Source organism: Streptomyces gamaensis, assembly GCF_042656465.1.
Lineage (GTDB): Bacteria > Actinomycetota > Actinomycetes > Streptomycetales > Streptomycetaceae > Streptomyces > Streptomyces gamaensis.
Map to the genome: position 1 here is coordinate 284,300 of NZ_JBHSPB010000005.1, position 57,671 is coordinate 341,970.

36 protein-coding genes (2 of these 36 running past the window's edge) are annotated in these 57,671 nt (G+C 72.6%); 16 read left to right on the forward strand and 20 right to left on the reverse strand.

All coding sequences use genetic code 11. The features are described 5' to 3' along the window. The 3 genes in view from ACFP1Z_RS10765 to ACFP1Z_RS10775 are tightly spaced (at most 48 nt apart) and all read left to right on the forward strand, a layout consistent with a single transcriptional unit that may run on beyond the window. Positions 1-5,191: the 3' portion of an amino acid adenylation domain-containing protein gene (locus tag ACFP1Z_RS10765; RefSeq protein ID WP_390315798.1), read on the forward strand. It extends 4,379 nt beyond the left edge of the window; the window shows 5,191 of its 9,570 coding nt (coding positions 4,380-9,570); its start codon lies beyond the left edge, outside the window; its stop codon occupies positions 5,189-5,191. Between the two features lie 48 nt (positions 5,192-5,239). Then, entirely contained in the window at positions 5,240-17,698 is a 12,459-nt protein-coding gene (locus ACFP1Z_RS10770) for an amino acid adenylation domain-containing protein (protein ID WP_390315799.1), read from the forward strand. 1 nt (position 17,699) lies between these two features. Next, positions 17,700-18,962, forward strand: a complete 1,263-nt coding sequence (locus tag ACFP1Z_RS10775) for an MFS transporter (RefSeq protein ID WP_390315800.1) — start codon at positions 17,700-17,702, stop codon at positions 18,960-18,962. 164 nt (positions 18,963-19,126) lie between these two features. Here the strand turns inward: ACFP1Z_RS10775 and ACFP1Z_RS10780 are convergent, their stop codons facing one another. Together ACFP1Z_RS10780 and ACFP1Z_RS10785 are read right to left on the reverse strand one after the other, a co-directional pair. Then, positions 19,127-20,653: an MFS transporter gene (locus ACFP1Z_RS10780; protein ID WP_390315802.1), complete on the reverse strand. Its 1,527-nt coding sequence runs from the start codon at positions 20,651-20,653 to the stop codon at positions 19,127-19,129. Between the two features lie 67 nt (positions 20,654-20,720). Next, on the reverse strand, positions 20,721-21,326 hold the full coding sequence (locus ACFP1Z_RS10785; RefSeq protein WP_390315803.1) for a TetR/AcrR family transcriptional regulator: 606 nt from the start codon (positions 21,324-21,326) through the stop codon (positions 20,721-20,723). A gap of 150 nt (positions 21,327-21,476) precedes the next feature. Between ACFP1Z_RS10785 and ACFP1Z_RS10790 the strand changes: the two genes are divergently transcribed. Continuing rightward, entirely contained in the window at positions 21,477-22,238 is a 762-nt protein-coding gene (locus tag ACFP1Z_RS10790) for a DUF4097 family beta strand repeat-containing protein (protein ID WP_390315804.1), read from the forward strand. An 88-nt stretch (positions 22,239-22,326) separates the two neighbouring features. Here ACFP1Z_RS10790 and ACFP1Z_RS10795 read toward each other — a convergent pair whose 3' ends face one another. From ACFP1Z_RS10795 to ACFP1Z_RS10815, 5 genes are all read right to left on the reverse strand, one after another. Next, complete coding sequence (locus ACFP1Z_RS10795; protein ID WP_390315805.1) at positions 22,327-23,439, reverse strand: zinc-binding dehydrogenase; 1,113 nt, start codon at positions 23,437-23,439, stop codon at positions 22,327-22,329. Beyond that, positions 23,436-24,266 carry a phytanoyl-CoA dioxygenase family protein gene (locus tag ACFP1Z_RS10800; protein WP_390315806.1) on the reverse strand — a complete coding sequence of 277 codons (831 nt, stop codon included), beginning with the start codon at positions 24,264-24,266 and terminating at the stop codon, positions 23,436-23,438. The genes ACFP1Z_RS10795 and ACFP1Z_RS10800 overlap by 4 nt, the downstream gene beginning before the upstream one ends. 91 nt (positions 24,267-24,357) lie before the next feature. After that, positions 24,358-25,104 carry an SDR family NAD(P)-dependent oxidoreductase gene (locus tag ACFP1Z_RS10805; protein ID WP_390315808.1) on the reverse strand — a complete coding sequence of 249 codons (747 nt, stop codon included), beginning with the start codon at positions 25,102-25,104 and terminating at the stop codon, positions 24,358-24,360. A 59-nt stretch (positions 25,105-25,163) separates the two neighbouring features. Beyond that, on the reverse strand, positions 25,164-26,141 hold the full coding sequence (locus tag ACFP1Z_RS10810; protein WP_390315809.1) for a TauD/TfdA dioxygenase family protein: 978 nt from the start codon (positions 26,139-26,141) through the stop codon (positions 25,164-25,166). A 21-nt stretch (positions 26,142-26,162) separates the two neighbouring features. After that, the gene (locus ACFP1Z_RS10815; RefSeq protein WP_390315810.1) at positions 26,163-30,182 is read right to left on the reverse strand and encodes an amino acid adenylation domain-containing protein; all 4,020 of its coding nucleotides are present in this window, start codon (positions 30,180-30,182) and stop codon (positions 26,163-26,165) included. A 516-nt stretch (positions 30,183-30,698) separates the two neighbouring features. Here ACFP1Z_RS10815 and ACFP1Z_RS10820 point away from each other — a divergent pair. The 4 genes from ACFP1Z_RS10820 to ACFP1Z_RS10835 all read left to right on the forward strand — a co-directional run bounded on the left by ACFP1Z_RS10820 (position 30,699) and on the right by ACFP1Z_RS10835 (position 34,323). Next, positions 30,699-31,118 (forward strand): helix-turn-helix transcriptional regulator, encoded by a 420-nt coding sequence (locus ACFP1Z_RS10820; RefSeq protein ID WP_390315811.1) that lies wholly within the window; start codon positions 30,699-30,701, stop codon positions 31,116-31,118. Between the two features lie 596 nt (positions 31,119-31,714). Further along, positions 31,715-32,242, forward strand: a complete 528-nt coding sequence (locus ACFP1Z_RS10825; protein WP_390315812.1) for a hypothetical protein — start codon at positions 31,715-31,717, stop codon at positions 32,240-32,242. Beyond that, the gene (locus tag ACFP1Z_RS10830; RefSeq protein ID WP_390315813.1) at positions 32,235-33,569 is read left to right on the forward strand and encodes a DUF6545 domain-containing protein; all 1,335 of its coding nucleotides are present in this window, start codon (positions 32,235-32,237) and stop codon (positions 33,567-33,569) included. The genes ACFP1Z_RS10825 and ACFP1Z_RS10830 overlap by 8 nt, the downstream gene beginning before the upstream one ends. Then, the gene (locus ACFP1Z_RS10835) at positions 33,559-34,323 is read left to right on the forward strand and encodes an oxygenase MpaB family protein (RefSeq protein WP_390315814.1); all 765 of its coding nucleotides are present in this window, start codon (positions 33,559-33,561) and stop codon (positions 34,321-34,323) included. Before ACFP1Z_RS10830 ends, ACFP1Z_RS10835 begins: the two co-directional genes overlap by 11 nt. Here the strand turns inward: ACFP1Z_RS10835 and ACFP1Z_RS10840 are convergent. The 5 genes from ACFP1Z_RS10840 to ACFP1Z_RS10860 all read right to left on the reverse strand — a co-directional run bounded on the left by ACFP1Z_RS10840 (position 34,305) and on the right by ACFP1Z_RS10860 (position 42,267). Continuing rightward, a complete protein-coding gene (locus ACFP1Z_RS10840; RefSeq protein WP_390315815.1) occupies positions 34,305-35,420 on the reverse strand; it encodes a cell wall protein in 1,116 nt (371 codons plus the stop codon). The genes ACFP1Z_RS10835 and ACFP1Z_RS10840 overlap by 19 nt on opposite strands. Positions 35,421-35,977: 557 nt before the next feature. Beyond that, complete coding sequence (locus ACFP1Z_RS10845; RefSeq protein ID WP_390315816.1) at positions 35,978-36,463, reverse strand: hypothetical protein; 486 nt, start codon at positions 36,461-36,463, stop codon at positions 35,978-35,980. 804 nt (positions 36,464-37,267) lie between these two features. Beyond that, positions 37,268-38,470 (reverse strand): hypothetical protein, encoded by a 1,203-nt coding sequence (locus ACFP1Z_RS10850; RefSeq protein WP_390315817.1) that lies wholly within the window; start codon positions 38,468-38,470, stop codon positions 37,268-37,270. Beyond that, a complete protein-coding gene (locus ACFP1Z_RS10855) occupies positions 38,470-39,300 on the reverse strand; it encodes a ParA family protein (protein WP_390315819.1) in 831 nt (276 codons plus the stop codon). The genes ACFP1Z_RS10850 and ACFP1Z_RS10855 overlap by 1 nt, the downstream gene beginning before the upstream one ends. Positions 39,301-40,995: 1,695 nt before the next feature. Further along, positions 40,996-42,267 carry an MFS transporter gene (locus tag ACFP1Z_RS10860; RefSeq protein WP_390315820.1) on the reverse strand — a complete coding sequence of 424 codons (1,272 nt, stop codon included), beginning with the start codon at positions 42,265-42,267 and terminating at the stop codon, positions 40,996-40,998. A 286-nt stretch (positions 42,268-42,553) separates the two neighbouring features. Between ACFP1Z_RS10860 and ACFP1Z_RS10865 the strand changes: the two genes are divergently transcribed. Further along, positions 42,554-43,138 (forward strand): methyltransferase family protein, encoded by a 585-nt coding sequence (locus ACFP1Z_RS10865; RefSeq protein WP_390315821.1) that lies wholly within the window; start codon positions 42,554-42,556, stop codon positions 43,136-43,138. Between the two features lie 6 nt (positions 43,139-43,144). Here ACFP1Z_RS10865 and ACFP1Z_RS10870 read toward each other — a convergent pair whose 3' ends face one another. The 6 genes from ACFP1Z_RS10870 to ACFP1Z_RS10895 all read right to left on the reverse strand — a co-directional run bounded on the left by ACFP1Z_RS10870 (position 43,145) and on the right by ACFP1Z_RS10895 (position 48,544). Next, the gene (locus tag ACFP1Z_RS10870; protein WP_390315822.1) at positions 43,145-45,016 is read right to left on the reverse strand and encodes a glycoside hydrolase family 15 protein; all 1,872 of its coding nucleotides are present in this window, start codon (positions 45,014-45,016) and stop codon (positions 43,145-43,147) included. Positions 45,017-45,092: 76 nt separating this feature from the next. Continuing rightward, positions 45,093-45,647 (reverse strand): DoxX family protein, encoded by a 555-nt coding sequence (locus ACFP1Z_RS10875; RefSeq protein WP_390315823.1) that lies wholly within the window; start codon positions 45,645-45,647, stop codon positions 45,093-45,095. A gap of 127 nt (positions 45,648-45,774) precedes the next feature. Next, positions 45,775-46,374, reverse strand: a complete 600-nt coding sequence (mtnB, locus tag ACFP1Z_RS10880; RefSeq protein ID WP_390315915.1) for a methylthioribulose 1-phosphate dehydratase — start codon at positions 46,372-46,374, stop codon at positions 45,775-45,777. Beyond that, complete coding sequence (gene mtnC / locus ACFP1Z_RS10885) at positions 46,371-47,141, reverse strand: acireductone synthase (protein ID WP_390315824.1); 771 nt, start codon at positions 47,139-47,141, stop codon at positions 46,371-46,373. The genes mtnB and mtnC overlap by 4 nt, the downstream gene beginning before the upstream one ends. Further along, positions 47,138-47,716: a 1,2-dihydroxy-3-keto-5-methylthiopentene dioxygenase gene (locus ACFP1Z_RS10890; protein WP_390315825.1), complete on the reverse strand. Its 579-nt coding sequence runs from the start codon at positions 47,714-47,716 to the stop codon at positions 47,138-47,140. Before ACFP1Z_RS10890 ends, mtnC begins: the two co-directional genes overlap by 4 nt. A gap of 171 nt (positions 47,717-47,887) precedes the next feature. After that, on the reverse strand, positions 47,888-48,544 hold the full coding sequence (locus ACFP1Z_RS10895; protein ID WP_390315826.1) for a TetR/AcrR family transcriptional regulator: 657 nt from the start codon (positions 48,542-48,544) through the stop codon (positions 47,888-47,890). A 109-nt stretch (positions 48,545-48,653) separates the two neighbouring features. On the opposite strand from ACFP1Z_RS10895, the gene ACFP1Z_RS10900 reads away from it, so the two are divergent. After that, positions 48,654-49,343 carry a lysophospholipid acyltransferase family protein gene (locus ACFP1Z_RS10900; RefSeq protein ID WP_390315827.1) on the forward strand — a complete coding sequence of 230 codons (690 nt, stop codon included), beginning with the start codon at positions 48,654-48,656 and terminating at the stop codon, positions 49,341-49,343. Positions 49,344-49,462: 119 nt separating this feature from the next. Further along, positions 49,463-50,020: a DM13 domain-containing protein gene (locus tag ACFP1Z_RS10905; RefSeq protein ID WP_390315829.1), complete on the forward strand. Its 558-nt coding sequence runs from the start codon at positions 49,463-49,465 to the stop codon at positions 50,018-50,020. Here the strand turns inward: ACFP1Z_RS10905 and ACFP1Z_RS10910 are convergent. Further along, positions 50,007-50,525 carry a hypothetical protein gene (locus tag ACFP1Z_RS10910; protein WP_390315830.1) on the reverse strand — a complete coding sequence of 173 codons (519 nt, stop codon included), beginning with the start codon at positions 50,523-50,525 and terminating at the stop codon, positions 50,007-50,009. The genes ACFP1Z_RS10905 and ACFP1Z_RS10910 overlap by 14 nt on opposite strands. A 124-nt stretch (positions 50,526-50,649) precedes the next feature. Continuing rightward, complete coding sequence (locus ACFP1Z_RS10915; protein WP_390315831.1) at positions 50,650-51,519, reverse strand: SGNH/GDSL hydrolase family protein; 870 nt, start codon at positions 51,517-51,519, stop codon at positions 50,650-50,652. Between the two features lie 136 nt (positions 51,520-51,655). Between ACFP1Z_RS10915 and ACFP1Z_RS10920 the strand changes: the two genes are divergently transcribed. The 5 genes from ACFP1Z_RS10920 to ACFP1Z_RS10940 all read left to right on the forward strand — a co-directional run. Continuing rightward, positions 51,656-52,168 carry a MarR family winged helix-turn-helix transcriptional regulator gene (locus ACFP1Z_RS10920; protein ID WP_390315832.1) on the forward strand — a complete coding sequence of 171 codons (513 nt, stop codon included), beginning with the start codon at positions 51,656-51,658 and terminating at the stop codon, positions 52,166-52,168. Beyond that, positions 52,137-53,042 carry an ABC transporter ATP-binding protein gene (locus ACFP1Z_RS10925; RefSeq protein ID WP_390315833.1) on the forward strand — a complete coding sequence of 302 codons (906 nt, stop codon included), beginning with the start codon at positions 52,137-52,139 and terminating at the stop codon, positions 53,040-53,042. The genes ACFP1Z_RS10920 and ACFP1Z_RS10925 overlap by 32 nt, the downstream gene beginning before the upstream one ends. After that, the gene (locus ACFP1Z_RS10930) at positions 53,002-53,856 is read left to right on the forward strand and encodes an ABC transporter permease (protein WP_390315834.1); all 855 of its coding nucleotides are present in this window, start codon (positions 53,002-53,004) and stop codon (positions 53,854-53,856) included. The genes ACFP1Z_RS10925 and ACFP1Z_RS10930 overlap by 41 nt, the downstream gene beginning before the upstream one ends. Before the next feature lie 39 nt (positions 53,857-53,895). Then, entirely contained in the window at positions 53,896-55,074 is a 1,179-nt protein-coding gene (locus ACFP1Z_RS10935; RefSeq protein ID WP_390315835.1) for a M1 family metallopeptidase, read from the forward strand. A 412-nt stretch (positions 55,075-55,486) separates the two neighbouring features. Further along, a protein-coding gene (locus ACFP1Z_RS10940; RefSeq protein WP_390315836.1) for a Pls/PosA family non-ribosomal peptide synthetase crosses the window boundary here: on the forward strand, positions 55,487-57,671 show its 5' portion. The gene runs 1,892 nt beyond the window's last position; 2,185 of the gene's 4,077 nt are visible here — the first part of the coding sequence; its start codon is at positions 55,487-55,489; its stop codon lies beyond the right edge, outside the window.

A 57,671-nucleotide genomic window follows, 5' to 3' on the forward strand; every position in this document is an offset into this window, starting at 1 on the left:
GGGCGAGCTGGAGTTCCTGGGCCGTATCGACGACCAGGTCAAGATCCGGGGGTTCCGTATCGAGCCGGGCGAGGTACGGGCCGCGCTGCTCGCGCACCCCGCGCTCGCGGCCGCCGCCGTGGTGGCCCTGCGCCGCGAGAACGGGCCCAAGCAGCTCGTCGCCTACGTCGTCGCCAAGGCCGGCCACGAGGCGCCGCAGTCCGCCGGACTGCGGGCGTTCCTCGGGGAGTCGCTGCCCGAGCACATGGTGCCCGGCGCGTTCGTCGCCCTGGAGCGGCTGCCGCTGACGATCGCCGGGAAGCTCGACCACCGGGCGCTGCCCGCGCCCTCGGACCTGCCGCGGCCCGGCGGGCAGTACGTGGCGCCGCGTACCGCCGCCGAGGAGACCCTGGCCGCGGTCTGGTCCGAGGTGCTGGGCGTCGCGAAGGTCGGCGTGGAGGACAACTTCTTCGACCTGGGCGGCGATTCGATCCTGAGCATGCAGGTCGTCTCGCGGGCGCGCGCGGCGGGGCTGCGGGTGCACTCCAAGGACGTGTTCCTGCGGCAGACCGTGGCCGAGCTCGCGGCGGCCGCCGAGGACGCCGGCACCACCGGCACGGAGCAGGCGCTCGCCGCCACGGGCGAGGTCCCGCTCACCCCGATCCAGCGCTGGTTCTTCGCCACGCGCCCCGAACACCCTGAGCACTTCGACCAGTTCCTGGTCCTGGAGCTGGACCCGGCCGTGGACCGGGCGGCGCTCGCCGCCGCCGTCGCCGCGCTGCCCCGGCAGCACGACGCCCTGCGCAGCGCCTACACCCGGGACAGTGAAGGCCTGTGGACGCAGCGCACCGTGCCGGCCGGCGACGGGAACGAGGTGCTGCGCACCATCGACCTGTCCGCGCTGCCGCCGACCGAGCAGGAGGGCGCGGTCCGCGCGTGGACCGGGCGGCCTGCGGCCCGTTTCTCCCTGGAAGGGGAGCGCAAGTTCGCGGCCGTGCTCTTCGAGCTCGGTGCCGGCCGGGCCCCGCGACTGCTGCTGAGCGCGCACCACCTGACCGTGGACGGCGTGTCCTGGCGCATTCTCACCGAGGACCTCGACACCGGGTACCGGCAGGCCGTGAGTGGCGGGCCGGTCGATCTGGGGCCGCGCACCACGTCCTTCCGCGAGTGGGCGCTGCGTCTCGAACAGCACACCGCCGACGGTGGCTTCGACGCCGAGGCCGGCTCCTGGCGGGCGGTCGCCGACCCCGCGGCCGCTCCGCTGCCGGTGGACGCGGACGGGCCGAACACGGTCGACTCGACGCGCACCGTCGAGGTGCGGCTGACCGAGGAGGAGACGCGGGCGCTGTTGCAGCAGGTCCCGCCGGTCTACCGCACGCGCGTCGACGACGTCCTCCTCAGCGCCTACGGGCGGGTGCTGGCCCGCTGGACGGGCCGGCCGCGCACGCTGGTCGACCTGGAGGGCCACGGCCGCGAGGAGATCTTCGACGGCGTGGACCTGACCCGCACCGTGGGCTGGTTCACCAGCCTCTACCCGGTGGCGCTGGCCGTCGACCCGGCGGCCGGCTGGGGCGAGACCGTCAAGTCCGTCAAGGAGCAGCTGCGTTCGGTGCCGGGCAGGGGGCTGGGCCACGGGGCGCTGCGCTGGTTCGGCGGCCGGGACCTGGGGGCGGGCGAGGCGCAGATCAGCTTCAACTACCTGGGCCGGTTCGACACCGACACGGACACGGGCGGGCTGTTCCGGCCGGGCGGCGAGGGCGTGCAGCTGACCGAGAGCGGCAGCGGGCCGCGCGCCCATCTGCTGGACGCGGTCAGCCGCGTCGAGGGCGGCCGGCTGGGCATGACCTGGTACTACTCGGCGAACGTGCACCGTGAGGAGACGGTGCGGCGGCTCGCGGAGGACACCGCGCGGGAGCTGCGCGCGCTGATCGCGCACTGCGCGGACCCGGCGGCGGGCGGCGTGACGCCCTCGGACTTCCCGCTGGCCCGTCTCGACCAGGCGGCGCTGGACGCCCTGGTGGGGGACGGCCGGGGGGTGGAGGACCTCTACCCGCTGACGCCGATGCAGAGCGGCATGCTCTTCCACAGCATGGCCGAGCCGGACGAGGAGCTGTACCTGGAGCAGATCGCGTTCGTGCTGGAGGGGGTCGGCGATCCGCGGCTGCTGGGCCGGGCCTGGCAGCAGGTCGTGGACCGCACGCCGGTGCTGCGCACGTCGGTGGCCAGTGCCGGGCTCGCCGAGCCGCTCCAGGTGGTGCACCGTGAGGTGACGCTGCCGGTCGACTGCCCGGACTGGCGCGGTCTTTCGCGGGAGGAACGCGGCGCGGCGCTGGAGAAGCTGTTCGCCGAGGACCGGGCGGCGGGGCTCGACGTGGGCAAGGCGCCGCTGCTGCGCCTGGTGCTCGCGGCGCTGCCGGACGGCGCGGTGCAGGTGGTGTGGACCTTCCACCATCTGTTGCTGGACGGCTGGAGCGTCTTCCAGGTGCTCTCGGACGTCTTCGCCTGCTACGGGGCGCTGGCCGCCGGTGACGGCACGGCCGCGCGGCTGCCGGTGCGGCCGCCGTTCCGTGAGCATGTGCGCTGGCTGTCGGGCCAGGACGCGCGGGCGGCGGAGCGGTACTGGCAGGAGGCGCTGGCCGGGTTCGCCACGCCGACGCCGCTGCCGTTCGACCGGCAGGTCGCCGGCCGGCACCGCACGCGCAGCTCCGCCCGGCTGGGTCTGGAGCTGGACGAGCGGGTCTCGGCGGGGCTGAACGCGCTGGCGCGCGAGCAGCGGCTGACGGTCAACTCCGTGGTGCAGGGCGCCTGGGCGCTGCTGCTCGCCCGGCACAGCGGGGAGCGCGACGTGTGCTTCGGCGCGACGGTCTCGGGCCGTCCGGCGGATCTGCCGGGGGCCGAGTCGGTGCACGGCATCTTCATCAACACGCTGCCGGTGCGGGTGCGGGTCGACGAGGGCGCCGAGGTGCTGCCGTGGCTGCGCGCGTCGCAGGCGCGGCAGGCCCAGGCCCGCCAGTACGAGTACCTGCCGCTGTCGCGGATCCAGGCCCGCAGCGAACTCGCCAAAGGCAGCGCGCTGTTCGACAGTGTCCTGGTCTTCGAGAACTATCCGATCGACGAGCGGGCGGGCGCGGAGCACGGGCTGCGGCTGCGGGAGCTGTACGCGGACACCGAGACCACGAACTATCCGCTGGCCGTGACCGTCTACCCGGGCGAGCGGCTGGCGTTCAGCTTCGCCTACGACCCGGCGGCCTTCGACCGGGAGACGATCGCGACGCTCGGCGCGCGGCTGCGGGAGCTGCTGGCGTCGCTGGCCTCCGCCGGGGAGGGGAGCACGCTGCGGGAGCTGGCGTGGCTGACGCGCCAGGAGCAGCACGCACTGCTGGCGCTGGGCACGGGCGCGTCCTTCGCCCCGGGTGCGGCGACGATGGTGGAGATGCTGGACGCGCAGGCGGCCCGTACCCCGACGGAGACCGCTGTGGTCTTCGGGGAACAGCGGCTGTCCTACGCGGAGTTGGCGGCCCGTTCCCAGCGGCTGGCGCGGGAGCTGATCGGACGCGGTGTCGGTCCGGAGGACCTGGTGGCGGTGGCCGCGTACCCGTCGGCGGACCTGGTGGTCGCGCTGCTGGGTGTGCTGCGGGCGGGCGCGGCGTACGTGCCGGTGGATCCGGCGCATCCGGCCGAGCGGATCGCCTATGTCCTTCAGGACGCGGCGCCGCGTCTGGTGCTGGCGGACGCGGCGGCGGCCGGGGTGCTGCCGCAGGGGTGCGCCTGCCTGCTCATCGACGGTGCGGGGACGGGCACGGACCTGTCCCCGGCCCCGGTCACGGACGGGGAGCGCACGGCGCCGCTGCGGCCCGAGCACCCGGCGTACGTCATCTACACCTCCGGTTCCACGGGCCGCCCCAAGGGCGTGGTCGTCGAGCACCGTTCGTTCGTGGACTACGTCGCGTGGGCGAAGGAGGCCTACCCGGGCGGGGCGGGGGCTGCGGTGCTGCACTCGCCGGTGACCTTCGACCTGACCGTCACCGCCCTGTACACGCCGCTGGTCTCCGGCGGGCAGGTGCTCGTCGCCGGGCTGCAGGACGGGCTCGCCGCGCCGGTGGAGCAGTGCACGCTGCTGAAGGTGACGCCCTCGCACCTGGCGCTGCTGGAGACGGTCGCGCCGGAGCTGCTGCCGACGGGTCAACTGGTGGTCGGTGGTGAGCAGTTGCTGGGCGAGGTGTTGCAGCAGTGGCGGCTGCGCCACCCGCACACCACGGTGATCAACGAGTACGGGCCGACCGAGGCGACCGTGGGCTGCATGGAGTTCCGCGTGGAGCCGGGGGACCCCGACGGGGTGGGCCCGGTGCCGATCGGCCGGGCGCGCGCCAACACCCGGATCATGGTGCTGGACGCCGAACTGCGGCCGGTGCCCCAGGGCGTGGCGGGCGAGCTGTACATCGCCGGCGACGGTCTCGCGCGCGGCTACGTGGGCCGTCCCGGCCTGACGGCCGAGCGGTTCGTCGCCGACCCGTACGGACCGGCCGGGTCGCGCATGTACCGCACCGGTGACCTCGCCCGTTGGAAGGCCACGGGCGGGCTGGAGTTCCTCGGCCGCGTCGACGACCAGGTCAAGATCCGCGGCTACCGCATCGAGCTCGGCGAGATCGAGTCCGCGCTGCTCGCGCACCCCACGGTCGCCGAGGCCGTGGTGGTCGCCGCCGAGTCCGAGGGCCGCAAGCGGCTGGTGGGCTACGCGGTGCCCGCCCCGGGCGCGGTCGCGGACGGCAAGGAGCTGCGCGAGCACACGGCCGCGACACTGCCCGAGTACATGGTGCCCGCCGCCGTCGTGGTGCTCGACGCGCTGCCGCTGACGCCCAACGGCAAGCTCGACCGGGCCGCGCTGCCCGACCCCGGGCAGGCCGCCGCGACCGGCGAGTACGTGGCCCCGGCGACCCCGACCGAGGAGGCGCTCGCCGGACTGTGGGAGCAGGTCCTGGGCGTCGAACGGGTCGGCGCGCACGACAACTTCTTCGACCTGGGCGGCGATTCGATCCTGTCCATCCAGATGGTCCTGCGCATGAAGGTCGCCTTCGGCCTGGACCTGTCCCCGCGCGACGTGCTGAGCGCGCCGACCGTCGCCGAACTGGCCTGGCTCGTCGAGGAACGCATCCTCGCCGAGCTGGAGGCCGCCGCCCTCGCGGACGCCGACGGCTCCGGCCCCGCCGTCTGATCCGCCCCCGCCTCTTTTCTCATCACACCCCACACGGAGAACCACGACGTGAACGCCCCGCACCAGCGGACCGACCGCATATCCGCCCTGCCCGCGCACCTCCAGGAGGTCCTGCGCCGCCGACTGGCGGGCAGCGCCGAGCGGAAGCGGGAGATCCCGGCCGTCCCGCGCGACGGCTCCCCGCTGCCGATGTCCGCCGCGCAGCGCCGGCTGTGGCTGCTGGAGGAGTTCGCTCCGGGCGGCACCGAGTACAACTCCGTGGCCGGGCTGCGGCTTTCCGGCCCGCTGGACGCGGCGGCCCTCACGGGCGCGGTCGCGGACCTGGTGGCCCGGCACGAGTCGCTGCGCACCACCTTCGACGAGACCGACGGGCGCCTGGTGCAGCGGGTGGGCGCGGCCGGGGAGTTCACGGTGCCGCTCGTCGACCTGACCGGGCACGACGACCCGGAGGGCGAGCTGGCGCGCCGCGTGCGCGAGGACCTCAACCGGCCGTTCGACCTGCGCACGGGTCCGCTGCTGCGCGCCGCCCTGGTGCGTACGGGCGAGGACGAGCACGTCCTGGTGCTGTGCGCGCACCACATCGTCACCGACGGCTGGTCCACGGGCGTCCTCTTCGACGAGCTGGGCGCCCTGTACCGGGCACGCACGGCCGGCACCGAGGCGCGGCTCGCCGATGTCGAGGTGCACTACGCGGACTTCGCGGCCTGGCAGTCGGGCCGGATGACGGACGCCTGGCTGGAGGAGCACCTGGCGTACTGGAAGGGCAGGCTGGCGGGGCTGGCCCCGCTGGAGCTGCCCACGGACCGGCCGCGCCCGCCGGTGCGTTCGGGTGCGGGCGCGGTGCACGAGTTCGCACTGGACCAGGACGTGGCGGCCGGGCTGCGGGAGCTGGCCCGCTCGCGGGAGACGACGCTGTACACGGTGCTGGTGGCGGCCTGCCAGGTGCTGCTGTCGCGGTACGCGGGGCAGGAGGACATCGCGGTCGGCACGGTCACCTCGGGCCGCAACCGGCCGGAGCTGGACCGCATGGTCGGCTTCTTCGTCAACACCGTGGTGCTGCGCTCCCGGGTGGCAGGAGCGCAGCCGTTCACGGAGCTGCTGGGGGAGGTCAAGGAGACCGTCCTGGAGGCGTTCGCCAACGACGAGGTGCCCTTCGACCGGCTGGTGGAGGCGCTGCGTCCGGAGCGCGACGCGAGCCGCACCCCGCTGTTCCAGACGATGGTGCTGCTGGAGTCGGGCACGCGGAAGCTGCCCGAGCTGCCGGGAGTGACGGCCGGCGCGTACGCGGCGCCGCGCGCGTCCGCCAACTTCGATCTGACGCTGGAGTTCCAGGACCACGACGGGACGCTGAGCGGCGCGATCGAGTACGCCACCGACCTGTTCGACGCGGCGACCGTCGAGCGGCTGGCGGGGCATCTGCGGGTGCTGCTCGCGGGCATCGTCGCCGCGCCGGGGCAGGCGGTGCGGGAGCTGCCGCTGGTCTCCGGTGAGGAGCACGCGGCGCTGCTGCGGGCCGCCACCGGCGCGGACTTCGACGCGGGCGCGGGCACGATGGTCGAGCTGCTGGAGGCGCAGGCGGCCCGTACCCCGGAGCGTACGGCGCTGGTCTTCGGTGAACAGCAGCTGTCCTACGGCGAGTTGGAGGCGCGGGCGAACCGGGTGGCCCGGGCGCTGGCCGGGCGCGGTGTCGGCCCGGAGGACCTGGTGGCCGTGGCCGCCCGCCCGTCGGCGGACCTGGTGGTGTGCCTGCTGGGTGTGCTGAAGTCGGGTGCGGGCTATGTGCCGGTGGACCCCTCGCACCCGGCCGAGCGCATCGCCTACGTCCTCGAAGACTCCGCGCCACGCCTGGTGCTGGCGGACGCGGACACGTACGCGACGCTGCCCGAGGGCGTCGAGCGCGTCCCGGCGGAGGACGCCGGTACGGGCTCGGGTCTGGGCGCCGGTCTGGACGCCGGCGCGCTGACGGACGGCGAGCGCACGGCGCCGCTGCGGCCCGAGCACCCGGCGTACGTCATCTACACCTCCGGTTCCACGGGCCGCCCCAAGGGCGTGGTCATCGAGCACCGTTCGTTCGTCGACTACGTCGCGTGGGCGGCGACCGCCTACCCGGCGGCGGCCGGGGCGGCCGTCCTGCACTCGCCGGTGACCTTCGACCTGACCGTCACCGCCCTGTACACGCCGCTGGTCTCCGGCGGCCGGGTGCTCGTCACCGGCCTGGAGGAGGACGCCACGGCGGTCGGCGCGGACGCCGGGCAGTGCACGCTGCTGAAGGTCACCCCCTCGCACCTGGCGCTGCTGGCGACCACTCCCGAGCAGTTGCAGCCCACCGGTGAACTCGTCATCGGCGGCGAGCAGCTGCTGGGCGAGGTCCTCGACCAGTGGCGGCGGCTGCACCCCGGCACGACCGTGATCAACGAGTACGGGCCGACCGAGGCGACCGTGGGCTGCATGGAGTTCCGGGTGGAGCCCGGAGACCCTGAAAACACAGTGGCGGCGGGCGCGGTGCCGATCGGGCACGCGCGCCCCAACACCCGCGTGTACGTCCTGGACGCGATGCTGCGGCCGGTGCCCCAGGGCGTGGCGGGCGAGCTGTACATCGCCGGTGACGGTCTCGCGCGCGGCTACGTGGGCCGTGCCGGCCTGACGGCGGAGCGGTTCGTCGCCGACCCGTACGGCCCGGCCGGCTCGCGCATGTACCGCACCGGTGACCTCGCGCGGCAACTCCCCGACGGGGAGCTGGAGTTCCTGGGCCGTACCGACGACCAGGTCAAGATCCGCGGCTACCGCATCGAGCTCGGCGAGATCGAGTCCGCGCTGCTCGCGCACCCCCGCGTCGAGCGCGCGGCCGTCGCCGTCCACGAGGACGCCGCCGGCCACAAGCGCCTGACCGGATACGCCGTACCGGCCGCCGGTGCCGTGCTGGACGTCCAGGATGTGCGCGAGCACCTGGCCGGGGCGCTGCCCGAGTACATGGTGCCCGCCACCGTCATGCTGCTCGACGCGCTGCCGCTGACGCCCAACGGCAAGCTCGACACCCGTGCCCTGCCCGCGCCCGAGCGCGGCACGCACGACGACACGCGGTACGTGGCGCCGCGCACCGCCGCCGAGGAGACCCTCGCCGCGATCTGGGCCGAGCTGCTGGGCGTGGAGAAGGTCGGCGTCGACGACAACTTCTTCGACCTGGGCGGCGATTCGATCCTGTCCATCCAGACCGTCACCCGGGCCCGCCGGGCCGGGCTGCGCCTGACGTCCAAGGACGTCTTCCTGCACCAGACCGTCGCCCGCCTCGCGCAGCACGTCACCACCGAGCAGGCGCCCGCCGCAGCGGCCGCGCCGCGCGTCGCCGGGCCCGCGCCGCTCACCCCCGTCCAGCAGTGGTTCTTCGACACCTACCCGGCCGGTCCCGACGCGGTGACCATGTCGGTGTTCGTCGAGCTCGCCCCCGACACCGACGTCGCCGCCCTGCGCGCGGCCGTCGTGGCGCTCGTGGAGCACCACGAGGGCCTGCGCACCCGCTTCCGCCGTGACGGCGGCACCTGGGTGCAGGAGCCCGCCCCCGCCGGGGAGTCCACCGACAACGTCTTCCACCACCGGCTGCTGGACGGCGTCGCCGGGGACGAGCGGTGGACGGCCGTCGAGGAGACCGCCACGGCGGTACGGGCCGGGCTGCGCGTGGACGGCGGCCCGCTGTTCGCGGCCGTCCTCTTCGACGAGGGCAGCGGGCAGGGCGCCAAGCGGCTGTTCCTGACCGCCCACCACCTGGTCGTGGACGGCGTCTCCTGGCGCGTCCTGCTGGAGGACCTGGAGCGCGGCTACACCCAGGCCCGCGCGGGCGAGCGCGTCGACCTCGGCCCGGCCTCGACCTCCTTCGCGCAGTGGGCGCACCTGCTGGGCGAGCACGTCCGCTCCGGCCGTCTCGACGGCGAACTCGCCCACTGGCAGGCGCAGTCCCGGCGGGAGCACACGCCGCTGCCCGTCGACCGCGACGGCGCCAACACCGCCGGCTCGGTGCGCAGCGTGACGGCGGCGCTCGACGCGCGGACCACGGAGGCGCTGCTGCGCCGGGTCCCGCCGGTCTACCGCACGCGCGTGGGCGATCTGCTGCTGAGCGCGGCCGCCACCGTGCTCGCCCGCTGGAGCGGCGGCGAGCGCGTGCACGTGGCCATGGAGGGCCACGGCCGCGAGGAGGTCGTCGACGGCGCCGACCTCTCCCGTACCGTCGGCTGGTTCACCACCCTCTACCCCGTCTCCGTCGACGTCGACCCGAAGGCCGGCTGGGACGCGGTGATCAAGTCGGTCAAGGAGCAGCTGCACGCCGTGCCCGGCAACGGCTTCGGCTACGACGCGCTGCGCCGTCTCGGCGAGCAGGACGCGCCCGCCCGCGCCCTGCTCAAGGACGCCGCCCCGCAGGTCTCCTTCAACTACCACGGCCGCTTCGACGCCGCCTCCGCCGAGGACGGTCTGGTCCGCCGCCGCCTGGACGGCCTCGCCGACACCCTCGCCGAGGACGAGCCGCGCCCGTACCTGCTGGACGTGGTCGGCGTGGTCGAGGACGGCAGCCTCGCCTTCACCTGGTTCTACTCCGCGAACGTCCACGACGAGGCCACCGTCGGGCGTCTCGCGGGCGAACTCCTGGCCGCCCTGCGGGAGATCGTCGAGCACTGCCTGCTGCCCGGCGCGGGCGGCGTGACCCCCTCGGACTTCCCGCTCGCCCGACTGACCCAGGACGAGCTGGACCGTATCGCCGGTGACGGCCGGGACGTCGAGGACATCCTGCCGCTGACGCCCATGCAGCACGGCATGCTCTTCCACCGGCTGATGGACCCCACGGCGGACTCCTACTTCAACCAGCTGTCCATGCTGCTGGAGGGCGTCACCGACCCGGCAGCGCTCGCCGCCGCCTGGCAGCGCGTCGTCGACCGCACGCCCGCGCTGCGCACCGCCGTGGTGTGGGAGGGCCTGGCCGAGCCGGTGCAGATCGTCCGCCGCGAAGTGGAGCTGCCCGTCGAGCAGTACGACTGGCGCGACCGCACCCCCCAGGAGCAGCAGACGGCGCTGAGCGAACTGCTGGCCGCCGACCGGGCCCGCGGCCTGGACCTGGAGACCGCCCCGCTCATGCGGATCGCGGTCGTCAGGCTCAGTGAGGACACCGTGCGCCTGGTGTGGACCTCCAGCCACCTGATGCTGGACGGCTGGAGCACCGCCGCCGTCTTCTCCGAGGCGGGCCACGAGTACGCGGCCGCCGTCGGCGGACAGCCCCACCTCCCCGAGCGGGCCCGCCCGTTCGGCGACTACGTGGCCTGGCTCGCCGGGCAGGACCCGGCCGCCGCAGAGGCCCACTGGCGGTCCGTGCTCGCCGGTTTCGACGCGCCCACCCCGCTGCCCTACGACCGGCAGCCGGTGGAGGCCCACCGCGCCCAGTCCTCGAAGCCGCTGCGGTTCGCGCTCGACGCCGGGCTCACCACGCGCCTCGCCGAGTTCGCCAAGCAGCACCGCGTCACCCTCAACACCCTGGTGCAGGGCGCCTGGGCGCTGATGCTCTCGCGCTGCAGCGGGCAGCGGGACGTGGTCTTCGGCGCGACGGTCTCCGGCCGCCCGGCGGAGCTGCCCGGGGTGGAGTCCATGGTCGGCCTGTTCATCAACACCGTGCCCGTACGGGCGAAGGTCCAGCCGACGACACCGCTGGCCGTATGGCTGCAGCAGCTCCAGCAGGAGCAACTGGAGGCCCGGCCCCACGAGTTCACGGGACTGGGCACGATCCAGTCCTGGAGCGGCCTCCCGGCGGGCACCGCCCTGTTCGACTCGCTGGTGGTCTTCGAGAACTATCCGCTCCAGGACGGCGGCGCCGCCGCGCACGGCCTGCGCATCGGCGGCGTCGACGCCCTGGACACCAACACCTTCCCGCTGTGCCTGAGCGCCCACCGCGACGACCGGCTGCGCTTCGAGCTGTCCTACGACCCGGCCCTGTTCGACGCGCAGACCATCGAGCGGATGGCCGGACACCTGCGGGTGCTGCTGAGCGAGGCCGCCACTGATGCGAGCCGCCCGCTGGCCCGTCTGCCGTGGCTGACCGAGCGCGAACACACGCAGGTGCTGCACGAGTGGAACGACACCGCCCTGGAACGCCCGGCCGGCCGTCCCGTGCACGAGCTGTTCGCCGAGCAGGCCGCCCGTACGCCCGACGCGGTCGCCGTCCGCCACGGGCGGCAGACCCTCACCTTCCGTGAACTGGACGAGCGCGCCAACCAGTTGGCGCACCACCTGATCGCGCTCGGCGTGCGTCCCGGCACCCTCGTCGGCCTCAACGTCGACCGGGGCCCGGAGATGGCCGTCGGCCTCCTCGGCGTGCTCAAGGCGGGCGGCGCGTACGTACCGCTGGACCCGGAGTACCCGGCCGACCGCCTCGCCTACATGGTCGAGGACTCGGGCGTGCCCGTCCTGCTGACCCAGTCCCGGCACGCGGACACCTGGCGGACCCGCGCGGCCACCGTGTGCCTGGACACCGACGCGGCACGGATCGCCGAACACCCGGTGACCGCCCCCGAGTCGGGGGTGAGCGCCCAGGACCTGGCGTACGTCATCTACACCTCCGGCTCCACCGGCCGCCCCAAGGGCGTCATGGTCGAGCACGGCCACCTGTGCTACATCCTGGCGTCCTGGGAGGAGCGCTACCGCCTGTCGCGGCTGCGGCTGAACTTCGTGTCCGTCACGAGCCTGTCGGTCGACCTGTTCTTCGCGGACATGCTGCGCTCGCTGCCCTTCGGCGGCTCGCTCACGATCTGCCCGCAGGACCTGGTCACCGACCCGCCCCGGCTGCTGGAGCTGATCGAGGACAGCGGCGGCGACGCGATCGAGCTCGTGCCCACGCTCGCGGGCGCCCTGGTCTCCGAGGTCGCGCTGCGCGGCACCCGCCTGCCGCGCCTGAAGCTGCTGTCGGTGGGCTCCGAGGGCTGGCGCTCGGACGACTGCCTGCGGCTGCTGGACCACCTCCACCCGGACACCCTCGTCGTCAACGCCTACGGCGCCACCGAGGTGACCATCGACTCCACCGTGCTCGCGCCCACGCCCGAGGTGCTCGGCGACGGCGCGTTCGTACCCGTCGGCCGGCCGCTGGCCAACACCCGGGTGTACGTGCTGGACGACGACCTCAACCCGGTTCCGGCCGGTATCGGCGGCGAGCTGTACATCGGCGGCGACGGCGTCAGCCGCGGCTACTGGGGGCGCCCCGACCTGACCGCGCAGCGTTTCGTCGCCGACCCGTTCACGCCCGGCAAGCGCCTGTACCGCACCGGCGACCGGGTGCGTTTCCGCCCCGACGGCGTCCTGGAGTTCCTCGGCCGCGCCGACGACCAGGTCAAGATCCGCGGTTTCCGCGTGGAGCTCGGCGAGGTCGAGGCCGCGCTCGCGGCGCTGCCCGCCGTGCGCGAGGCGGCCGTGACCGTGCGCCGCGACGGCGGCCGCACCCTGCTCGTCGGCCACGTCGTGCCCGCCGACGGCACGGGCGGGACGAGCGGCGGCGAGCTGCGCACCGCGCTGCTGGCGGACCTGCCGGACTACATGGTCCCGGCCCGCTTCGTGACCCTGGACGCCCTGCCGTACACCCCCAGCGGCAAGGTCGACCGCAAGGCGCTGCCCGCCCCCGAGGGCGAGTGGGACCTGGCCACCGAGTACGTCGCGCCCCGCACCCCCGTGGAGGAGGAGGTCGCGGCGATCTGGGCGGCGACCCTGGGCGTGGAGCGCGTGGGCGTCCACGACAACTTCTTCGAGCTGGGCGGCGATTCGATCCTGTCGATCCAGATCACCTCCCGGATGCGGTCCGCCTTCGGCGTGGCCCTCTCGCCCCGGGCGATGTTCACCACCCCGACCGTGGCCGGACTGGCCGCCGCCGTCCCCGAGGGCGCGGCCCCCGACGCCGGCGACGTCATCCCGGCCGTCCCCCGCGACGGCGCGCTGCCGCTGTCGTTCGCGCAGCAGCGGCTGTGGTTCATGGACGAGTACGAGCCGGGCGGCACCGAGTACCTCTCCCCCACCGGGCTGCGCCTGCGCGGCCCCCTCGACGCGGACGCGCTGCGGGCCGCGCTGGGCGACCTGGTGGAGCGGCACGAGTCGCTGCGCACCACCTTCGACACCGTCGACGGGCGGGGCGTGCAGATCGTCCACCCGGCCGGCGGGAGCGGGGTCGCGCTGCCGCTGGACGACCTGAGCGCGCTCGGCGAGCGGGAGCGGGCCGCGCGCCTCGACGAGCTGCTGCGCGCGGAGACCGCGACCCCCTTCGACCTGCGGCGCGGACCGCTGCTGCGGGCCCGACTGGTCCGACTGGACGCGGACGACCATGTGCTGTCGCTGTGCCTGCACCACATCGTCACCGACGGCTGGTCCTCCTCGGTGATCGCCCACGACCTGGAGGCGATGTACCGGGCCCGGCTGGCCGGCACCCGGGCCGACCTGCCGGAACTGGCCGTGCAGTACGCGGACTTCGCCGTCTGGCAGCGCGAGCACCTGTCGGGCGAGCGGGCGGAGGAGCAGATCGCGTACTGGCGGGAGCGGCTGGCCGGGGTGCCGCCGCTGGAGCTGCCGACCGACCGGCGCCGCCCGGCGGTGGCCACGAAGAACGGCGCGATCGTCGACTTCCGTATCCCCGAGGACGTCACCGCGCGGCTGAAGGAACTGGCCAAGGACCACGACGCCACCCTGTTCATGGCGCTGATCGCGGCCTGCCAGCTGCTGTTCGCCCGCTACAGCGACCAGGACGACATCGCCGTCGGCACGGTCACCTCGGGCCGGGACCGCGCCGAACTGGAGCCGCTGGTCGGCTTCTTCGTCAACACCCTCGTGGTGCGCTCGACGGTCGACGAGCGGGAGAGCTTCGCCTCCTTCCTCGGCCGGGTGCGCGAGAGCGTCGTGGACGCCTTCGCCCACCAGGACGTGCCCTTCGAGCGCCTGGTGGAGGCCCTGGCCCCCGAGCGGGACCCGAGCCGCTCGCCGCTGTTCCAGGCCATGGTGGTGCTGCAGAACACGCCCACCGCACCCACCGCGCTCCAGGGCCTGCGCATCGAGGAGTTCGCGCTGCCCGCGACGAGCGCGAACTTCGACGTCACGGTGCAGTTCGAGGAGGTCGACGGCGGCCTCGCGGCCGGGCTGCAGTACAACACCGACCTGTTCGACGCCGCGACCGCCCGCCGCATGACCGCCCATCTGCGGGCCCTGCTGGCCTCCCTGGCCGCCGCGCCCGAGGCGCCGATGTCCGGACGCGACTGGCTGCCCGCCGAGGAGCGGCAGCGGATGCTCGACGGCTGGAACACCACCGCGCGCCCCCTGCCCGCGTGCCTGCGGGCCGAGGAGCGCTTCGCCGAGTGGGTGCGCCGCACCCCCGACGCGCCGGCCGTCGTCGACGGCGAGCACGTCCTTTCGTACGCGGAACTCGACGCGCGCGCCAACCAGTTGGCCCACCACCTCATCGAGCACGGGGTCGGCCCGGACGTGCTGGTGGGGGTGTGCGCGCGGCGCAGCCCCGAGATCGTCGTCGCCGCGCTCGCGGCCCTCAAGGCGGGCGGCGCGTACGTCCCGCTGGACCCGGACTACCCGGCCGAGCGCCTCGCGCAGATGTTCGCCGGGACGCGGGCGCCGGTGCTGCTGACCCAGCGGGAGCTGGTGGACCGCCTCCCGGCGACCGACGCCGCGATCGTGTGCCTGGACACCGACTGGCCCGAGATCGCCCACAAGCCCCGGACGGCGCCGGAGCACACCGGTGACGCGGACGCGCTCGCCTACGTCGTCCACACCTCCGGCTCCACCGGCCGCCCCAAGGGCGTGATGATCCAGCACCGTTCGCTGTGCAACCTCGTCGACGACTTCGTCGCGAAGTTCCGCATGGGGCCCGGCGACCGGCTGCTGCAGCACCTGTCGTTCAGCTTCGACGGCGGAGTCTCGGACATCTTCTGCACCCTGCTCTCCGGCGCCACGATGTGCCTGAGCCAGTCCCCGGCCGGCGGCGACATGGCCGAGGAACTCCGCGGCCAGGGCGCCACCGTGCTGATGACGCCGCCCGCGCTGCTGTCCGCCCTGGACCCGGCGGCCCTGCCGCGGCTGCGGGCCGTCGGCGCGGCGGGCGACGCCTGCCCGGTGGAGCTCGCCGAGTCCTGGGCCGCGCGCGGCGACTTCTTCAACATCTACGGGCCCAGCGAGACCACGCTCGTCGCCACCCTCCACCAGGGCGCCGACCTGCGCGGCTGCGAGTCCCTGCCGATCGGCTCCCCGATGGCCAACGTCCGCCTGTACGTCCTGGACCGCATGCTGCGGCCGGTGCCGCCGGGCCGGCCCGGCGAGCTGTACATCGCGGGCACCGGCCTGGGCCGCGGCTATCTGAACCGGCCGGACCTGACCGCCGAGCGCTTCGTGGCCTCGCCGTTCGGGGAGCCGGGCGAGCGCATGTACCGTACGGGCGACACGGTGCGCTGGCGGCAGCACGCCGACGGCGACGGGGTGCTGGAGTTCGTCGGCCGCGACGACAACCAGGTCAAGGTGCGCGGCTTCCGCATCGAACTCGCCGAGGTCGAGGCCGCGTTGCTCACGCACCCGCGCGTCGCCGAGGCCGCGGTGACCGCCACCGCCAACGCGGCCGGTCACAAGCGGCTGGCCGCCTACGCCGTACCGGTCGCGGGCCAGGAGGCACCGGACGCGGCCGAACTGCGCTCCTTCCTCGGGCAGGCGCTGCCCGGCTACATGGTGCCGTCCGCGTTCGTGATGATGGACGAGCTGCCGCTGAGCCCCAACGGCAAGGTCGACCGCAGAGCCCTGCCCGAGCCGGACCCGGCGGACGGCGGCGAACGCGACCACGTCGCCCCGGTCACGCCCGTGCAGCAGGCGCTCGCCGCCGTGTGGGCGGACGTGCTCGGCGTCGAACGCGTCGGCATCACCGACGGCTTCTTCGACATCGGCGGTGACTCCATCCTCTCCATCCAGGCGGTCTCCCGGGCCCGCGAGGCAGGGGTGCGGATGACGGCCAAGGACCTGTTCCTGCACCAGACCATCGCCGAACTCGCGGAGGTCGCGGTACTGGAGGAGGCCGGCAGCGACGGAGGGGGCGAGGAGGCCCCGGCCGTGGGCGAGGTGCCGCTGACGCCCTCGCAGCGCTGGTTCTTCGCCACCCGCACGCAGCCGCACCACTTCAACCAGTCCACGCTGCTGGAGCTCGTCGACGGCGTCGACGAGGACGCGCTCGCCCGGGCGCTCGTCGCCCTGCCCGCCCACCACGACATGCTGCGCACCCGCTTCACGCGCGGCGAGGACGGCTGGCGGCAGGAGATCGCCGCACCGGAGCCGGTCACGGCGGACGAGCTGCTGACCCGCCACGACCTGTCCGGGCTCGCGCCCGAGCAGCACATGGCGGAGATCGAACGCGTGGCGGTCGAGGTGCAGACGAGCTTCGACCTGGCGAGCGGGCCGCTGCTCAAGGCCGTGCTGTTCACCGCTCCGGGCCTGCGCCGCAAGCTGTTCGTGACCGTGCACCACCTGGTCGTCGACGCCGTCTCCTGGCGCATCCTCGTCGACGACCTGGAGCGCGGCTACCGGCAGGCGACCGCCGGCGAACCCGTCGCACTCGGCGCCCGCACCACCTCCTTCCAGGAGTGGTCGGAGCTGCTGAGCGCGCACACCGCCGACGGCGGCCTGGACCACGAGGCCGCCCACTGGGCGGAGGTCCTGCGCGGCGCCGAACCGCTGCCCACCGACCGGCCCGGCCCCAACTCCGCCGACACCACGGCCATCGCCACCACCTCCCTCGGGGAGGCGGAGACCGCCGCGCTGCTGCGCTCGGCCCCCACCCTCTTCCGCACCCGCATCGGCGACGTCCTGCTGGGCGCGCTGGGGCACACGCTGTCGGCGTGGACGGGACGCGAGCGGGTCGTGGTGGACGTCGAGAGCCACGGCCGCGAGGAGATCTTCGACGGCGTCGACCTGTCCCGCACGGTGGGCTGGTTCACCTCCGTCCACCCCGTCGCCCTCGACGTGCCGGCCGGGCCGGCCGGAGCGACCGACGGCGGCGGCACGGACTGGCCGAAGCTGATGAAGTCGGTACGCCGGGGCCTGCGCGCGGTGCAGGACAACGGCCTGGGCTACGGGGCACTGCGCCACCTGAGCCCCGCGGACTCGCCCGGCGCGGTCCTGGCGGAACTGCCGGAACCTGAGGTGGTCTTCAACTACCTGGGCCAGTACGACAGTTCACAGACCGGTACGGACGGGGACGCCCCCAAGGGCGCGATCCACACCCAGCACGGGGCCATCGGCGAGGACCAGAGCCCCGCCGAGCAGTCCACGCATCTGCTGGAGGTCGTCGGCAGCGCCGTCGACGGCAGGCTCGGCTTCTCCTGGTACTACTCCACGAACGTCTTCGACCCGGACACCGTCGCGGGGCTCGCCGAGTCCTTCGGACAGGCGCTGAGCGACATCGCGCGGCACTGCGAGACGGTGACGGCACAGGCGGCGGCCCGGAAGCGTGGCGTGCGCTGACATGACCGCCAACCAGACACAACTGCCGCCCACGGAACCCGCAGTGGTCCCGGCGGAAAAGCCCCTGTGGCGCAACCGGAACTACAACATCCTCTGGATCGCGCGCACCCTCTCCGACGCCGGCTTCAACGCCTCCACCATGGCGTTCCCGCTGCTGGTGCTCGCCGTGACGGGCTCGCCCGCCACGGCGGGCCTGGTCTCCGGCGCCAGCGCGGCCGCCCAGCTGCTGGCGGGCCTGCCCGCCGGCACGCTCGTCGACCGCTGGAGCCGCAAGGCGATCATGCTGGGCTGCGAGGCGGCCCGCGCGCTCGCCCTGATCGTGCTGATCGGCGCGGTGTGGACGAAGACCGTGACGGTCTGGCACATGGTGGCCGTCGCGGCCGTACTCGGCGTGTGCAACGCCCTGTTCGACCCGGCCGAGGAGGCGTCGCTGCCGCACGTCGTCCCCGAGTCGCAGCTCGCGACCGCCGTGTCGATGAACGGCGCCCGCGGCGCGATCGGCCACCTCGCGGGCACCTCGGTCAGCGGCGCGCTCTTCGGCGTCAAACGGGTCCTGCCGTTCCTGGCCGACCTCATGACCCACCTGATCTCCTTCTTCCTCCTGCTGTTCGTCCGCCTCCCCAAGCCGGAACGGGCGACGGCCGAGGACGCCCCGCCCGCGAACTTCCGGCGGGAGATGCTGGAGGGCCTGAAGTGGGTGTGGGGCCACCGGCTGATCCGCGTGACGGCGGTCTGCGCGATCGCCCTGAACTTCCTGTTCCAGGTGCTGTACCTGGTCATCGTCGTGGTGGCCAAGAGCAACGGCGTACCGTCCGCGCAGATCGGCCTGATGGCCGCCATGTTCGGCGTGGGCGGCCTGCTCGGCGCGATCGTCGCCCCGAAGCTGTACCACCGCCTGGGCCCGCGCACCTCGGTCCTGCTGGTCTTCTGGGCCATGGCCGCCCTGACCCCGGTCACCCTCACCACGGACAACGGCCTGATCATGGGCCTCGTCCTGGCCGGCATCGCCTTCCTGGCCCCCACCGCCAACACCGCCATCAGCACCTACCAGTTGCTCACCACCCCCGACGAACTCCGCGGCCGCCTCGGCGGCGTCATCGGCCTGTGCGCCGGAGTCTCCTCGGCACTGGGCCCGGCCGTGGGCGGCATCCTGATGGAACTCACGGGGGAGACCCCGGCGATCTGGGTGTGCACGGTGGGGGTGGCGATCCTGGCGGCGACGGTCACGATCAGCCCTACGCTGAGGGGTTTCCGCGAGGAGTAACCGAGAACCGACGGACTGAACACCGGGCCGGCCCGGGCATCGCGGAGTGCTCCGCGATGCCCGGGCCGGCCGGGTTCAGGATGCGCGACATGCGCTGCACGTCGTGCTCCCCGTCGCCCCCGAGCCTCGACGACTGCTCGTACGGGCAGGCAGAAGGACCACGGCTATGCCCGCCCGTTCTGCGCGGACAACTCCCCGGCTCCCGTCCGCGCGGCACCGCCCGTCACCTGCCCGCCGCTGTGGGGGCGGGCGTTCACCAGGACCGTGGCGGCCAGTGCGGCCAGGGCCAGGATGCCCACCGCCCACCACATCGCGGTCGTGTAGCCGTGCACGGCCGCCCGCTTCGCCAGCAGGATCCGGTCGACGGGGCGGCCGACGCCGCCGGCGTGCGCGATGCCCCAACTCGTCGTCGCACTCGCGGCGACCGTGTTCAGCAGGGCCGTGCCGATGGAACCGCCGACCTGCTGCGAGGTACTGACCATCGCGGAGGCCACCCCCGCGTCCTCGGGCCGCACACTGTGCGTGGCCAGGCTCATCGCGGGCATGAACGCGGTGCCCATGCCCAGGCCCAGCAGGACCTGGGCGGGCAGCACCACCGTCGGGTACGGGCTGTCCACCGTGATCCGCGTCAGCAGCAGCACGCCCAGCCCCGAGACCACGAAGCCCGGGCCCATCAGCAGCCGCGGCGGCACACGCGTCATCAGACGCGGGGCGATCTGCGTCGAGCCGGTGACCATGCCCGCGATCATCGGCAGGAACGCGAAGCCGGTGGCCATGGGCGTAAAGCCCTTGATGACCTGCAAGTAGTAGGTGAGGAAGAGGAACAGTCCGAACATGCCGATGACGGCCAGGCCGAGGGAGAGATACACCCCGCCGCGATTGCGTTCGGTGACCACGCGCAGGGGCAGGAGCGGTACCTGCGCCCGGCTCTCGACGGCCGCGAACGCCGCGAGCAGCACGACCGCCGCGCCGAACAGGACGAGCGTGCCGGGCGCGCTCCAGCCGTCGGTCTCGGCGCGCGTGAACCCGTAGACCAGGCACAGCAGTCCGGCGGTGGCCAGGACGACGCCCGGGACGTCCAGCCGGGCGCCGTTGCGCGCCGACCGCGGTTCGCGGACGACCGTCACCGCGCCGGCCACGGCGGCCGCGGCGAAGGGGATGTTGACGTACAGCGCCCAGCGCCAGCTCAGGTACTCGGTGAACACGCCGCCGAGGATCAGGCCCACGGCCCCGCCGCCGCCGGAGATCGCGCCGTAGATGCCGAACGCCTTGGCGCGTTCACCGGCTTCGGTGAAGGTCACGGCCAGCAGGGAGAGCGCGGCGGGTGCCAGCAGCGCCCCGAAGACGCCCTGCGCGGCGCGGGCCCCCAGCAGCATCCCGGAATTGACGGACGCGCCCGCGACGGCGGAGGCGGCGGCGAAGCCGATCAGCCCCGTGACGAACGCGCGCCGTCTGCCCGCGAGGTCGGCGATACGGCCGCCGAACAGCAGCAGGCTGCCGAAGGCGAGGGTGTAGGCGGTGATGACCCACTGGCGGTTGCCGTCGGAGATACCGAGGTCCCGCTGGGCGGAGGGCAGGGCGATGTTCACGATGGTCGTGTCGAGGACGACCATCAGCTGGGCGAGACCGATGAATATGAGGGCCTTCCAGCGGTGGGGGTCGGGGACGGTGGTGGTGGCAGGAGGAGTCAAGGCGCTTCGGATCCTTCGGAGTTGAGGACGACGAATGCGGGGTGGGAGGGGGCGGGTCCGGTTCGGGTCAGCCCGTCTCCGCCGGTGCGGCCAGCGTCCCGCTCAGGACCGACACCGCCGCTTCCAGCGTTTCGCGGCCCGCCTCGCCGCCGCCCGCCGTGCGGATCAGGACGCCCTCGCGGGCCGCGAGCAGGAACGCCGACAGTCTGCGGGCGGAGACGGTCTCGGCCGGCAGGCCGGGGACGCGTTCCAGGAGTTCCGCCAGGGCCTCGCCCACCGCGCGGTCGTGCTCGTGCAGCCGGGCGGCGAGCTGCGGGCTGCGCGCCGCCCGCAGCCGGAACTCCAGGAACAGCAGCACCCAGCCCTGCTCGGACGGGTCGACCTCCAGGAACGTACGGGCGATGCGCTCGCCCAGCCCCGGGGAGGGGTCGGCCAGCAGCTCCGCCAACTGGTCGAGCCGGTGGGCCGAGTGCTGGTCGAACAATGCCAGCAACAGGTCCTGCTTGCTCGCGAAGTTGGAGTAGAACGCGCCGCGCGTGTAGCCCGCGGCCGCGCAGATGTCCTCGATGGTCGGCTCCGCGTAGCCGCGCTCCACGAAGATGCGCTCGGCGGCGTCCAGCAGACGGGCACGGGTGTGCACCCGGCGCCGTGGGGTCCGGGAAGTGCTGCTCATCCCCGCACGATACACAGTGTATTGAGTGCGTGGTGTACTGAGTTGGGGGCAGGGCGCCGCGCTGGCTGTGGGTACGGGCAACGTTCCCGGGGCCCGGGAGCGTCCTGTTGCCTGAGGTAGCGTGACGGAAGATCACATAGGGGGAGCATCATGAATATTCGCGCACGGCTGATACCGGTATGTGCCCTGGCGCTTGCCGCGCCCTTCGCCCTGGGCGCGTGCAGCGCCGTCACCGGCGGCGGCGAGATCACCCACGAGAAGCGGGACTTCTCCTACACCGGGCGGAAACTGTCCATCAGAGCCGCCAATTCCGAGGTGAAGCTGGAGACCGGGGACTCCGGGAAGGTCCACGTCGAACGGAAGATGGAAGGCAAGGCCGGGGACGGGGGGAACTCCGAGTGGGGCCTGGACGGCTCCACCCTGACCCTCACCACCGACTGCAAGGGCATCTCGATCTCGTGCAGCGGCAGTTACTCGGTGACGGTGCCCAAGGGGGTGGCGGTCGAGCTCACGAGTACGGCGGGGGCGGTCACCGCTCAGGGCTTCACGCAGCCGCTGTCGCTGGACGTCAAGAATGCGTCTGTCACGGCGCGGGATGTTTCCGGGAAGCTCGGGATGACGGTGCGTGGTGGTAATGCCGTTGCCGAAGGGGTCCGCTCGGAGGAGGTCTCGGCCTCCTCGTCCAACGGGCGGGTGAAGGTCGCGTTCACGGCGGTGCCGAAGAAGGTTGTGGTTTCGGCCGGGAACGGGAATGCGAACGTCACGTTGCCGCAGGGGGACGAGGAGTACCGGGTGGTGACGAAGGCGGTGAACGGGCAGGCGAAGTCCACGGTGCCGGACACCCGGGGGAGTTCGCGGAGTGTCGAGGTGACCTCGCAGAACGGGAGTGTCCGGGTGGACAGGGCGCAGTAGGGCCCGGGGCTGCCCGGCCCGCATCGGGCCTGGCAGAGGCACCCACCGGCGGCCTCCCGGGTGTTCGGGCCCCTCGGGGACGAGGTGTTCAGCCCCCGAGAACCGCCTTCATCACCGCCCCGTCCGCGACCGCGTCCAGCGCCTCCGCATGCCGCTCCAGCGGAAACGCGGTCACCAGGCTCGCCAGGTCGAAGCGGGCCGTCAGGGCGGGCAGCAGCTTGACGTACTCCACGACGTGCGCGCCGGTGAACGCCCACGAGCCGATGACGTCCAGCTGCCGGTAGACGATCTGGTGCGGGTTGAGGGAGGTGTCCCCGGCGTCCGTGTACTGGCCGATGATCAGGTACGTGCCGCCCCGGCGCGCCAGGTACAGGCCCTGGGCGACGGCGGCGGGCACGCCCGCGCACTCGATGACGAGGTCGGCGCCCGTACCGCCGGTGGCCTCGCGGACGGCTGCCGCGGCCTGTTCGGGACCGTCCGCCGTGATGTCGATGTGCACGTCGCCGATGCCCGCGGCGCGGGCCAGGTCGAGGCGTCCGGCCGGACCGCCCACGACGATCACCTTGGCGGCTCCGGCGAGCCGGGCCAGCGCGGCCGCCGCGAGTCCGACGGGCCCGCTGCCCTGGACGACGACGGTCTCGCCCAGCCGGACGGGCCGGCGCTCGTACAGGGCGTGCACGACGGTGGGGCCCGCGCAGGCCAGGGACATCGCGGCGAGTTCGTCGACGCCCGCGTCGAGGCGGACGACCGTGGTGCCGGGCTGCAGCACGATGTGGTCGGCCCACGCCCCGGACAGCGGCTCCTGGCCGGTGGAACGGTTGACGCCGTACGTACGCCGGTTCTCGCACAGGGTCGGCTCGCGGTGCTGGCGGCACGGCACGCACACCCCGCAGGCGATCGAGGACGCCCACATGACGGTGTCGCCGACGCGCAACGGGGCGCCGGTCGCGTCGTGCTCCAGGCCCTCACCGAGTTCGGCGACGACACCGAGTCCCTCGTGGCCGAGGACGAGCGGTACGGGCACGGGCAGATGGCCGCTGCGCAGGTGCAGGTCGGTGCCGCAGACCCCGCCGTAGCGGCAGGCGACGGTCATCCCGCCGGCCGGGGCGGCCGGAACGGTGAACTCCCGGAGCTGCAAAGGCTCGTTGAACTGCTCCAGCACCACGGCACGGGCGCGGCGTTCAGCGGACGCGGTACTCACAGGGCGGCTCCTTCAAGGGCGGGAACGTGACCGGCACGGTCGAGGAACGGCCCGTCCAGCGGGCGCAGTGGCGTGGTGTCGCGGCACACGACGTACTCGGGGCGCGGCTCGCCCGCCCAGCTGGGCAGATTGGCGGTGTCGTTGTAGGTCATCAGCAGCAGACGGCGCGGGAACGGCGACATGTTGGGGGCCGAGCCGTGCACGATCTCGGGCGAGAAGAAGACGAGGGAGCCGGCCGGGCCCTTGGGGCTGGTCATGCCGTGGCTGGAGACCATGGCCTCCAGCTGCTCCGGGCTCAGCGCGATGTCGTCGGGGTCGAGGTGCTGCTCGGACCTGGCGGCATCGCTGCGGTCGTCGCGGACGAGCCCGGCCCGGTGCGAGCCGGGCACGAAGATGACGGGCCCGTTGAACTCGTTGACGTCGTCGAGGAGAACGCCGACGTTGACCTGGCGGGGCGCCGGGAGGGCGTCCGCGACGCGCCAGGCCACGTAGTCCTGGTGCCAGGACCAGCGCTCGCCGCCGAAGGCCGGCTTGGCGTTGATCTTGAACTGGTAGACGTAGACGTCGTCGGTGAGCAGCTGCCGCACCGGCTGGAGGACGCGCGCGTCGCGCGTCAGTCCGGCGAACTCCGGCTGCCGCTGGTGCGAGGCGTAGACGGCGCGTACGCGGGTGCCGTCCTCCTCCACGACGCGCTGCGGGCCGGGCACCTCGCAGTCCCGGGCGAAGGCGTCACGCAGGGCGGTCACTTCCCGCTCGTCCAGGGCCGACTCCACCAGGAGGAAGCCGTCCTCCCGGTAGCGGTCGAGCTGCTCCTTGCTCAAAAGCATGCTGTCTTCTTCTCCAGGTTCCGTGGTGGGTGGGGCGGTACGGACAAGAACGGGTCCAACGGGGCCAACAGGGCCAACGGGTTCAACGGGCTCAGCCGGTGAAGTGGCCGCCGTCGACGACGATGTGCTGCCCGGTGATGTAGCGGCTCTTGTCGTCGACGAGGAACTCCAGCGCGTCGGCGATGTCCGTGACGCCCCCGAGGCGGCCCAGCGGGATCTGCCGCAGCACCTCGGCCCGCGCCTCCGGCTCGTCGAGGTGGTAGCGCTCGACGACCTCGGGGGTGTCGGTGAACCCCGGGATGAGGGTGTTGACGCGGACGGCCGGGGCGAGTTCGAGGGCGAGGCAGCGGGTCAGGTGCAGCAGACCGGCCTTGCTCGCGCAGTAGTTGGCGCCGTTGCGGCGTGCCCGCATGGCCGTCGTCGCGCCGATGTTGACGACGGTGCCGCTCCCCCGGCCGACCATGGCGGGCGCCAGGGCACGGGTGAGCCGGAAGGGGCCGGAGAGGTTGGTGGCGAGGACCTGGTCCCAGTCCTCGTCCGTCATCTCCAGGAAGGGCCGGTCGCGGTTGACGCCCGCGTTGTTGACGAGTACGTCGGGTGTGCCGTACGTGCCGAGGACGTGCCGGGCCGCCGATGCGACCTGTTCGCGGTCGGCGACATCGGCCCGGAAGGTGTCGATACGGCCGGCGCCGGCCGTGACGGCCTGCCGGGCGGCGTCGTGGTCGGCCCGGTAGAGGGCGACGACGTGGTGGCCGCGTTCGGCGAGCCGCAGGCTCAGTGCGAGGCCGATGCCCCGGGTGCCGCCGCTGACCACGGCGAGGCGTGTGCTGCTGCTCATGTGCGTGGAGATCCCCCGTTGTGCGAAATGCTTCAGAAAAGTGGTCCAGAAGGGCCGGTTCAGAAGGGCCGGTCGCCCGCGATGGCCGCGCGGTCGACGACCCGGCGGTGCGGGTGGTAGTCGGAGGTCGCGTAGTGCTGCACGGCCCGGTTGTCCCAGAAGACGATCGAGCCGGGCTCCCAGCGGAAGCGCACCTGGTACTCGGGGTACTCCAGCTGCCGGAAGAGTTCGCCGAGCAGTTGCTCGCTCTCCTCCTCCGGCAGCCCGACGACGCGCGTGGTGAAGATCGAGGTGACGAACAGCGACTTGCGTCCGGTCCTGGGGTGGGTGCGGACGACCGGGTGCTCGACGGGCGGGTACAGCTTCTGGAAGTGGGCGCGCTGCTCGTCCGTGAGCAGGTCGCGGTAGTTCGCGGACGGGGTGAAGTCGTTGACGGCGCGCAGCCCGTCGATACGTTCCTTCAGCTCGTCGGAGAGGTTGTCGTAGGCGGCGGCCGCGTCCGAGAAGAGGGTGTCCCCGCCGCACTCGGGCATCTCGACCATGCGCAGCACGGCGCCCATCGGCGGGGCGGCCAGCCAGGGGAAGTCGCTGTGCCAGACGTTCTCGAAGCCGGGGTTGGCCTTGCCCTTCTCCAGCCGGACGACGTCCTGTTCGGTGCCCTTGGGCAGGAAGGGGTGGCCCTCGATGCGGCCCCAGCGGGAGGCGAAGGCGCGCTGCTGCTCGTGGGTGACGTCCTGGCCCCGGAAGAAGAGGACCTTCCACTCCAGCAGGGCCCGGTCCAGTTCGGTGAACTGCTCGTCGGTGAGCGGCTCGCGCAGGTCGATCCCGGAGATCTCGGCGCCGATCAGCGGCCCGTAGGGGCGGACCCGGAAGGTCTCGTAGGGTCCGCCCCGCTGGTCCTCGGCGAGACGGCGCAGCACGCGCGGCCCGTGGTGGTCGACGCGGCCGGGGATGCCGCGCCGGACGAGGGAGCGGATCCTGGCGGTCTCCTCGGGGGCGGGTGTGAGGCCGTCGAAGGTGGCGGTGGGTGCGGTCATGCCGATGGTGCTCCTGTCGGTTCAGTGGGAGGTACGTGCCAGCCGGCCGGCCAGTACGGGGCCGAACTCGGCGACGGCGTCCGGCCGCAGCATGCGGTGGTGGGTGGAGCGCACGTCGTGCGCGGTGACGGTGCCGGTGACGTACCGCTGCCAGGTACGCGCGGAGGTGCGTCCGGCGTCGAAGGGGTCGGTGGGGTCGGCGACGGCGGCGGTGAGGAACAGCAGGTCCCCGCCGAAGACGCCCGGCGTGAACGCGGCCATGAGAGCGATGTTGTTGTGGTAGACGTCCAGGACCGCGGCGCGCCCGTCGGGCCCCGCGGGCAGCCCGAGTTCGCGGTGCAGCAGCGCGGCGAGGTCCGCGTCGTCCCCGCCCGTACCGTGCCCGTCCGTACCGACGCCCCCGCCCTCCCCGGCCACCGCCTCGTCGCGCGCCCCGGCCTCAAAGAGCATGGCGGCCACTTCCCGGTCGTTCAGCCGCGGCAGTTCGCGCCGTGCCTCCGCGTCGACCGGGTAGGAGTCGGCCATGGCGAGCAGGGCGACCGTCTCGCCGTCGCGTTCGAGCCGGGTGGCCATGGCGTGCGCGACGAGACCGCCGAAGGACCAGCCGAGCAGGTGGTAGGGGCCGTTCGGCTGCACGGCGCGGATCTGCCGGAGGTAGTCGGCCGCCATCTCCTCGACGCTGCCGGGGAGTTGGCCCTCGCCGCTCAGTCCGCGTGCCTGGAGGGCGTACACGGGGCGGTCGTCCCCGAGGTGGGGCAGCAGGGCCGCGTACGGCCAGCCGATGCCCGCGCCGGGGTGGACGCAGAACAGCGGCGGCAGGCTGCCGCGCGTGCGCAGCGGCAGCAGGACGTCCAGGGCGTTCGCGCCGGACCCGCCGGCGAGCAGCCGGGCGAGGCCGGCGGGGGTCGGGGCGGCGAACAGGGACCGTACGCCCAGGTCCGTGCCGAACGCGGAGCGGATCCGGGCCACGAGCCGTCCGGCGAGCAGCGAGTGTCCGCCGAGGTCGAAGAAATTGTCGTCGGCGCCGACCCGCTCCAGCCCCAGTGTCCGCGCGAACAGCTCGCACAGCAGGGCCTCTTGCGGGGTGTCCGGGGTACGTGAGGCGGTGGTGCCGGCCGGTTCGGGGTCGGGCAGGGCGCGCCGGTCGAGTTTGCCGTTGGGGGTGAGCGGGAGCGCGTCGAGGACGACGACCGCCGTCGGCACCAGGTGCGCGGGCAGCGTGGCGGCGAGCCGCGCGCGGACGGCGGCCCCGGTGACCGGCGTACCGTCCCCGGCGGGGACGACGTAGCCGACGAGCCGCTTGTCGCCGGGCCGTACCTCGCGCACGACGACCTCGGCGCGGTCGACGCCGGGGCAGGCGGCGAGCGCGGCCTTGACCTCGCCGGGCTCGACGCGGATGCCGCGGATCTTGACCTGGTGGTCGGAGCGGCCGAAGTACTCCAGGGTGCCGTCGGGCAGGTGGCGCACCACGTCGCCGGTGCGGTACATGCGGGTGCCGGGCGGCCCGTAGGGGTCGGCGACGAAGCGCTCGGCGGTCAGGGCGGGCCGGTGCAGATAGCCGCGGCCCAGGGCGGCGCCCGCCAGGTACAGCTCTCCGGGGCTGCCGGGCGGGACCGGCCGCAGCGCCGCGTCGAGCACGTAGGCGCGGACGTTGGGGATGGGCGCGCCGATCGGGGGTGCGGCGGGCCAGCTGTCGGGGTCGGCGCTCAGGGCGTGCGCGGTGACGAGGTGGGTCTCGCTGGGCCCGTAGTGGTTGTGCAGCCGCACCCGGGGGTGGCGCCGGCAGAAGGCCCGTACGTGGCGGCCGGGGGTGAGGGCTTCCCCGCCCTGGGCGAGGACGCGGAGCTCCGGCAGTTCCGTCCCGTGCTCCTCGGCGGCCTCGCACAGTGCCTCGATCACCAGGTTCGGCGCGTACAGTTCGGCCACCCGCCGCTCGCGCAGCCACCGTACGAGCCGCTCGGGGTCGCGGCGTACGTCCTCGTCGCACACCACGAGGGTCTTGCCGTACAGCAGCGCCGAGAGCAACTCCTGCACCGAGACGTCGAAGCCGAGCGCGGTGTACTGCGCGACGCGGTCGCCCGCCCGGCCGCCGAGGGCGTCGTGGTGCCAGGTCAGCAGGTTCACCATGGCGCCGCCGCCCATCACCACGCCCTTGGGGCGGCCGGTGGTGCCGGAGGTGTGGATGACGTACGCGGGGTGGTGCGGCTCCAGCCGGCACGGGCGCTCGTCGTCGGTGACGTCGGTGTCGGGCAGGACGGCGAGGGCGTCGGCCGTCGCGGGCGCGTCCAGCAGGAGCCGGCCGGTGTCCGACGGGGGCAGGGTACGGGCGGTCGCGGAGTCGGTGAGGAGCAGGGCGGGCCGGGCGTCGGCGAGCATGAACGCGACGCGGTCGGCCGGGTATCCGGGGTCGACGGGCAGATAGGCGGCGCCGGTCTTCCACACGGCGGCCACGGCGACGACGAGTCCGGCGGAGCGGGGCAGCGCGACGGCGACGGTGCGCTCGGGGCCCGCGCCGCGCGCGATCAGCAGCCGGGCCAGCCGGTTCGCGGCGGCGTCGAGTGCCGCGTAGTCCATCTCCCGCTCGCCGTCGAGGACGGCGGGGACGCCGGGCGTACGGGCGGCCTGCGCGGCCAGCAGCTCGGGGAGCGTGGCCTCGGCGTCCTTGCGCTCGGGGCCCTGCCACTCGGTGAGCACCCGGAAGCGCTCGTCGTCCGTGAGGAGTTCGACGTCGGCCAGGGTCCGCTCCGCGTCTCCCGTCAGGAACGCGCGCAGGACGTCGAGAAAACGGCGATGGTGTCCGGCGATCGCCGCGTCGTCGTACAGCTCGGAGTTGGCGACGACGTCGATCCGGATCCGCCCGCCGTCGGCACGGTCGTAGGCGGTGAAGGACAGGTCCTCCACGAGCCCCTGGGTGAGGTTGTGCGCGGGGGAGGGCCGCCCGGCGAAGGACAGCGCGTAGTCGAAGGACATGATGTTGACCTGCGGCGCCGAGCGGTAGCGGGCGGGGTCCGGCAGGCCGATGTCACGCGGCAGGTCCTCGCCCCGGTAGCGCTGGTGCCGCAGCAACTGCCGGAATTCGGCGGCGACCTGGCGGACGAGCGTGCCGAGCGCGGCGTCCGGGCGCACGCTCACGCGCAGCGGCAGCACGTTGGAGAACATGCCGGGGATGGTGCGCGAGGCCGCGTCGGGACGGCCCGCCACCGGCAGGCTCAGGATCACGTCCCGCTCCCCGGTCAGCCGCCCCAGGTAGCCGGCGGCGGCCGCGACGACCAGGACCGACCAGTGGGTACGGGCGGCCCGGGCGGCGGCCTTGAGGGCGGCCGTCTCCTCCTCGGAGAGCAGGGCGCTGCGGCTGATGTTGCCGCGCGGGGCGCGGGCGGGCGCGTCGGCGAGGCGGGGCACCTCGGGGCGGTCGGCGAAGCGGGCCGTCCAGTGGGCGCGGTCCTCGGTGAACTGAGCGGAGGCGCGGTAGCGCGCGTCGTGCTCCAGCAGGTCGGTGAGCGATCCGTAGCGTACGGGCGGGCGCGGCCGGCCGGTCACGGCCGCGTCGTAGAGCTCGGCGACGCGCTGGGCGATCAGACCGCCGGTGTGGCCGTCGGCGACGAGGTGATGGGCGCTGAGGTACCACAGGGCGTGTTCGGGTCCGAGCAGCAGCAGCGCGTAGCAGAACAGCGGGCCGCCCTCCAGGTCGAAGCGCCGGTCGAGGTCGGCGCGCATCCACTCCCGGGCGGCGGCGAGCGGATCGGCGGTACCGGAGAGGTCGAGGACAGGGAAGTCCCAGTCGTCGGCGAGGTCGATGATCTGCCGGGGCTCCCCGTCCACCTCGGCGAACCGCGCCCGCATCGAGTCGGCCTCGGCGATGGTCCGCCGCATGGCGGCCTCGAAGGCGACGCGGTCCAACGGCCCGTGGAGATCGAGGTATTCGGCGACGCGCTGCTGCGGCGCCCGCGGATCGAGCTGCTCGGCCAGCCACATCTCGCGCTGCGCGGCGGAGAGCGGCAGCACCGCCGTGCCCGCCCTGCCCTGGTCGGTAACCGACATCTTCAACTGCCCCCGTTGCTTGCGGATCGCGGCGTGATCGCGATGTCCGGGCGGCAGTCTGGGTTGCCGGGCAGAGCTGAGGCGAACTCCTTTCGCGTAGACGAAAGTATGCAGGTCAGAGGCGGTATTTCGGGGTTAAAGCCGTGGGGCCCTGCCGTCGGGGACGGCAGGGCCCCACGGGAGAGCGCGAGGAGCGCGCATCGCGACCGGGCGGCGCGCCGTGTCCTCCCCCCTCACGGCGCGGGCATCCATGTCCCCGGGATGCGTCGCGCGCCGTACCGCCCGTACCCCCGCGACGGGCGGTACCACGATCATCGCGGCCACGGCCACAGGTGTCAACAGTTGTTGAGGGTCGTCTATATCTCCGGCATAAGCATCGCAATCCTGAGAAAACTACCCATAGTTCATCGATGTCGTGCGGTCCCGACGGGTAGCGAAGATCGCCGCCCATGGGCATACTTTTACGCGTCATTCCGGATCCGGACGCGCACCACAAGGCAGTTGGGGAGGGCCCGCATGGGCGACGCCGGCGCGAACCCGAGCGACCGCGTGTCCGACCAGTTCGCCGAGCGGCTGGACATCCTCTTCGCGGACATGTACCCGGCCTCCCAGGGACGGCCGTACACCAACGGCGAGGTCGCCCGTGCCACCGGACTGAGCACCACCGCCATCGGCTATCTGCGCTCCGGGCGGAACAAACCGTCCTTCGACACCGCGGCCCGCCTCGCCGACTTCTTCGGCGTCCCCCTGGACTTCTTCCGGGACGACGAGGTCGCCGCCGCCGTCCGCGCCGACCTGGCCGACCTCGCCGCCTACCGCGACCAGCGCGCCCGCAGGATCCTGCGCCGCTCGGCCGGACTGCCCAGCGCCGTACAGGACGCCATCGAAGCCGTCATCAACAACTACCAGAGCGCCACCGGCAAGCGGAAACGCTAGCGCTCAGCAGGTCGAGCGAAGTTCACTGCGGTACGGCAGCGCCCCGAAGAGGCGCGGGGAACTGCGCGACCAGCCACGACGGCGCCGCAGTCGATCGACGACCCGTTCGCGGCACTTCCGGCGGAGCGCTCAGCGCTCCGCCGGAAGTCCGGTACGTCAGGGCGGGTACGTCTGGGGGCGCCCCCTCCGGGGGACGGCCGCGCCCACGCGGCGGAGCCGCACACCGGACCGGCCCGCGCCCCGTCGGAGCGCTATCCGAAGCGCACCGGACTTCGCCAAGCCCGCTCAGCGCTCCGCCGGGGTCCGGCATGTCATCTGCGGGTGCGTCATGACCGGCCGCGCCCACACATCGGACCGGCCGCCGACGCCCCCGTGCCCGCGCCCCGCCCCTTCGCGCACAATGGGTCCGGTCGCCCGCGACCGCCCGACACACCACACCACCGACAGGGGTGCATCCGGCCCGTGACCTGACGACCCTCGCAGCACGGGAACGGCCGTGCCCCACGGGAGAATTCCGCCATGCCCCACCGCGCCCACCAGCCCTCCCCGCCACCCCGGGCCGGGCGGCCGACCCGCACGGGGCCGGTGACGGCCCGATGAGCAGACGGAGCACCAGCACCAAGGCCGTCCGCCGACGCTGCGAGAAGCTCATCGCCGCGCTCGACCTGCCACGCACCGACGACATCCGCGTCCTCACCGCGCACATCGCCGACCGCCTCGGCCACACCGTCGAACTCGTCCCGCACTCCCTCGACCCCCAAGCCCTGTCCGGGAGTTGCGAACTGCGCAACGGCGTCCACCGCATCACCTACCAGGCCGACACCAGCACCTGGCACCAGGAACACATCATCAGCCACGAACTGGGCCACCTCGTCTCCGGCCACCCCTGCACCGACATCGGCGACGAGGACACCCACCGGCCCCCTCCCGCCACCCGCGTCCTCGGCCGGGACACCGTCGCCCGCATGCTGGCCCGCTCCCACTACGACGACCCCGGCGAACGCGAGGCCGAGATCATCGGCACCCTCCTGCAACAGCACCTCACCGCCTGCGCCCACCACCCCGACCGCTCCGCCTCCGTCATCGCCCCGGCCCTCGAACACACCTGGGGGAGCGATGTTTGACATCCTCTACCTCGGCTGCGCCGCCGTCGCCAGCTGCGTCCTGGCCTACAAACTCCTCGGCCTGCGCGAAGCACCCTCCGCGACCCTGACCGCCGTGTGCCTGTGCACCGGCTTCCCCACGCTCGCCTTCGCCTGCGCCGCCCCCACGGTCTACGAACTCATCGGCCGCGTCTCGGGCATACCCGACCTGGCCACCCTGTTCGTGTACGGGCTCATCACCTGCTTCAGCGGCTCCGCCCGCGCCCTGGCCCTGCTGTGGACCCCACGGCCGGCACCCTCCGACGACAGTGCCGGGCCCGCGCACCGCCCACGGCTCCTGCGCCGCGTCGCCGTCTTCGCCGCCGTACTCGCCCTGATGGCCGGCCTGTTCACCTACGCGGCGACACGCGGCACCTTCGACACGGGCCCCCACCCCCTGGACTTCGACACCACCTACGCGCCGGTCCCCGCCCTCACGGTGTTCCTCCTCGTCTACCAGGCGGGCTTCGCCCACGCCCTGCTCGGCATCAGCCGCGCCTGCGGACGGCACGCGAAGGACCTCGCCCACCGCGCCCCCGGACTGACCGGACTGCGCACCGGAGTACGGCTCATCGCCCACGGCTGCCAGGTCGCGCTCGGATACTGCCTGTGCAAGTGCCTCGCCATCGGCGCGGCCGCCACCGCACGGCCCGGCTGGGACGCCCTGTCCACCGTCGTCGGCCCCCTCTTCGCCTCCGCCGGAGCCATGCTCATCGCCTCCGGCTTCGTCTACCCCGCCCTGCGCGCGTGGGCCGCCCGCCGCCGCGACTTCCTCGCCCTGCGCCCCCTGTGGCTCGCGGCTGCCCGCGCCGACCGGCACCTGCTCCTCGACCCGCTCCCCGCACCCGCCCGCCACCGGCTGGCCGTCCGCGACCTGAAATGGCGCACCGGCCGCTGCATCACCGAGATCCGCGACGCCCAACTGACCATGCGCGTCTGGGAGGACCCGGCCATCGGCACGGCCGCCCGCCGACTCGCCCGGAAGCAAGGACTGTCCGCCCCGGACGTCGCGGCCGCCGCCGACGCGGCCGCACTCCTCGGCGCCCTGCGGGCCCGTGACACGGCACTCGACCGCATCACCCGCGCCGCCGTCGCCGAACACCTCGCACCGGCGGCCGTGGGCGACGCCGTACGGACCGCGCTCGCCCACGGACTCGGCCTCCCGCCCGCACCGCGAACGCCGCCCCCGCCCGGACACCGGGGCGAGCTCGACCACCTCATCCGCGTCTCCCGCGCCCTCGACAGCGCTCCCGTCACCGAGGCCCTGCACCGCACCGAACCGTCCCGGAACGACAACCATGAACACTGACCCCCGCGCTCTCCCCTCCCCCGGCGACCCCGCACACGAGCACGAGGCCCACGCCCGGTACCGCGCCCTCACCCACGGCCCCCTGGCGAGCGACCTGCTCCTGGGCCTGAACCTGGGCTTCTACCGCACCTTCGCCGTCCCCTCCATCGCCAGGGCCCTCGCGGCCACCGGCAAGATGACCGAGCACCCCAAGGAACGCGCCAAGGCCACCGGCGCCCTGATGTACGCCCTCTTCGACCACGGCCTCGACAGCCCCGAAGGCACCCGCGTCATCACCACGCTGAAGACCCTGCACGCCGGACTGCCCGTGGGGGACGAGGAGTTCGTGTACGTCCTGGCCGCCTTCTGCGTCACCCCCCTGCGCTGGCTCGACGCCCACGGCGCCCGGGCCGCCACCCCCGCCGAGAAGACCGCCGCACACACCTTCTACCGAGGTCTCGCCCGCAGGATGGACCTGAGCGGAGTCCCCGGCAGCTACACCGAGTTCGCCGCGTGGATGGACGCCTACGAAGAACGCGCCTTCGCCCCCACCCCCGAGGGGAAAGCCCTCATGGCGGCGACAGCGAACATCCTGACCAAACGCTTCCCCCGGCCCCTCGCACCCCTGGTCCGCTCCGGCATGCACGCCCTGTTCGACCCCCGCATACTCGCGGCCATCGGAGCCACTCCCCCGCCCCGGCCCGTACGGGCACTCGTCCACACGGCCCTGCGCGTCCGCGCCCGGCGGCTGCGGCGTCATACGACACCCAGCTGAACGTGTGAGCCGTAGCTGAGGCTGACGATGCGGGCGGTGAGGTCGGCGCCGAAGAGGTCGAGGGCGTCGTCCTCGCCGTACTCGGCGACGTGGTCGAGGAGGAGGTGGGGGTTGTAGCGGGCGGCGAGGCGGGCCTGGCGGCGGTCCTCGTCGGTGCGGCGGGCGTGGGTGATGAGGTCGTTCATGGCCTTGACGGCCTGCTGGTGTTCGCACCAGGCGCGCCAGGCGGGGTTGTCCTGGGGGTGGACGACGTGGGGGAGGCGGGCGTCGTACTCGGCGTCGCGTTCGGCGCGCTGGCGGAGGTGGGAGGTGATGTAGGCGGCGGGGCGGGCGGGGCGCCAGTCGAGGTACCAGGAGTGGAGTTCGGCGGCGATGTCGTGGACGTCCAGGCCCTTGTCGATCAGCGGGCGCAGGGCGAAGGCGAGTCGGCGCAGTCCCTCGCTCTGGGTCCAGCCGACCAGGGGTCTGACCTGACGGGCGATCAGGATGTCCCGGGCCACCTGGGCCACGGAACGGCCGGTGGGCTTGCCCCGCCGGGCCTTGGCAGGTTTGCGAGTTGAGGGGGAGTCGGTTGCGCGGCTCGCGCGCGTGCGCGAGGTGTCTTTCACCCCACCACTCACCTCAACTGTCTCCAACTGGGGGGTACGACCAAGAGAATGGGGCTCACGCCCCCGGCCACCAGCACCCTCCGCCTTCCCCCCGTCCTGCTTCCCCGAGGTCTTCCCCGCCTGCTTCGCGGCGCGCTCCCGGACGTCCTCCACGGCCCGTTCCCGGCCTTCCCCGGTCACCCCCGCGACCCGTGCCTCGTAGCCCGAACCCGAGAGCACATGCCCCATCGCGGCGTCGTAGCAGGGGGGAATGACGGCCCCGTACACCGTGGCCGTCGCGGTGTACTTCCGGCCCGGCACACGCAAGTTGCGCTTCGAACCGTGCACCAGCCACACCAGCGCCCCCAGCTCACGCAGCACCGCCGCATGCCGCTTCACCGTCGGCACACTCACCCCCAGCCGCCCCGCCGTCCCCACCAGGTCGTACAGCACAATCCCCCGCCCATAATCCATCCGCCCCGCCAACTCCCGCGCCAACGCCAGCGTCATGGCATTCGCCTTCGGATGCAGACCCGCACCCACCAGCCACGCCACCGCCCGCAACCACGCACGCGGCTGCGCCCGACGGGAAACCGTGTGCAGCACCTCCTGCCGCTCCCCACGCACCGGCGTGAACGCGGCAAGTGACGGGTCAAATGGTGAAGAAAGGGATGAAGATGAAGGATTCGGACCGGCTTCAGGCAGCACTGAACCAGCCCTCGTGATGGCAGCGATGATCGACTCCTGGACGAGGGAGTGTGAGGCAAACGTGCAGCGCGACTTGGCTGCTACCGCTTACCTGAGGCAACCAAGCCTTGGCCTACGAAAGGTGTCTGCGGATGTGCTCCGTCGGCGGGAGGGCGGCTGAGGGAGGCGGCTCCTTGCAGGGGTCTCGCTACGAAGAAAGGCCCGGGGCGACGTGATCCCCGGGCCTGTGCTCGGTCAGGTGCGCGCAGCCCAACGGGGCGCTGCGCGGGCAGAGTTGCGTGAGGCGCCTCATCGCGGCACGGAGGCGGTGCGGGGCGGCCCCGGAGCCGTACGGCCCGGAGAGCGCGGTACGACGCCCGTCACGCGGCACCGTCCCCGGTGTCCTGGGTCGTGAGGTGCAGCCCGGCCTCGAAGTTCTCCAGAGCCTCACGGACCTGCTGCGCCCACTTGCCCAGCGGGAGGTACAGATGCGGGGTGTCGCTCTCGACGAGCTGCAGCGCGGTCACGACGTGGTGGCTCGGCAGCACGGCCAGCTCCGCGCCGGCGGGGTGGACGTACAGCCCCGTGCGCCGGTCGACGTTCTCCAGCTCTATGCGCGACTGCTCGATGGCCAGCGACTCCCACAGGCGAAAACGCGTGGGGGTGTTGCGCGCGTAGTTCTCGCGCGGCCAGCTCACCCGGCGCAGGGCGTCGAAGGTGAGCAGCGGCAGGGCATCGCTGGGGCTGAGGACCTCGGGATGCAGGACGCCGCGGTCACGGGCTTCATAAGCCACCTTGTTGGCGAGACCGGCGAGGTTCGCGACCTTGAGCAGCGTCCAGCGCTGCGCCTTTGCCTTTCTGGCCATGGTGAGGGTGTCCTTTCGGATGAACGGCTCGGAGGCAAGCCTAGCGCGATCTAGCCCGATCTTTTCTCCTGTCAGGAACGAGGGCGTGTCGCTGATCCGAGCTTGCCACGTGTGAACGGATGAGGAAACTCCCTTTATTGCAGGGGCCGATGACGTGATATAGGGCGTCAGTTACCCGCCCGGCCAACGCGCGTCATCACCACAGAGTCGCCCGTTACCCCGCACCTAGTCCCCTGACAGTAAAGACAGACTCCACCCACCGCCCGGCCCTCGTGTCCTCCGTCCGGCCCAGCACTCAGCCATGCAAGCGCGCGAACAGCCATGCACACGGCAATGCATCCAGCCATGCAGAAGGCCGTGCAGTCGGCCATGCGTCAAGCGTTGCAGCTCGCCATGCAAGTACCTGGTCAGAGGCCATTTGAGGGATGTTTTCCGGGCTCCCGGAAAGGGGTCCGGCAAGGGCCCGTCAGACCCCTGGGAACCATGCCTGACGGGCCTTCGTTCAAGCCTGTGGATCGGCTTGACGCAAAGGGCACTGGTAGCACGGGGCGGAAGATGATCTACCGGTGCGCGGGGCGTCGCGGGGCCCGTAATGATTCTGTGAGGAAGTGGATCAACACGGAGCGTCACCCCGGGCCCCGCCGGCGAACTCCCCTTGAATATGCACGGAGTTGAGGAGCGTTCGCGCAGAGAGGCGCGCGCGGGTCGTTTTCGTATCCGAGAAGGGGTCACAAACCCGGCATCGGAAGCAGGTAGCACTGAGGGGGCGCGATCCATTGGATCGCGCCCCCTCAGTGCTACCTGCTACTGGACCCGGCGGAAGACTTCCGGGCGTGCCAAAGGCCCTTCCTGGTCCAGCGAGTCGAGCAGCCGCTCGACCGCCGCGGAGAACAGGAAGACGACCAGTCCGCGCTTGGCGGCGGCGGTGATGTCCATGTCGAGGTCGCGGGCCACTTCCCAGACCTGTCTGCTCACGCGGTAGTTGGACGGTTTGCCCGGGTCCGTATAACCGCCGCGCGCCAGCATGAACTCACGGATCAGCGCCAGCTGCTCGTCCGTCCCCTGCGGCAGGCGGAGCATCGCCGCGTTGACGTAGTGCCCCTGCGCGAGCCTGCGGTTGTTGGACGACCGTTTGTCGGCCGAGAGCCGGGCCTCCAGCCGCTTCTTGACGTCCGGGACGAGACGGAAGCCCCATGTGTCCCAGTCGTGCGAGTTGATGCGGTTGTCGAGGAAGCTGTCCTGCAGCGCCGCGTGCGCCCACGCCCCCGCCGGCTGAGGAGCCGCGGCCTGAGGAGCCGTCACCGCCGGAGCCTGTGCGGGCTCCGGCGCCCGCACCGCCGTGACAGGCGCGGGCGCGGCAACGGGCGGTGCGGGAACGGGAGCAGGCGCGGGTGCGGGTGCGGGAGCCGGTTCGGGCGCGGGCACGACCGTGGGGGGTGTCTCGGGAACAGCGGCCGCGGGCGGGGGCTCCTCCACGACCACCTCGGCCGCGGCCGGGGCGGGCGCCGGGGCAGGCGCCGCCGCGGCCTTCGGCTCGGCCTTCTCCGAACGGGCAGCCGGAAGGGACGGCTCCGCCGAGGGCCCGTCCGTGCCCGCGACCGGGCCGTGGCGGGCGGGCTCGGGCCCGTCCACCGGAGCCGGAGCGGGTGCCGGAGCGACGGGAGCCGGCGGCTCCGGCACGGCGACGGGAGCCGGAGCCGCCGCCTGGAGCGGAGCGGGCGCCGGCTCGGGGGCCGGCGCGGGGGAAGGAACCTCGACGGGGGCCGTCGCCACCGCCGACGCCTGGGGCGCCGGAGCGGACTCCGGCGCGGCGGCCGCGCCGGAGTCCGGCTGGGCGGAGACAGCACCCGACTGCTTCATCTGCTCCAGCAGCGCGGCAGTGGAGTCGGAGCCACTGTTGAGGAAGCTCCCGGAGAAGGCATCGGCCATGGACGCACGCAACACGTCGTTCTGGACGCGTGGTTGGGTACGCCGTTTTTTGGCCTTGCCGTTCGGAGTGTCAGCCATTACGCACCCGTCTGCTTCACGCGGTGGACCATTTCCACGGCGAGATCGCGGTAGGAGACACTCGGCGGCTGGTTGGGGTTCTTGATGCAGACCGGCTGGCCGTCGTCGAACGCCTGGGAGATGAGCCCGTTCCGGCGGATCTCCGTCTCGAACATGTTGAGTTCGAGCTCCTGGAGCCGGGTGATGACATTGGCGTCCTCCGTCGTGCGCTTGGACGGCGGGTTGGCCTTGTTCAGCACGGTGCCGAGGAAACGGGGGTTGCTCTGGCGCTGGGTGCGCTCGAAGGTGGCCTCGGTGAGCCCCTTGACGACCGCGACACCCGGAACCGTCGCGTACAACGGCTCGCAGACGGCGATGACGAAGTCGGCGGCCGCGAGCGCCACCGCGGACAGCGCGCTCACACTCGGAGGGGTGTCGACGAGAACGACGTCGTACTGGTCCCGGACGTCCTGGAGCACCTGACGCAGAATGAGCGTCCCCTGGAAGTCCATGCCCGCGATCTTGCGTTCCGCGTCGACCATGGTGCTCTGCACCGAGGCGAACAGGTCGAGCCGGCCCGCCCCCTCGAAGCCGTCGAGGAGCTCGCTGCGCGAGTAGAACATCTCCGGGAGCGGTGTCGCCATGCCGTTGAGCCGCGCGTAGAGCGCGAAGCCCACCGAGCGCTGCGGCTGGGGCACGACCCCGAGCGCCACGCCGGCCTGGGCCTGCGGCTCCAGGTCCACGACGAGCACCCGCACTCCGTTTATTGCCAGGGCACTGGCCAGGTTGACCGTCGTCGTGGTCTTGCCCGGCCCTCCCTTTTGGCTAGCGACCGCCAGTACTGCGCCCACAGCAGAGTCCTTCCTGTTCTACGGATCCCAACCTGCTGCCGCGTGACCCCGTCACCTTCGGCAGAACACTCGTAAACGCCCCATTGCGCACCGCTGCCAGCGCTGTCAGGCAAGACCGATCAGGCATCGAGATGTGCACCGCTCCGGCCCTCCTCGGCGAAGAATGCGGACAGACTGCGACTATCCGGGCAGTCGACCGGCATCCGTGGATTCCGGGGGCGCCACCCTAGGTTTCCCTGACAGGCTAGCAGTCGATCTCTGCTTCATCACACAACCCATGCAGCCCCAGGGCGTGTCTCTCCGACACACGCCCCGCTTGGCCCACCTGCGCCGTCCCCACCGCACCGCGCACGCCGCCCTCCCACCTCCGCCCCGGCGCCCCGCAACTGACGTCCCCCCACCTCGCGGCACCCCTTCCGACCTGCGCGAAAGCACCCGCGAGCGGATACGCCCGGGGCGCGACACGCACGGCCCGTCCCACACCCGCGCGCACACCGGGGCACCTCTTCGCGCAGGCGCATGCACCGCACCGGCACCCGGCGAAGAGAGCACCGCACACCGCGTCAAGCCCCTGTCCGGCCGGGCCAACCCGCATCAAGTGCCCCCTCCGCACGCCGTGCCCCGCACACATCCACCGTCGCTACAGCCCCTCCAGCAGCGGAGCGGAAGACCCCACCGACCCTCCACCGCATCGCCCGGACACGCATCGCCCCGGCATTCCATCAAGTCACCCAGACAGCGCAGCACACGGCGCGTCGCGAGCACGCGAAGCCATCAAAGCGCAGCACCGCACATCTGGAGCAACCACCGCGCATCCAGAGGCCATGCCACGTGTCCACCCACGAGTCCACGCGGCCGACCGACCATCCCGCCGGACGCACGTCGTGCCACACATCCCGGAGCACGTACGGGACAACGCACCAAGCGTCGCACGCACAGCGAGCCGAGCATCCGAAGAAGCCTCCATCCGTCGTCCCGCACGAAGAGGAAACGCTCCAAACCTACCGGCATTCACCCGGCCATGGACGCATCCACGCGTCCACGCATCCGCACGTACGCATGCCCACGCAGTGACACGCACCCGCATCCACGCGACCGCACGCGCGCACACCGTGCCACCCATGAAGAGAGTGAAACGCACCAGCCACCGCACCGTCAGAGAGTCAGGCATCCACACCGACAGGCATCCATCCGAAGAAGACAACAGACACACACCCCGGACACCATCCGCCCGAGCATCGACACGCGCACACCGAGAGGCACGCCACCATCAACCCATGAACACGAACGAACGCCCGCACACGAAGCCGTACAGACAGAGCAGCCAACGCAGCAACACACGAGCAAACCTGGAGCCAGCCATTCGCCCACGAGTACCGGAAGCCACACAGGCCAGCATCCATGCGCCCATGGGCAAGCACACACCTACCTCCGTGAACACCGACCAACGAACATGCGAAGGAGCCGTCACGCCAACCAACGTGCACGCCACGAAACAACCGGACGAACCGCTACACCGTCACTCACTCCACCATGCAGTCATCCATGCGCCCATACATTCAGCCGCGCATTCAGGAATGCAGGTTGACATGCAAGAAGCCGTACATAGAGGCAAACATGCTGCGTTGCATGTAGACGTGCAAGTCGCGATGCATAAGCTGTGAACTTGTGAAATCCGCAGGTCGTGCGGGGTGTCTACGAGTCTGCCACAGGGAGGCGGCGGTGGCTGGTGAGGGTGGGCAGATGGCTGGAGAGGAGGAGGGCGGTGAGGGCGGAGGCGGTCACCAGGGTGCCTGCTGAGAGGAAGGAGCCCCGGGGGGAGAGGTCCACGAGGAGGGGGAGGAGGAGTATTCCCGTGGTGCTGCCCGCGCGGGTCGCGGTGTATTCGAGGGAGAGCAGGCGCAGGCGTTGCTGCGGGGGGAAGGTCGCCAGGTAGGTGCGCAGGCTGATGGCGGCCGACGGGGTGACCACTCCGGTCAGCAGGGAGAGCAGGGCCAGGGCCGGGAGGTGATCGGCCAGGCCCATGCAGGCGGTCGCGGCTCCGTCGATGGCCCAGGCGCCGCAGTAGAGGGCCAGCCAGTTGACGGGTCTGCGGTGGGCGGCGAGGGGATTGCCGAGGAGGGCGCCGACGCCGGTGGCCGCGGTGACGAGTCCGTAGACTTCCGCGCCCGCGCCGTGGTGGGTGGCGAGGAGTGCGGGCAGGCCCACGGTGGAGACGGCGGTGCCGAAAGCGGCCAGGGCGTGGAGGGCGATGGCCAGGCCGGCTTGGGGGTGGGCGCGGAGCAGGGGCCGGACGCGGACGGCCGGTGGTGAGCCGGTGGCCCGCGGCCGGGGCGGGCCGGCGGTGGTGCGGTCGACGGCAGGGGTGCGGCAGGTGGTCGTCGCGGTGGTGCGGCGGGCCAGCCAGGCCAGGGCCGCTGTCGAGACGGCGAAGGCCGTGCCGTTGAGGGTGAAGAGCTGAGCCTTGGTGACGAGCAGGAGCAGCAGTCCGGTGCCGGATCGGCCCGCGATGCGGGCGATGCGGTTGGTGAGGTCGAACAGGCCGGTCACCTGGTGGACGCGGCCGGGCTCGACGAGGTCCGGGACGAGCGCGGCGAGGTTGGGGTCGAAGAGGGCGCCGAGGACACCGAGCAGCAGGATGCCCGTGAACAGCACTGCCGTGCCCCGGGTGTTGGGCGTCCAGAGCAGGGGCAGTGCCACGGCCACGGCTGCCCGGCCGCCGTCGACCCAGGCGAGGGCGCGGTACGAGGCGCAACGGGCGACCAGGCGGCGGCCGCCGGTGCCGAGCAGGAGATAGGGCAGGGACTCGGTGGCCGACACCAGGCCCATGAGGGAGGCCGAGCCCGTGCCGGTGTAGACGCTCCACATCACGGCGAGGGCGTAGACGCGGTCGCTGAGGACGGACAGGGAACGGGCCAGCCACAGCACCAGCACGGGTCGTCGCCGCAACAGCAGCAGATAGTCCATGTCTCTCCCGTCGGGCCGGGCGCACGGCGGACGGTGGCCTCAGGCATCGATTCCACGGTAGGGAGCGGGGACATGGGGCAGGAGGGTTTCGTCCCTGGTCGTACCCGAATGCAGCAACAACGGGGCTACGGGGTGGTTTGCGGGCGGCGGGCGCGGGGCGTGCACCGGCTCGTGGGAGGGGTGCCGCGTACCCCCTGCGGGCTGTTGTGCCCGGCTGCGGAGCGGGGTTTCGGGTCGACGGTGGTGGTGCCGTGTGCGACGTTGAAGGCACGGATGCCTCTCCACCGTGAAGGAGCCCGACGTGCAACTGCCCGGACTGCTCGCCCTGGTGGGGTTGCTGGTGTGGGTCGGGTACGAGCTGCTGCTGCGGCGCCGGGAGGATCCGGGGGCGGCCAGCTGGCAGGGTGGGGCGGCGGACCGGGGGAGTACGTATCTGCTGATCGCCACCTACGTCGTGGTCGTGGTGGTCAATGTGGTGCTGACCTCGGGGCATCTGGGGCGGCTGCCGGCCGGCTGGCGCTGGGCCGGAGTCGGGCTCGTCGCCGCCGGACTGGCGCTGCGTGCCTGGGGGATGGCCACCCTCGGCCGGTTCTACACCCGCACGCTGCGCACCACCGGGGACCAGCGTGTGGTGCGGGAAGGCCCGTACCGGCTGGTGCGGCACCCGGGGTACTGCGGGAGTCTGCTGGTGTGGGTGGGCTACGCGCTGGGGCTGGGCAACGCGATCGCCACGGTGCTCACCGCTGGGCTGCTGCTCGGCGCGTACAGCTGGCGCATCGTGGCGGAGGAGCGGCTTCTCGTCGCCGCCTTCGGTGAGGAGTACGAGCGGTACCGTCGCCGCACCAAGCGCCTGGTGCCGTACGTGTATTGATGGCGGTCAGCCGGCCTGCCAGGAGCGGGCCGTGGGGCCGGAGTGGGTGCTGATGGCGCGGTCGAGGTTGGTGGCGGCGCTGATGAGCGCGAGGTGGGTGAACGCCTGAGGGAAGTTGCCGAGGGCCTCGCCGGCCGGGCCGATCTCCTCCGCGTACAGGCCCAGGTGGTTGGCGTGGGTGGTCATCTTCTCGAAGACGTAGCGGGCCTCTCCGACCCGGCCCGCGCGGGCGAGGGCCTCGACGTACCAGAACGAGCACAGGTTGAACGTGCCTTCCTCGCCGGTCAGTCCGTCGCTGCCGTCGACGAGGTAGCGGTGCACGAGGCTGTCGCTGACCAGGGTCTGCTCGACGCGGCGCACCGTCGACAGGAACCGCGGGTCGCTCGGGCCCGCGAACTTCACCAGTGGCATGACCAGCAGGGAGGCGTCCAGGGTCGAGCTGTCGGGGTACTGCGTGTACGCGCCGAGCTGCGGTGACCAGCAGTGGTTCTGGACGAAGCGGTAGGCGGCGGCCGCGGTGTCGCGCCAGGTCTCCACCGGGGCGGGCATGCCGCGGTGGCGGGCGATGCGCATGGCCCGCTCGAAGGCGACCCAGGTCATCAGCGCGGAGTAGGTGAAGCGCTGCCGGCCGCCGCGTGTCTCCCAGATGCCGTCGTCCGCGTCCTCCCAGTGCTTCTCCAGCCACTCCAGTTGCCGGGAGAGGGTTTCCCACAGCTCGTAGGAGATGGGCTCGCCGTACTTGTTGTAGAGGTAGACCGAGTCCATCAGCTCGCCGTGGATGTCGAGTTGGAGCTGTCCGGCGGCGGCGTTGCCGATGCGGACGGGGCGGGAGCCGCAGTAGCCGCAGAGGTGGTCGAGAACGGACTCGGGCAGGTCGGGGCGGCCGTCGATGCCGTAGAGGACCTGGAGACCGGAGCCCGGCGGGACCTGTGCGCAGCGCTGGTGGAGCCAGTCGATGAAGGAGGCCGCCTCCTCGGTGAAGCCGAGCCGCATCAGCGCGTACACGGTGAAGGCGGCGTCGCGGATCCAGGTGTAGCGGTAGTCCCAGTTGCGGCCGCCGCCCGGGGACTCCGGCAGTGAGGTCGTGGCGGCGGCGACGAGGGCGCCGGTGGGCTGGTAGACGAGGAGTTTGAGGACGAGCGCCGAGCGTTCGACGGCCTCGCGGTAGCGGCCGCGGTAGGTGGAGCGGCGCAGCCAGCCGTCCCAGTACTGCAGGGTCTTGTCGAGCAGGTGGGAGGCCTCCGCGCTGTCGATGGGGCGCGGTTCGCCCTCCCACTGGGCGGCCAGTTCCAGTGACTGTCCGGCCGCCACGGTGACGGTGGCGCGGGCGGCGTCGCCGTCGATGCTCAGGGGGACGGACGAGCGCAGGACGAGGGTCCCGGCGGAGCTGGAGAAGACGGCTCCGGCGTCGGGGACGAGCGTCACCTCGTGCGGGGCGCGGGCGTAGTCGAAGGCCGGACGGCAGCGGATGTCGACGGTGACGCTGCCGCGCAGGACGCGGAGCTGGCGGACGATGTGCCGCAGTCCGCTCCGGGGGCACGAGGGGTGGTCGGGGACCATGAAGTCGTACAGCTCGGCGACCGCGTGCTGGGCGAGGAAGCGGGTCAGCAGGACGTTGGAGTCCGGCATGTACATCTGCTTGGTGCGTTCGACCTCGCGGACCGAGACGGAGAACGACCCGCCGCGTTCGGCGTCCAGCAGGGAGCCGAAGACGGCGGGCGCGTCGAAGCGGGGCAGACAGCACCAGTCGATCGTGCCGTCGACGCCGACCAGGGCCACGGTGTGCAGGTCACCGATGATGCCGTGGTCTTCGATGGGCAGATAGCCGGAGTGCGGCAGGGAGCCGGGGCAGTGCCGTGGGGCGGGCTCGTGCTTCACCGGTGTCCTCCTTCGTAGGGGACATGCCACACGTTCCGTTATACCGCCGTGGCGGTGTGAACGCTTGGTGCCCGGGTCAGTCGCGGATCAGTACGAGCACGGTCGCGGCGACGGCGGCGAGGACCACGGCGGCGATGCCGTGGGAGAGCCGGTGTCTGCGCAGGACGGGCAGGAAGCGGTCGGCGGCGATCCGGCCGGGGCCGGTCAGGGCGATGGAGGTCGCGGCGACGGCGAGCAGCAGCTCGTACTCCACGCCGGTCGGGGCGTAGAAACCGCCGTGCCACTTGACCACCAGGGCGTTGATCATGACGCCGAGGATCGCGGCGGCGGCGAGCGGGGTGAGCAGGCCGAGGGCGAGGCCGAGGCCGCCGAGGGTCTCGCTGAGGCCGGCGAGCACCGCCATGACCTTGCCGGCGGGGTAGTGCTGGGCGGTGAAGTACTGGCCGGTCGCGTCGAGGCCGCTGCCGCCGAACCAGCCGAACAGCTTTCCCGTGCCGTGGGCCGTCATGATCAGGCCGGTCATCAGACGGAGCAGGAGCTGTCCGGCGTCGACGGCGGCCGGGGAGGACGAGGGGGCAGGGGCTGTCGTGAGGGACGGTGCGGAGGGGAAGCGGGAGCCGGTGGAGATCATGGGGGCCTTCCGGAGGGGGTGTCGGGTGCCGCCTACAGGTCTGACGTGGTGTCAGTAACTGCTGTATACCTCCGGTATGGAGCTGTCGAGCGTTGTGACAGTGCAGTGTTCACACAGTCGTCATAGCTCAGACCGTGAGCTCCAGCTCCAGGAGCCACTCGACCACCTCGGTGTGGTGGCGGGCCCGGCGTGGGTCCCGGCCCCATACGTACAGGCCGTGGCCCGCGACGACGACCGCCGGTACGCGCGGTTCGCGGGCCGCCTCCAGACGGTCGCCCAGGACGCCCATGTCCTGGCTGTTGGCGATCACCGGGAGGAGGACCTCCTGCTCGTGATCCGGCAGGCCCAGGCCCTTGAGCATCTCCAGGTCCCGGAGGACGATGCCCTGCGGGTGGCGGCGGGCCATCGCGACCGAGGCGACGGTGTGCACGTGGACGACCGCGCCCGCCCCGGTCAGACGGACCACGCGCGCGTGCAACGCCGCTTCCGCGGACGGGTTCCCGCCGTCGACGGGGGCGCCGTCCCCGTCGACGAACACGACGTCGGCGGGGGTCAGCTCGCTCTTGTCGAGACCGCTCGCCGTCACCGCGAGTCGCAGCGGGTCGCGGTCCGTGACCACGGACAGATTGCCGGACGTACCGCGCATCCAGCCGAAGGAGGCGAAGCGGGCGGCTTCGGCGGCGAGCGGCGCGCCGGCTTCGGCGGGGTCGGTGACGACGGCTGTCATGAACTCTTCGGGCATGCCGCGTTCTTCCGCCGCTGGATCGTTCTCGTGATGCGTATGGCGGCGAACGACGGGGTCTCCGGGTGGTCGCCCATGCCCTCCTCGTAGTACGGCTCGCCCCGGCGCCGCACGCCCACCGTCAGCCAGCGCGCCTTGCGGGCCGCGTCCAGCTCGGCCGGGCGGTCGGACAGGAACAGGATGCGGTCCGGCTTCGCGCCGATCGACTTGGCGATCTTCCGGTACGAGCGGGGGGTGTCCTTCGGGCCCGCGTTCTCGGTGTCGTACAACCCCGAGACCAGCGGCAGCAGATCGCCCTCGGCGCTGTGCCGGAACCACGCGCGCTGCGCGGCCACCGAGCCCGAGGAGTAGACGTACAGCCGCACCCCCTGGGCATGCCAGCGGCGCAGGGCGTGCACGGCGTCCGCGTAGAAGTGCGACACCAGCTCGCCCCGGGCGAAACCCTCGGACCACAGGATGCCCTGCAGGGTCTTCAGCGGGGTGACCTTGCGGTCCTCGTCGAGCCACTCGCCCAGCGCCTGCTCGATCCGCGCGGCGTCCGCGTCCGGCTCCTCCAGCAGCTCGCGCACCTGCTCGGCCGCGCGGCGCACCTCCGGCTCGTCGGCCCGCTCGGTCAGCAGCGCGCCGAACCGCTTGCGGGAGTACGGGTAGAGGACGTCCACGACGTAACCGGTCGCGCTCGTGGTGCCCTCGATGTCGACGACGGCGCAGTCGACGTCCAGGCTCAGGATGTCGGGGTGGAGGGTCGTCATGCCGCGTACCCCGCGTGGATCTCGTCGAGGCCGGGGAAGCGTGAGGCGATGTCGCTGCCGGTGAAACGGCCGATCCAGCCGTCCGGTTCGTGGAAGAAGCGGATCGCGGTGAAGGACGGCTCGGTGCCCATGTCGAACCAGTGCCTCGTGCCCTTCGGGACGCCCAGCAGATCGCCCCGCTCGCACAGCACCGCGTGCACCTCGGCGCCGACATGCAGATAGAACACGCCGGCGCCGTCGACGAAGAAGCGGACCTCGTCGTCATCGTCGTGCGTGTGCTCGCTGAGGAACTTCTCGCGGGCCGGCCTGGTCCGCCGCGTCCAGTCCGGGGCGCCGTCGGGGTGCAGGGCGATCGCGTCGACGGTGACGAAGCCCTCCTCCGCCGTGAGGCGGGCGACCTCCGGTGCGTACGCGGACAGGACGGCGTCGGGGTCGGCGGTGTCCGTCTCCCGCAGGGGCCACTGCTCGTAGCGCACTCCGGCCGGGGTGAGCGCGGCCGCGATCGCCTCGGGGTCCGAGGTGCGGCGGACGACGGTCTGCGGGCCGGACTCCGGCCACGTGGTCAGTAAAGTCATCAGTGCTCCCAGTCAGCGGCTGTGGGCCCGGCCACCGCCCGTACGGACTGTGGACCTCCACGGTTTGCCTTCACACTTGACCAGGATCTCAGGAGCGGGGCCCGGCTGTCATCGGCGGATCTCCACAACCGGCGTACAGGGAGCCGATGTTCGGGGGATTTGTCCGGGAGATCACCGCCCGGCGGCCGGGGTCCGCCGGGGTGCGGCGCGGTCGGGGGAGGGGAGCGCGTGGCCCAGCAGCCGGGCCATGGCCCGGCGGGCGCGGTCGGCCGCGGCCGCGTCGCGCAGGAGTCTGCGGGCGTGGTGCAGGGCGAGCGCCTGCCCCGTGAGCTCGAAGACGAGCTGGTCGGCGTCCGTGTCCCCGGGCAGCTCCCCGGCCTCCACGGCCAGCCGGACGTGGCGGCGCAGATCGTGCTGCCACACCGTGCTCAGCCCCGTGACGGCGTCGCGCACCGGGCCCTCGCGGTCGTCGAACTCCGTCGCGGCGGCCGTGAAGAAACAGCCGCCGGGCAGGACGTCGTCTCCATCCAGATAGGTGATCCACGCCGAGCACAGGGCGAGGAGCCGGGGCAGGCCCGGTGACGTCCCGTCGGCGCGCTGCGCCACTTCGCGGCCGAACACCTCGGCCGCCTCGTCGACCACCGCGAGCTGGAGGCCCTCCTTGCTGCCGAAGTGGCCGAGGACCCCGGACTTGCTCATCCCCAGATCCGCCGCGAGCCGGCCGATCGTCAGCCCTTCGAGTCCTTCGACGGAGGCGAGGCGGACGCCGTGCTCGACGATGGCGGCCCGGGTGCGGCGGGCTTCGGCTCTGGAACTCTTGGGGCTCATGAGTTCAGCTTAGCCGTCAGGATGCTTCTGGGAGAAGTTTAGCGTCCGATCGTTCGGGCGCTATAGTCCCCGGCTGTCACCGCTCTCCGAGCCCTTGCAGGGGGATCCCGTGTTCCATTCGCTCGTCAGGTCCGTGGCCGTCCCGGCGGTCCGTCTCCTCTGCCGGCCCGTCGTCGAGGGCGCCGTCAACGTGCCGCGGCGCGGGCGGGTCATTCTCGCCGGCAATCACCTCTCGTTCATCGACAGCGTGGTGATCAACCTGGTGGCGCCACGGCCCGTGGCCTTCCTCGCGAAGGCCGACTACTTTCGCGGGCGCGGGGTCAAGGGGCGGGCCGTGCGCGGATTCTTCGGCGCCTTCGGGGCGGTTCCCGTGGAGCGGGGTGGTGGGCGGTCGGCGCTCGGGTCGTTGGAGGTCGCGCGTCAAGTCCTGGACGGCGAGGGGGTGTTCGGCATCTATCCGGAAGGCACACGTTCGCTCGACGGCCGGCTCTACCGTGGCCGCACCGGCGTGGCCTGGCTCGCCCTGAGCTCGGGGGCGCCCGTGGTTCCCGTGGCGCTCAGCGGTACCGAGCGGCTGCAGCCCGTGGGCAGGCGGGTGCCCCGGCCGCACCGGGTCACCGTGCGTTTTGGGAAGCCGCTGCACTTCTCCGAGCGGTACGACGGCGTGTGCACGGGGGCGGCGCGGCGTGCCGTCACCGACGAGATCATGCGTGCCATAGGGGAGTTGTCGGGGCAGGAGCGGGTGGCCTCGTACAACGAGTTGCCCTCCGGGGCGGCGGCGGGGGCGGGGCGCGGCTGACGTAAGACTTTCGTCATCGGTTTTCCGGAGTGCGGTGCGGCGTCCGGGCCGTTGGACCGGGTGACGGTGGTGTGGCCCTTCGGGGCATGCCGAGCACGGAGGGTCCGGGAGGACGGGTCATGGGACGGGTACGGCGGGTGCTGCGCAAGCGGTTCGTCCAGGCGGCGATCGTGGCGGTCGTGGTGGCGGTGGGAGTCGGGGTGTACTGGTTCCAGCCGTGGAAGTTGTGGGTGGACGAGACCGTGCGCGAGGCCGCGCCGGTGGCTTCCGGGGCGGCTTCGGGGGCGGGTGGGGGTTCCGGTGGAGGCGCCGCCGGCGGTGGTGTGCGGACGCTCGCCGCCGGGGAGCTGATCAGTCACGAGCACCGTACGAGCGGTTCGGTACGGATCCTGCAACTCCCCGACGGCAGCCGTACGTTGCGGCTGATGGGGCTCGACACCAGCAACGGGCCCGACCTGCGGGTGCTCGTCAGCGACGCGCCCGTCAAGGAGGGCCGGGACGGCTGGTTCGGCTTCGACAAGGGGGCCCATGTCAGCCTCGGCAAGCTCAAGGGCAACAAGGGCGACCAGAACTACGCCCTGCCCGCCGACCTCGATCTGAACCGGTACTCCAGTGTCAGCATCTGGTGCGACCGGTTCGACGTGTCCTTCGGCGCGGCCGCGCTCACGAAGGCGTGACCTCGGTCGTCGCGGCCACGGGGGCCGTTCCCGAGACCGCGCACTCGACCGTGGCGCCGAAGACGTGCACCGAGGCGTTGCCGGGCGAGAAGGTCGCGCTGCCCGCCGTGCTGAGCTGCGCGGAGGCCGTGCCGCCGGAGACCGCGACCGTCGAGCCGCTCGGGACCGGGTCGGGGTTGGTGAAGCCGGTCGCGGTCACCGTGCCGGAGGCCGAGCCGCCGAGGGCTATGGTCATCTCGCCCGAGACGCTGTTCGCCGGGAGGTTCACGGGGGTGGTGAGGGCGGTGGTGGCCGAGACCGTGAGGTCGGCGGTGCCGCCCTGGGGGACGCTGGCCGGGGCCGTGACGGTCACGGTCAGGGAGACGACGCCGCTGGGGGCGCCGGGGCCGGTGCAGGTGTAGCCGACGCTCACGGTGTCGGCGGCGGCGGGCTGGGCGCCGAGCACCACGCCGGTGCAGGCCAGGGCGGTGGCCAGGGCGGTGGCGGCTGCCGTGCGGTTGCGCATGGTCGTGCTCCCTTCCCGGTGGAAGTGTTGTGAGCATGACATCAGTTGCACGGGGTGGTGGAGAAGTCAACAGCGAACGAGGGCGGAGCCCAGGGGGCCCCGCCCTCGGACCGGCGGCTCGGCGTCAGCCCGCCGCGCGGCTGAACACCGGCAGGTAACCCCGCGACTGGCCTTGCGCGTTCGGGTGGTACGACTCCTCCGGAGGGAGGCTGACCGAGTGCAGCCACGGTGAGCGTGCGCAGACCTCGTGGTCCTTGAAGGCCTCGCGGACATCGGCGAAGACGAAGCCCTGGCGGCGGGCCCCGCGGGCCGTGACCTCGTCGATCGCGTCGACCGCCTTGTTGACCGCGGCGCGCTCCGTCTCGGACAGGCCGAAGGCGCAGGCGCCGTGGAGCTGGTAGAGGTGGGGGTAGCCGAGGACGACGACCCGGGCCGCCGGGGCCTTGCCGCGGATCTTCTCGTAGAGGGCCTGGAGCTTCCCCGGCAGGGTGCGGTCCGCGTACGCGCGTGCCTGCTCGACACGCTGCAGGCACACCTTCTCACCGCCCAGGGTGCAGGTCGTCATCACGTCCGCGAAGCCCGCGTCGTTGGCGCCCGCCGTCAGGCTCACCAGGCCCGTCCCCCGGCCGAGCGGCCCGAGTTGGGAGGAGGCCACGTCGTCGGTGGTCGCGCCCGCGCACGCGGTGGAGACGAACGACCACGAGCGGTGCCCGGCGGACCAGAGCGCCGGATACGCCTTGCTGTTGCGCTTGCACTCGCCGCTCTCCACCTCGTACGTGTTCAGGCCCGCGCCGACGCCGGAGGAGTACGAGTCGCCGAGGGCGACATAGGCGCGGTGCGCGGGCGGGTGCGCGGTCGCGCCCGCGCCCGGCGCGGTCGCCGCGCCCCCGAGCAGCAGGGCGGCCAGTGCCCCGGCCACGGCGGTCGAGCGGGCACGTCGTGCCCGGCCACGGCTGCCGGCGGGGCACGCTGAAGGATCAGGGATCTCGGTCATGCCCGGGCAACGAGTCCTGGCCGCGGGCGGATACGGACGGTGGACCGGTCGGTGGAAGCACCGGTTTCCCCCCGCGCTCCCTCCCCTGTTCTCCCTCCCCTTTTCGATACCTCTCACGCAGAGCTACCCTGGCGGTATGGCCGCGGGTGACCTTCCTGACGAGCTCGCCGGGGTCCTGACCGGTATCCAGCGACTGGCCCGGCGCCGGCTGTGGCGCGGCTTCGGCACGCCCCGGTTGCGCGGGGCGCAGGCCGAGCTGCTGCGGCTGGTCACGGCCCGGCCCGGGATCCGGGTCTCCGCCGCCGCCGACGAGCTGTGCCTGGCCGCGAACTCGGTCAGTACGCTCGTCAACCAGCTGGTGAGAGCAGGGCTGTTGCGCCGCGAGACCGATCCCGACGACCGGCGTGCCGCGCGGCTGCACCCCACCCCGCCCTGCCTGGAGCGGCTGCGCGACTGGGACGCCCGGCGCAGCGCGCTCTACCACGAGCACATCGGCGGTCTCGGCCCGCAGGACCGGGCGGCGCTTCAGGCCGCGCTGCCCGCGCTGCGGCGCCTGGCCGAGTCCCTGCGGGGCGACGGCCGCGGCGGCAGGCCCGGGACCACGGGAAGGAACCGTCATGCGTACGACCCCGCGTCCCCCCGACCCTGAACCGATACCCGCGCACCGGCCCGAGGCGGTCGGACCCGCCCTCCTCTGCGACGACTTGCACTACGCCTTCGGCCGGACCAGGGCCGTCGACGGACTGAGCCTGCGGGTCGCGGCGGGTGAGGTCTTCGGGCTGCTCGGGCCCAACGGGGCCGGGAAGACCACCACGATGCGGGCCATCACGACGCTCCTGCCCGTACGGCCCGGCGTCATCCGCGTCTTCGGACACGACGCCGCCCGGCAGAAGATGGCCGTACGGCGCCTGATCGGCTATGTCCCCCAGCAGTTGTCCGCCGACGGCAGCCTGACCGGCGAGGAGAACGTCGATCTGTTCGCGCGGGTCTACGACGTGCCCCGCCGCGAGCGCGCCGAGCGGGTCGCGCAGGCGCTGGCCGCCGTCGGGCTGAGCGAGGCCGCCGGGCGGCTCGCCGCGACGTACTCCGGCGGCATGGTGCGGCGCCTGGAGCTCGCGCAGGCGCTGGTGAGCGCGCCCCGGCTGATGGTGCTCGACGAACCGACCATCGGGCTCGACCCCATCGCCCGCGACAGTGTCTGGCAGCACGTCGACGCCGTACGGGCCGCTACGGGCATGACCGTGCTGGTCACCACCCACTCGATGGAGGAGGCCGAACAGCGCTGCGACCGGCTGGCCCTGATGCACCGGGGCCGGATCCGCGCCCTCGGCACCCCGCGGGAGCTCAAGGACCAACTGGTCGCGCACCGCCGGGAGTCCGGGGCGCAAGGGCTGCCCGAACCCACGCTGGAGGACGTCTTCCGGCACTTCGCCGGCAGCGGGCTGGGGTCCGGGCCCGACGACGAGCGAGGGGAGTTCCACGATGTCCGCCGTACCCGCCGCACCGCCTCCCGCGTCGGCTGACGGCCCCGAGCGGTTCGCGCTGCTGACGAAGCAGCCGCAGCCGCGCGGCGGCTGGCGGGTGCTGCCCGCGCGCGTGGCCGCCATGTGCGTCGTCGAGCTGCGCAAGCTGCGGCACGACCGCACCGAGCTGTACACGCGGGCCGTGCAGCCCGCCCTGTGGCTGCTGATCTTCGGGGAGACCTTCACCCGGATCCGGGCGGTCCCCACCGGTGGCGTGCCCTATCTCGACTACCTCGCCCCGGGGATCATCGCCCAGTCCGCGATGTTCATCGCGATCTTCTACGGCATCCAGATCATCTGGGAGCGGGACTCCGGCGTCCTCACCAAGCTGCTGGTCACGCCGACGCCCCGGGCCGCGCTGGTGACCGGCAAGGCCTTCGCCTCCGGGGTCAAGGCGGTGATCCAGGCCGTCGTGATCGTCGCGATCGCCGCGCTCCTCGGGGTGGCCCTGACCTGGAATCCGCTGCGGCTGCTGGCGGTCGTGCCCGTGGTGCTGCTCGGGTCGGCGTTCTTCTCGTGCCTGTCGATGTCGATCGCGGGCATCGTGCTGACCCGCGACCGGCTGATGGGCATCGGCCAGGCCATCACGATGCCGCTGTTCTTCGGCTCCAACGCGCTGTATCCCGTCTCCGCGATGCCGGGCTGGCTGCAGGCCGTCAGCAAGGCCAATCCGCTGAGCTATCAGGTCGACGCGCTGCGGGGGCTGCTGATCGGGACGCCCGCCCACCTCGGTACCGACCTCGCGGTGCTCGGCCTCGCCGCGCTGCTCGGTATCGCCGCGTCCGCCGCGCTGCTGGGACGGCTGGCGCGCTGACCGTTCCGGGGGCCGCCGCCGGGGGCGTACGGTGCCGGGGTGTGCCGAACCGCAGCGCGCTGCTTCCCGCACCACGGCAGTGACGACTACCGTGTCCGCCGCTACCGGCTGCGGCTGGACTGGAAGCCCGGTTCGGGGCGGATCCTGGCCGTCGCGGAGCTGACCGTCGTTCCCTCGCGCGAGATGCGGGAACTCGCCTTCGACCTCGCCCGGTTACGGGTCTCCCGGGTCGGCGTGGACGGTGCGGCGGCGCGCTTCCGGCAGCGGAAGAAGAAGCTGCTGGTGGCCACGGGGCGGGTGCTGCCCGCCGGGGAGCCCGTCCGGGCCGTCGTCCACTACCACGGGGTGCCGCGGCCCGTCGGCGTTCCCGAACTCGACGATGAGGCGGGCTGGTTCCGCACCCGGGACGGCGTGCGGGTCATGAGCGAACCGGTGGGCGCCCCCTCCTGGTTCCCGTGCAACGACCGGCCCGACGACAAGGCCGCCTACCGCATCGAGGTCACCGCCCCGGAGCGCTACCAGGTATGCGCCAACGGCCGGTTGGCGCTGCGGGAGCCGGCCGGCGGCCGGCGGACGCGGTGGGTGTACGAGCACGACGGGCCCATGGCGCCGTATCTGGCGACCGTGGCGATCGGGCGGTTCGTCTTCCGCGAGCAGTCCGGAGGCCCGGCGGGCGTACGGCTGCGCAATGTCTTTCCCGAGCGGCTGGCGGAGCGTGCCGCCCACGACTTCGGGCGGCAGCCGCTCATGCTGCGTGCTTTCACCGGGCTGTTCGGGCCGTACCCCTTCGAGGAGTACGGGGCGCTCGTCGTGGACGACCGGGTCGGCGATCCGCTGGAGTGGCTGTGGGCGGAGTGCTGCGGCGAGGCGGGCGCCCACGCGACGGCGCTCGGGGAACGGGCGCGACTGCGCGCCGTCGGCGGTGGACCGGTGCTCGGCGACCCGGCGGCCGGGGAACTCTACGACGACCGCCTCTACAGCCGGGGCGCCCTCACCCTGCACGCCCTGCGCACCGTGACCGGGGACGCGGTCTTCTTTCCGATGGTCCGCGAGTGGCTCGCCCGGAACCGGGGCGGAACCGCGGACACCCCGGCTTTCGTCGCGCACGCGCAGCGGTGCTCGGGCCGGTCCCTGGAAGGGTTTTTCCGGGACTGGCTCCACTCCCCGGGGCTGCCCGAATTACCGGTACCGGACGCGCCGGTAAAGCGCCTCGGCTGATCAGCCGACCTGCCGTTGGGGCGGCGTTTACAGCGTCGAAAAAGAAGAAGATGAATCCTTTACTTCCTCGGAACGGCGGCTGGCGGGAACCGGCCGGTCGGCCGGATGCGGCCGGTCCGGTTTGTCTCCGTGTTGCGGGCGGGCCTGGAGACGAAGCTCGTTCTGGTGTCCGGACCTGGCGACTCAGGAGACGCGATACGCCACATCGGCAACCCTGGTGAGGGGCCAAGGAGACACGCAAGCGAACCCCGCGCGGCATGTCAGGTCGGCTCGAATCCCGCTGTTCCCCGGGGATACCGACACCTAGCTTGCTCACGCCCCGTCAACGCGCCGGACACGTACGCAAAAACGCGCGGAACGACGGCGCGCCGTCTTCGAAAAGCATCGTGGCCCAATTCCCGAGGGGGAGCCGGTGACCGGCACGAAAGTGATCCCAGCACAGCCCGCCGTGGCCCGCACCACGGAATCGTCCGCACCCCCGGAAGGAGGTGGCATCGGACACGTCCGCTTTCTCCCGCAATTCTTCGAGCAGACCTGCGACCGTACCCCCGAAGCGGTCGCCGTCGTCTGCGAGGAAACCCGGCTGACCTACGCCGAACTGGAGCGCCGCGCCAATCGCCTGGCACACCTGCTGCGCCGGCGCGGAGTACGCGAGGGCAGCACCGTCGGCATCCTCCTGGAGCGGTCCCCGCACACCTACACCGCTCTCCTCGGCGTGCTCAAGGCGGGCGCCGCCTACGTCCCGCTCGACCCCGCGTTCCCCGCCGACCGCGTCGCCTTCATCGCCTCCGACGCCGGCCTCACCACCCTCGTCAGCACCGGCACCCTGCGCGAGCGCACCCGCGACGCGCACTGCCCCGTCCTCGAACTCGACGCGCTGGACAGCGAGTTGGCCCGGCAGAGCGCTGCCCGGCCCGCCCCGCCCCGCGACCCCGCGTCCCTCTGCTACATCATCTACACCTCCGGCACCACCGGCCGCCCCAAGGGCGTCGCCGTCAGCCACGCCAACATCGTCAACTTCCTGCGCGTGGCCACCCCCGTCTACCAGGTCCGCGGCCACGACCGCGTCTACCAGGGCCTCTCCCTCGCCTTCGACTTCTCCGTCGAGGAGATCTGGCCCGCCTGGATCGCCGGAGCCGCCCTCTACGCCGGACCCGGCGACGACCGCCGCGTCGGCCAGGGCCTCACTGACTTCCTCACCGAGCACGCCATCACCGTGCTGTGCTGCGTACCCACCCTCCTCACCACCATCGAGGGCGAACTGCCCGCCCTGCGCTCCCTGCTGGTCAGCGGCGAAGCCTGCCCCAAGGATCTGGTGGCACGCTGGTCCAGAACCGGACGGCGCATCCTCAACGCCTACGGACCCACCGAGTCCACCGTCACCGCCACCTGCGGCGAACTGCGCCCGCACCAGCCCGTGACCATCGGCCGGCCACTGCCCACCTACCACGTCTACGTCCTCGACGAGACACTGCGGCCCGTGCCCGACGGCACCGAGGGCGAGATCTGCGTCGGCGGCCCCGGCGTCGCCGTCGGCTACGTCAACCGCCCCGAACTGACCGCCGAACGCTTCATAGCCAACCCGGTGGCCACCGACCGAGCCACCGTCCCCCGCCTCTACCGCACCGGAGACCTCGGCCGCATCACCCCCACCGGGGAAATCGCCTACCTCGGCCGCGTCGACACCCAGGTCAAGATCCGCGGCTACCGCATCGAGTGCGGCGAGATCGAACAGATCCTGCGCGAGGACGAAGCCGTCGAGAGCGCCGTCGTCGTCGCCCGCACCACCGGCGCCGCCCAGGACCTCGTCGCCTACCTCACCCTCCACGCCCCCGCACGCAGCAGCCTCGATGAGGAAGACCTGCGCGAACGGCTGCACACCGCGCTGCGCCGCCGGCTCCCCGACTACATGATCCCCGCCTTCGTGGAGATCCTCGACGCGCTGCCCCTGCTCGCCGCCGACAAGGTCGACCGCTCCCGGCTGCCCGCCCCCGCCTCCGCCCCCTTCGGCCGCCGCCGCGCCCCCCGCATCGCCCCCGCCACCGCACTCGAACGCCAACTGGCCGCCGTCTGGCAGGAGATCACCGGCACCGCCGAAGACGAACTCTCCGTCGAGGACGACTTCTTCTGCGACCTGGGCGGCCACTCCATGCTCGCCGCCCGCCTCGTCTCCCGGCTGCGCCGCGAACCCCGCCTGCGCGGCATCGCCATGGGCGACCTCTACGCACACCCCACCGTCCGCACCCTGGCCGCCTTCGTCGGGACCACCGAACACGACACACCCGACCAGGCCCCCACCGACACCACCGCACCCCCGCCGCTGCGGCACTCCGGCATCCGCGTGTGGACCTGCGGACTGGCCCAACTCGCCACGTTCTACACCTGGATGCTCGTCCTGAGCCTCCCGCTGCTCACCCTCTTCTACCGGCTGTGCGTCACCCTCGACCTGCCCGTCCAGGGCCTCACCGGCAGCGGGCCCGCCGCCTGGTTCGCGCACCTCGACTGGCGACTGTTCATCCCCGTCGACGCCGCCTGGTTCGTCCTGGGCACCGGACTGCTGCCCGTACTCGCCGCACGGCTGCTGCTCGCCGGGGTCA

What these genes read in the sequence shown, in the direction of transcription:
- ACFP1Z_RS10845 (WP_390315816.1), bottom strand. Translation starts at nt 36,463, where the DNA reads ATGGCCAGAAAGGCAAAGGCGCAGCGCTGGACGCTGCTCAAGGTCGCG.
- ACFP1Z_RS10810 (WP_390315809.1), bottom strand. Translation starts at nt 26,141, where the DNA reads ATGACCGCACCCACCGCCACCTTCGACGGCCTCACACCCGCCCCCGAG.
- ACFP1Z_RS10895 (WP_390315826.1), bottom strand. Translation starts at nt 48,544, where the DNA reads ATGAGCCCCAAGAGTTCCAGAGCCGAAGCCCGCCGCACCCGGGCCGCC.
- mtnB (WP_390315915.1), bottom strand. Translation starts at nt 46,374, where the DNA reads ATGACAGCCGTCGTCACCGACCCCGCCGAAGCCGGCGCGCCGCTCGCC.
- ACFP1Z_RS10920 (WP_390315832.1), top strand. Translation starts at nt 51,656, where the DNA reads ATGGCCGCGGGTGACCTTCCTGACGAGCTCGCCGGGGTCCTGACCGGT.
- ACFP1Z_RS10905 (WP_390315829.1), top strand. Translation starts at nt 49,463, where the DNA reads ATGGGACGGGTACGGCGGGTGCTGCGCAAGCGGTTCGTCCAGGCGGCG.
- ACFP1Z_RS10890 (WP_390315825.1), bottom strand. Translation starts at nt 47,716, where the DNA reads ATGACTTTACTGACCACGTGGCCGGAGTCCGGCCCGCAGACCGTCGTC.
- ACFP1Z_RS10820 (WP_390315811.1), top strand. Translation starts at nt 30,699, where the DNA reads ATGGGCGACGCCGGCGCGAACCCGAGCGACCGCGTGTCCGACCAGTTC.
- ACFP1Z_RS10915 (WP_390315831.1), bottom strand. Translation starts at nt 51,519, where the DNA reads ATGACCGAGATCCCTGATCCTTCAGCGTGCCCCGCCGGCAGCCGTGGC.
- ACFP1Z_RS10835 (WP_390315814.1), top strand. Translation starts at nt 33,559, where the DNA reads ATGAACACTGACCCCCGCGCTCTCCCCTCCCCCGGCGACCCCGCACAC.
- ACFP1Z_RS10825 (WP_390315812.1), top strand. Translation starts at nt 31,715, where the DNA reads ATGAGCAGACGGAGCACCAGCACCAAGGCCGTCCGCCGACGCTGCGAG.
- ACFP1Z_RS10840 (WP_390315815.1), bottom strand. Translation starts at nt 35,420, where the DNA reads ATGACGCTGGCGTTGGCGCGGGAGTTGGCGGGGCGGATGGATTATGGG.
- ACFP1Z_RS10775 (WP_390315800.1), top strand. Translation starts at nt 17,700, where the DNA reads ATGACCGCCAACCAGACACAACTGCCGCCCACGGAACCCGCAGTGGTC.
- ACFP1Z_RS10800 (WP_390315806.1), bottom strand. Translation starts at nt 24,266, where the DNA reads ATGCTTTTGAGCAAGGAGCAGCTCGACCGCTACCGGGAGGACGGCTTC.
- ACFP1Z_RS10785 (WP_390315803.1), bottom strand. Translation starts at nt 21,326, where the DNA reads ATGAGCAGCACTTCCCGGACCCCACGGCGCCGGGTGCACACCCGTGCC.
- ACFP1Z_RS10860 (WP_390315820.1), bottom strand. Translation starts at nt 42,267, where the DNA reads ATGGACTATCTGCTGCTGTTGCGGCGACGACCCGTGCTGGTGCTGTGG.
- ACFP1Z_RS10830 (WP_390315813.1), top strand. Translation starts at nt 32,235, where the DNA reads ATGTTTGACATCCTCTACCTCGGCTGCGCCGCCGTCGCCAGCTGCGTC.
- ACFP1Z_RS10925 (WP_390315833.1), top strand. Translation starts at nt 52,137, where the DNA reads ATGCGTACGACCCCGCGTCCCCCCGACCCTGAACCGATACCCGCGCAC.
- ACFP1Z_RS10910 (WP_390315830.1), bottom strand. Translation starts at nt 50,525, where the DNA reads ATGCGCAACCGCACGGCAGCCGCCACCGCCCTGGCCACCGCCCTGGCC.
- ACFP1Z_RS10875 (WP_390315823.1), bottom strand. Translation starts at nt 45,647, where the DNA reads ATGATCTCCACCGGCTCCCGCTTCCCCTCCGCACCGTCCCTCACGACA.
- mtnC (WP_390315824.1), bottom strand. Translation starts at nt 47,141, where the DNA reads ATGACGACCCTCCACCCCGACATCCTGAGCCTGGACGTCGACTGCGCC.
- ACFP1Z_RS10805 (WP_390315808.1), bottom strand. Translation starts at nt 25,104, where the DNA reads ATGAGCAGCAGCACACGCCTCGCCGTGGTCAGCGGCGGCACCCGGGGC.
- ACFP1Z_RS10930 (WP_390315834.1), top strand. Translation starts at nt 53,002, where the DNA reads ATGTCCGCCGTACCCGCCGCACCGCCTCCCGCGTCGGCTGACGGCCCC.
- ACFP1Z_RS10790 (WP_390315804.1), top strand. Translation starts at nt 21,477, where the DNA reads ATGAATATTCGCGCACGGCTGATACCGGTATGTGCCCTGGCGCTTGCC.
- ACFP1Z_RS10815 (WP_390315810.1), bottom strand. Translation starts at nt 30,182, where the DNA reads ATGTCGGTTACCGACCAGGGCAGGGCGGGCACGGCGGTGCTGCCGCTC.
- ACFP1Z_RS10850 (WP_390315817.1), bottom strand. Translation starts at nt 38,470, where the DNA reads ATGGCTGACACTCCGAACGGCAAGGCCAAAAAACGGCGTACCCAACCA.